Raw genomic sequence first — 55,136 nt, forward strand, 5'->3', positions numbered from 1 at the left:
ACCGGTGATCTTGACTTCAATTCGCATCATCCCTTCTCATGCAAAACCACCATGGTTTCGCTAAGAGTGCATCTTACAGGTTTCAAAGAAGGCATGCCGTGCGTTTTTCAACTTAACGCGACAGTGGAGGGCTTTTTAGCCCGAAGTAGACCAAAAATTTGAACAAATGTAAGACTTAGTCGTCATTTAGCGCAGGGCGCAGAAGGACGATGAGGGCGCCATGGCCGCCATCGGTCCGGCCGGCCACGCAGAAGGCGACCACCTCGGCGGTCTGCACCAGCCAGCTGTGCACCATGCCGCGCAGCACCGGCTCGCCGCCGGCGGAGCCGTAGCCGACGCCGTGGATGATGCGCACGCAGCGCACGCCATTCTTGCTCGATCGGCGCAGGAAGGCATCGACCAGGCGCCGCGCGAGGTCGCGGGTATGGCCGTGCAGGTCCAGCTCGTCCTCGACCTGCCAGTGGCGTTTTCTCAGCTTCTTGACGACGTCGGGGCCGACGCCGGGCGCCGACCAGCTGAGGGTGGGATCTTCGTCGAGCAGGCCGTCGACGTCGAACTGGTCGGACAGCATCGACTCGCGCAGCACCGCCTCGATGTCTTCCTCGTGCAGCGGCGGACGCTGCGGGCCCGGCCCGGCGGCGCGGCGCTCGGCCTCCTGCACCGGGCGCCAGACGTAGCGGTCCGATTCCGGCATCGGCTTGACGTCCTTGACGGCATCGCGGAACTCGACCGCGTTCGCCTTGTCGATGCGCTCGCGCCGTTCGCGCGCGGCCTGTTCGATGGCGCGCTGGCGCTGATCTTCCTTGAGCTGTTCGCGCAAGGATTTCAGGTCCGAGAAGTCTTTCAAGCCCGCCACATCGCCCTCGTAAAAACATGTCATTCCCGGCATTGCCGGAAATGACCCCCGCGCAGGCGGGGGGCCAAATAATAATTACTCCAGCGCTTCCAGATAACGCTGCGCATCCAGCGCCGCCATGCAGCCGGTACCCGACGAGGTGATCGCCTGGCGATACACGTGATCCTGCACGTCGCCGGCCGCGAACACGCCTTCGACGCTGGTCGCCGTGGCCATGCCCTCGGTGCCGCTGCGGGTCTTGATGTAGCCGTTGTGCATCTCGAGCTGGCCGTCGAAGATGCCGGTGTTCGGCTTGTGGCCGATCGCCACGAACAGGCCGTGCACCTTGATGTCCTTGGTGGCGTCGCCGGCGCTCGACTTCAGGCGCAGGCCGGTCACGCCGCTGGCGTCGCCCAGCACCTCGTCCAGGGTCTGGTTCAGCTCCAGCACGATCTTGCCTTCCTCGACCTTGTGCATCAGGCGGTCGACCAGGATCGGCTCGGCGCGGAACTTGTCGCGGCGGTGGATCAGGGTCACCTTGCTGGCGATGTTGGACAGGTACAGCGCTTCCTCGACCGCGGTATTGCCGCCGCCAATCACCGCCACTTCCTGGTTGCGGTAGAAGAAACCGTCGCAGGTGGCGCAGGCGGACACGCCCTTGCCCATGAATTCCTGCTCGCTCGGCAGGCCGAGGTACTGGGCCGAGGCGCCCGTCGCGATGATCAGGGCGTCGCAGGTGAACTCATGCGAATCGCCCACCAGGCGGATCGGCTTCTCGTTCAGGAAAGTCGTGTGGATGTGGTCGAACACGATCTCGGTATTGAAGCGCTCGGCGTGCTGCAGCAGGCGCTGCATCAGTTCGGGACCCTGGACGCCCAGCGGATCGCCCGGCCAGTTCTCGACGTCGGTCGTGGTCATCAGCTGACCACCCTGCTCGACGCCGGTCACCAGCATTGGGCTCAGGTTGGCGCGTGCGGCGTAGACGGCGGCGCTGTAGCCGGCGGGGCCGGAACCGAGAATCAGGACTTTGGCGTGTTTGCGAGTGGTCATTGCAGGAATTCGTCTTATTGGTAAGGGAAGGGAACTGGGGCTGAAAAGCCACTTTATCAAGGGGATATGTGGCTCACATTATAGTCGATGATGCACACGGGCATGAATCGTGGGCCCGCTTGGCAATATATCGCTTAGAATGGTCGATCTTTGTAAGTTCCCAGCAGCATCGGTTTCAATCAGCATGAGTAAGAATAGTCAATCGACAACTTCGACCTATACCCGCAAGCCTGCGCCGCCCCGGCAGCCGATGCCCAACCGGCTGGTGCGCTTGCTGTCGGAAGCGCGCTGGCTGGCCACCGCCGTGGCACTGCTGTATTTCGTCCTGATCCTGCTCAGCTATAACAAGGCGGATCCGGGCTGGTCGCACGAGAATGCGGTGCCCCACGTGGTCAACCTGGGCGGCCGCGCCGGCGCCTGGCTGGCCGACCTGCTGCTGTTCATCTTCGGCTTTTCCGCCTGGTGGCTGTGCGTCTGCTTCGCGCGCGCCGTGTGGAGGGGCTACCGGCGCCTGCACAACCGCTTCGTGATCGAGGCCGCCGAGCCGGAACCGGAGCACCAGGGCGAGACGGTGATCCGCTGGGTCGGCTTCGCCCTGATGTTCGCCGGCAGCGTCGGCCTCGAATACCTGCGCATGTGGACGCTGAAGGTGGAGCTGCCGCGCTCCCCCGGCGGCGTTCTGGGCCAGCTGATCGGCCATTCCGCCCACACCGCCTTCGGCTTCACCGGCGCGACCCTGCTCCTGCTGCTGCTGTTCGGCCTGGGCTTTTCCTGGTACTTCCAGGTGTCCTGGCTGGCGGTGGCCGAGCGCATCGGCGAATCGGTCGAGACCAGCCTCGCATGGTTCCGCCTGCGCTACGAAGACCGCGAAGACCGCCGCCAGGGCGAGGTTGCGGCCAGCCGCCGCGACGAAGTGGTGGTGAACGAGCGCGCCAAGTACGTCGAGAAGCATGCGCCGCCGGCCCCGAAGGCCTTGCCGGAGCCGGACGACGAGTCGGAGAACGCACCGGCGCCGGGCTTCCTGGCCAAGATGATGTCGAAGGTCGGCAAGGGCAAGGCAGAGAAGGCGGAGACCAAGGGCGAGGCCAAGCTCGAGCCGCGCGCCGAGCCGATGCTGGAAGACGAGGTCGACGAGGATGGCGTGGTGACGCCGCGTGCCCCGGCGCCGCGCGAGCCCGCGTTCGCGCCGCCTGCCGCCGCCGAACCTGCGCCGCGCGCCCCGGTATCGGCATCGGCCGCCGCGCCGGCGCCGATCAAGATCGAGCCCCAGGTGACCAGCGTGCCGCGCTCCGAACGCGCCGAGAAGGAAAGGCAGAACAAGCTGTTCGAAGGCATGCCGGGCGATTCGACCCTGCCGCCGCTCGGCCTGCTGGACGATGCGCCGCCGGCCCAGGAATCGGTGGCCATCGAAACCCTGGAATTCACCAGCCGCCTGATCGAGAAAAAGCTGTCCGACTTCGGCGTCGAAGCCAAGGTGGTGGCCGCCTATCCGGGCCCGGTCGTGACCCGCTACGAGATCGAGCCGGCCACCGGCGTCAAGGGCAGCCAGATCGTCAACCTGGCGCGCGACCTGGCGCGTTCGCTGTCGCTGACGTCGATTCGCGTGGTCGAGACCATCCCCGGCAAGAACTACATGGCGCTGGAGCTGCCGAATCCGAAACGCCAGATCGTGCGCCTGACCGAGATCCTCGGCTCCAAGGTCTACGGCGACAGCGCTTCCAGCCTCACCGTCGCGCTGGGCAAGGACATCGCCGGCAAGCCAGTGATCGCCGACCTGGCCAAGATGCCGCACCTGCTGGTGGCGGGTACCACCGGTTCCGGTAAGTCGGTCGGCATCAACGCGACGATCCTCTCGCTGTTATATAAAGCTGACCCGGACGATGTGCGCCTGATTCTCATCGACCCGAAGATGCTGGAGATGTCGGTCTACGAAGGCATCCCGCACCTGCTGGCGCCGGTCGTGACCGACATGCGCCAGGCCGGCCACGCCCTGAACTGGGCGGTGAACGAGATGGAGCGCCGCTACAAATTGATGAGCAAGCTGGGCGTGCGTAACCTGGCCGGCTACAACGGCAAGATCCTGGAAGCGGCCAAGCGTGAAGAGCACATACCGAACCCGTTCTCGCTGACCCCGGACGCGCCGGAACCGCTGGACAAGCTGCCGACCATCGTCATCATCATCGACGAGCTGGCCGACCTCATGATGGTGGTCGGCAAGAAGGTCGAGGAACTGATCGCCCGTATCGCGCAGAAGGCGCGTGCCGCCGGTATCCACCTGATTCTGGCGACCCAGCGTCCGTCGGTGGACGTGATCACGGGCCTGATCAAGGCGAACATCCCGACCCGTATCGCGTTCCAGGTGTCGTCGAAAATCGACTCGCGCACCATTCTCGACCAGATGGGCGCCGAGACCCTGCTGGGCATGGGCGACATGCTCTACATGCCGCCGGGTACCGGCCTGCCGGTCCGCGTGCACGGCGCCTTCGTCTCCGACGACGAAGTGCATCGAGTTGTAAAACATCTGCAATCGACGGGCGAACCGAATTACATTGAGGGCATCCTCGAAGGCGGCGTGGCCGAGGAAGGCGGCGCCGACGGCGCGGTGGCGGGCGAGGGCGGCGGCGAATCCGACGCCCTGTACGACCAGGCCGTGCAGGTCGTGCTGAAGAACCGCAAGGCCTCGATCTCGCTGGTGCAGCGCCACCTGCGCATCGGCTACAACCGCGCGGCGCGCCTGATCGAGCAGATGGAGCAGAGCGGCCTGGTGTCGCCGATGCAGTCGAACGGCAACCGCGACATTCTCGTGCCTGCGACCAGCGCCGAATAACGTACGTCGCGTTTGCGTAGGGTGGGCACGCCGTGCCCACGCGGGCGCATGCGTCGTGCCAACGTAACGCGTGGGCACCGGGTGCCCACCCTGCAAGGAACATATCGATGAAGAATATGACGCTGAAATTTTCCCTGGCCACCCTGCTGGCCGCAAGCTCGCTGGCCCTGAGCGCCACCGCCTCCGCCAGCGCCCTCGAACAGTTCAAGAGCTTCGTCGCCGGCACCAAGTCCGCCCGCGGCGACTTCATCCAGACCCAGGTCCGCAGCAAGGCCGCCACCGGCAAGGCCCAGCCGGCATCAAGCGGGACCTTCGTGTTCGCCCGTCCCGGCAAGTTCATCTGGACTTACCAGAAGCCCTACGAGCAGGTGCTGCAGGCCGACGGCGAGACCCTCTATGTCTACGACAAGGACCTGAACCAGGTCACCACCCGCAAGCTCGGCAACGCCCTGGGCAGCTCGCCGGCCGCGATCCTGTTCGGCAGCAACGACCTGGAAAAGAACTTCACCCTGGTCGAAGCCGGCACCCGCGACGGCCTGGAATGGATGACGGCGACGCCGAAAGCCAAGGACACCACCTTCGAGCAGATCGGCATCGGCCTGAAGGACGGCGTGCCGCAGGCGATGGAGCTGAAGGATTCCTTCGGCCAGACCTCGGTGCTGAAGTTCACGAACTTCCAGCGCAATCCGCAGCTGGGCGCCCAGCAGTTCAAGTTCGAGGTGCCGAAGGGCGCCGACGTGGTGAACCAGTGAGACACGGCCTTGCGCTGCTGACGGCGGCGCTGGCCGCCTTTCATGCAGCGCCGGCCGCCGCCCGGATACCGCCGCCGCCCAAGGCCTGCGCCGCCGCGGAATACCCGCGCGAGGCGGTGCGTTACGAACTCGAAGGCATCACGACCCTGCGCTACCGGCTGGCCGCGGACGGCCGCGTGAGCGAAGTCCAGGTCGCCAGCTCGAGCGGCTGGGCGCTGCTCGACGATGCCGCCATCCGCACCATCCGCTCCTGCAGGTTCACGCCCGCGGAAGCCGCGCGCACACAAGGCGCGGCGCTGCCGGTGCAGTACGTCTGGCGCCTGAACGGCGGCGGTGTCCTGCGTCCCCACCTGGTGCCCGGCAGCTGCCCCGCGAGCGGCCGCTTCGCTGCCTTCCAGCCCTACGAGAACGCGTCCAGCGGTCCGGACGGGGTCAAGGTTCGCTTCCTCGTCGACGGCGCCGGCCAGGCGCGCGGCGTGAAGCTGGAAGGCGCCAGCCTGCCGCCGGAGAGCGCCGCCGCCCTGGTCAGCTATGTCGAAAGCTGCCGCTTCGGCTTCGACCCGGCCGTCAAGGGCGAGCGCACCGATACCGCCTACGGCCGGGTTTTGTTCCGCTGAGCCGCCGCACCGGCTACCGGCCGCGCGTCCATCGGCTACACTAAGCACATGGACAACCACGATTTATTCAAGGCCGAACCTTCGCCCCCGCTGGCCGAAGCCCTGCGGCCCCAAACCATCGCCGAGGTCATCGGCCAAAGCCATCTGCTGGGCCCGGGCAAGCCGCTGAACCTGGTGTTCCAGTCCGGCCGCCCGCACTCGATGATCCTGTGGGGTCCGCCGGGCGTCGGCAAGACGACCCTGGCGCGCCTGACCGCGAACGCCTTCGACTGCGAATTCATCGCGCTGTCGGCGGTGCTGTCCGGCGTGAAGGACATCCGCGCCTCCATCGAGCAGGCCGAGCACTACCTGGCCGGCGGCAAGCACACCATCCTCTTCATCGACGAGATCCACCGCTTCAACAAGTCGCAGCAGGACGCCTTGCTGCCGTTCGTGGAGAGCGGACTCGTGACCCTGATCGGCGCCACCACCGAGAATCCGTCCTTCGAAGTCAATTCGGCGCTGCTGTCGCGCTCCCAGGTGTATGTGCTGAAGGCGCTGAACGACGACGAGATGCGCCAGCTGTTGGCGCGCGCCCGGGAGCGGGTGCTGCAGAACCTGCAGTTCGACGAGGTGGCGGTCGACACCCTGGTCGGCTACGCGGACGGCGACGCGCGCCGCTTCCTCAACCTGCTCGAGCAGACCAAGACCTCGGCCGACACCGCCGGCGTCACGCGGATCACGCGCGAGTTCGTCGAGAACGCGCTGACCCTGAACGCGCGCCGCTTCGACAAGGGCGGCGACAACTTCTACGACCAGATATCCGCCTTGCATAAATCGGTGCGCGGCTCGCATCCGGACGCCGCCCTGTACTGGCTGTGCCGCATGCTGGACGGCGGCGCCGATCCCAAATACCTGTCGCGCCGTATCGTGCGCATGGCCTGGGAAGACATCGGCATCGCCGACCCGCGCGCGATCCAGCTCGCCAACGACGCCGCCGAGACCTTCGAACGCCTCGGTTCGCCCGAGGGCGAGCTGGCGCTGGGCCAGGCCGTGATCTACCTGGCGATCGCGGCCAAGAGCAATGCCGGCTACAACGCTTTCAACGCCGCCATGGCCTTCGTCAGGAAGGACAAGTCGCGCGAAGTGCCGGTCCACCTGCGCAATGCGCCGACCAAGCTGATGAAGGAACTGGGCTACGGCCACGCCTACCGCTACGCCCACGACGAGCCGCACGCCTACGCGGCCGGCGAAACCTATCTGCCCGACGGCATGCCGGAGCCGGGCTGGTACCAGCCGGTGCCGCGCGGCATCGAGGCCAAGATCGCCGAGAAGATGGCCTGGCTGCGCGGCCTGGACGACGAGGCGCGCGACGGCGGGGACGGCGGAAGCTGAGCACGCTGCGGGCGCCGGAAAAGATCGCTTTTTCGCGTTTCATCCCGCATTTCGTGCGCTTTGTCGCATCTCGATGGAGTCCGAGGAGGGGAGTGGCTACAGTACCACCATACCGAAGCACCTCAACCAGACACTACACCAAGGACACCATCATGAAACTGCTCAAGAACCTCGAAGCCACCTTCCTCGTCGCCGCCGTCGTGACCAACTTCGCCAGCTACGCCGTCGCCTCGGCACAGGCACCGGAAGCGATGCGCGCCGCCCCGGTCGCCGCCGTGGTGAGCCCGGCCGTCAAAGCCGAAGTCAACCCGAAGGTGCCGGTGGTCGTGGTCAGGGCCCAGCGCCTGAGCGCCGCCGAAAAAGCGGCACTGAACTAAAACATTCCGAGCTGATTCTGTAATCGATCGATTACAAACTCGCGGACCTGGAGCTGTCGGCTTGGTACAATTGCGCATTCGATAAAACCAATCGCAACGCAAACCCCGACATGATTGACATCCAACTTCTCCGCAAAGACATCGACAACGTTGCAGCGCGCCTCGCGACCCGCAAATTCCAGCTCGACGTCGCCGGCTTCAATGCCCTCGAAGCCGAGCGCAAGGCGATCCAGACGCGCACCGAAGAACTGCAGGGCAAGCGCAACAGCCTGTCCAAGCAGATCGGCATGCTGAAGGGCAAAGGCGAAGACACCAGCGCCGTGATGGCGGAAGTGGCCGGCATCGGCGACGAACTGAAGGCCAACGAAGTGGCCCTGGCCCAGGTGCAGGAGAAGGTGGCGCGCTTCATGGAAGCGATCCCGAACCTGCCGCACGAGTCGGTGCCGGTCGGCCAGGACGAATCGGGCAACATCGAAGTGCGCAAGGTCGGCACGCCGCCTACCTTCGACTTCGAAGTGAAGGACCACGTCGACGTCGGCGCCCCGCTGGGCCTGGACTTCGACACCGCGACCAAGCTGACCGGCTCGCGCTTCTCGGTCATGAAGGGCGGCATCGCTAGATTGCACCGCGCACTGGCCCAGTTCATGCTCGACACCCACACCGGCCAGCACGGCTATACCGAGTGCTACACCCCCTACATGGTCAACGCGGATTCGCTGCGCGGCACCGGCCAGCTGCCGAAGTTCGAGGAAGACCTGTTCGCCGTGAAGAAGGGCGGCGCGGAAGGCGAGGGCGAGAACTTCTACCTGATCCCGACCTCGGAAGTCTCGCTGACCAATATGGTGCGCGACGAGATCGTGGCGCTGGACTCGCTCCCGTTCAAGGTCACCGCCCACACCCCGTGCTTCCGCTCGGAAGCCGGCAGCTACGGCCGCGACACCCGCGGCATGATCCGCCAGCACCAGTTCGACAAGGTCGAGCTCGTGCAGGCCGTGCACCCGGAAAAATCGTACGAAGCGCTGGAAGAGATGGTCGGCCAGGCCGAGTTCATCCTGAAGAGCCTGGGCCTGCCTTACCGCGTGATGGCGCTGTGCACCGGCGACATGGGCTTCGGCGCCGCCAAGACCTACGACCTGGAAGTCTGGCTGCCGGCCCAGAACACCTACCGCGAGATCTCGTCGCTGTCGAACACCGAAGCCTTTCAGGCCCGCCGCATGCACGCCCGCTTCCGCAATGCCCAGGGCAAGCCGGAACTGCTGCACACCCTGAACGGCTCCGGCCTGGCAGTCGGCCGCACCCTGGTCGCCGTGCTGGAGAACTACCAGCAGCTTGATGGCAGCGTGGTGATCCCGGAAGTGCTGCGTCCTTACATGGGCGGCATCGAGCGCCTCGTTCCGGCTGCCTGAGCGGCTGCGTAAATAGCTCTTCCGTTTTCGCATCAGGCTGCTATAATGTGGCCTCTCGCGAATACAGCGACCGGTTACCAGGAGAGGTGGCAGAGTGGTCGAATGTACCTGACTCGAAATCAGGCGTACGGGTGACCGTACCGTGGGTTCGAATCCCACCCTCTCCGCCAAAACAAAGAAAAAGGCTCCCACCGGGAGCCTTTTTCTTTTGGCGAAGAGGGAGGGAAGCGCCTGCGCGCTTCCCGTTGGGATTCGAAGGGCTGGGCATGCTTGCCCAGCCCGCCCGAATCGCCCATCTGCAGTTCCTTGCGCGCTGCGCGCGCAAGGAACTGCGCCGCGCGCCGAGGGCGCGCGCTCCTTCACCTGACCTTCAGCCAGTAGCAAAAAGCAAGCCCCAAACCCTTGCGAGAAACCCAAGCACCCCCTATAATGCGTGCTCTCGCGAATACAGCGACCGGTTACCAGGAGAGGTGGCAGAGTGGTCGAATGTACCTGACTCGAAATCAGGCGTACGGGTGACCGTACCGTGGGTTCGAATCCCACCCTCTCCGCCAGAACGAAAAAGGCTTCCTTCGGGGAGCCTTTTTTCATTCCTGCATGCCGGGAAGCAGTCTCGTCAAGTTGCCGTCCTGAGCACCGCATGCAGCCACACAGCCGCAATCCGCTCCACCCGCTCATACCCATCGCATTCCAGCTGCCCGCCAAAGATGTCCGGATCCAGCTCCTCATAGCGCCACTCCTCGCAGGACGCCTCCAGCAGCGGACGGATCGCGGACAGGAAGCGGTCCTCGCCGTCCACGATCGCGACGCCGGTGTAGAGCAGCAGGCTGCCGCCCGGATGCAGGCGCGCCAGGCCGGTCTTCACGATCTGGATCGACAGTTCGGCGCCATGCTCGCCGCCGCCGTGGCGGTAGGGCAGTTCGTCGGCGTCGAGGATGTAGGGCGGGTTCGACATCACGACGTCGAAGTGGCCGTCGACGCCGTCCAGCAGGTTGCTGCGGCAGGGGATGAGCTTTGCGGCGCCGTTCAGCTCGGCGTTGACGGCGGTGAGGGTCAGCGCGTCGTCGTTGATGTCGGTGCCGTAGACGGTGGCGTCGGGGCAGCACAAGGCCAGCTCGATGGCGCCGGGACCGGCCCCGCAGCCGACGTCGACCGCGCGGCGCACCGGACGCCGCAGCAGGCTTGACGACAGCGAACGCCGCAGCGCGGCCACGTAGCGGTAGGTGTCGGGACCGAAGAAGACGGCGTCCTCGTCGTCGGTCGGCCAGGCGGAATGGAAGTACAGCTGGCGGCCGATGGTCGAGGCGCGCACTCGCGCGCGCCGGCCGGGCTCGCCGTCCTTTTCGATCTGCTCGCACAGCCCGGCCTCGACCAGCCGGGATTCGATCTCGTCCGGCACGGCGCCCGGCCGCCAGGGACGGCTCCAGCCGAGCACGCCGCGCAGGTCGTGGGCCCAGGCGTTCTCCGCGCGGCGGTTGACGCGCCTCTGGGTGGCCGGGGTGACGGTGACGAAGCGGTAATCCCGGTCGCGCAGCTGGCGGCCGAGGGCGACGAGGGCGGAAGGGGCGCGCAGATGCAAGGTCATTGCGCCAGCATGGCGTCGGCGCACACGGGTCTCCGTGCGTTAGCGTACATAGTGGCGTCATCGGCTAAAATCCTGAACCAGGGAAAACCCGATGCACTATGTGAAGGCTCGTACATACCCGGCCGGTACCTCCGCGCATACTGCGGCAACGGGCTGGGCGATGGCACCGGCCTACTTCACCAAGGATAGCCATGAGTACGAAACTGCCGAATGTCTCCACCCGCGACCGCATCGAGCGCGAAGTCGAACGCGAGCGCCATGAGCGCCATCTGCACGACGAGCGGCGTGCCGGGCTGGCGGTCGACGAGGAATTCCGGAACAAGGATGTCCGCGAGCAGGCGGGCGTGGTGGGCCAGAGGCGGCCCATCGGAAAGTAAAGCAAGGAGAACGATATGCGTTGGGAAGGCGATGAACAGAGCAGTAATGTAGAAGATCGCCGCGGCGGCGGCGGTGGCGGCGGTTTCGGCATCGGCGGCGGCACGGTGGGGATCGGCACGATCGTCATCGCGCTGCTCGGTTCCTGGTTCTTCGGGGTGTCGCCGGGCACCATCCTGAGTCTGCTGTCCGGCGGCGGCTCGCCCGCGCAGGTGCAGCAGGCGCCGTCCCATCCGCCCGCCACCGACCGCGAGACCCAGTTCGTCCGCACCGTGCTGCGCTACACCGAAACCACCTGGACCCAGATCTTCAAGGCCAACGGCGCCACCTACACGCCGCCGGTGCTGGTCCTGTACGACGAGCGCACGCCGACCGGCGGCTGCGGCACCGGCCAGGCCGCCGTCGGCCCCTTCTACTGCCCGGCGGACCGCAAGGTCTACATCGACCTGACCTTTTTCCGCATGATGCAGCAGCGCTTCCACGTGGGCGGCGAATTCACCCAGGCCTACGTGATCGCGCACGAGGTCGGCCACCACGTGCAGAACCTGCTGGGCATCTCGGGCAAGGTCGACGGCATGCGCCAGCGGCTGTCCGAGACCGAGGCGAACGCGCTGTCGGTGCGGGTCGAGCTGCAGGCCGACTGCTTCGCCGGCGTGTGGGCCTACCACACCAACGAAGCCAAGCAGATCATCGAGCAGGGCGACGTCGAATCGGCCCTGGCCGCCGCCACCGCGATCGGCGACGACGCCCTGCAGCGCCAGTCGCGCGGCGAGGTGGTGCCGGATTCCTTCACCCACGGCACCTCGGCGCAGCGGGTGCGCTGGTTCAAGCGCGGGTTGGAGACCGGCTCGGTCAATCAATGTAATACCTTCGACGCTCGTCAACTCTGACGCCGGCTTTGCAGCAGCGCCACGGCCGCCAAGTGCGGCCGTTTTCTATTGGAATTAAATATAGTTCCTTTTAAAAACAAAGAACTAACTGACGCAAAAAAGTTGTCCAGAAACCCGTGTTCGTTTCCGTGCGCGTATCGCCTTCCTTGGCGTTTTGACATAACTTCGTGTCCAAGTGCCCATTCCTGAGCTGTGGGCCGTCAACCAATCCCGAGGAGGACATATGCTGGCAATGAATTACCGGGGGCCATATCGCGTCCGTGCCGACCACAAGCCCGATCCCATGATCGAGCATCCTGGCGACGCCATCGTGCGCGTGACGCGTACCTGCATCTGCGGTTCCGACCTGCACCTGTACCATGGCATGGTGCCCGATACCCGCGTCGGCCATACCTTCGGCCACGAGTTCATCGGCGTGGTCGAGGACGTCGGTTCGGAAGTGCAGACACTGAAACCCGGTGACCGCGTGATGGTGCCGTTCAACCTGTTCTGCGGCTCCTGCTTCTACTGCCAGCATGAATTGTTCGGCAACTGCCACAACACGAATCCGGAAGCCACCGCGGTCGGCGCCATCTACGGTTACTCGCACACCGCCGGCGGCTACGACGGCGGCCAGGCCGAGTACGTGCGCGTGCCGATGGCCGACGTCGGCCCGATGCTGATCCCGGACGACATCCACGACGACGACGCCGTGCTGCTGACCGACGTCACGCCGACCGGCTACCAGGCCGCCGAGATGGGCGACATCAGCGAAGGCGACACCGTGGTCATCTTCGGCGCCGGTCCGATCGGCCTGCTGGCCGCCAAGTCGTCCTGGCTGATGGGGGCGGGGCGCGTGATCGTGGTCGACGAGCTCGAGTACCGCCTCGAATTCGCCAAGCGCTGGGCCCAGTGCGAAGTGGTGAACTTCCGCGAAGTCAACGACATGGCCGAGCACATCAAGAAGATGACGGACTGGATGGGCGCCGACGTCTGTATCGACTGCGTGGGCGGCGACGCCGCCGGCTCGATCGCCCAGACCCTGACCGGGCGCCTGATGAAGATGCAGGCCGGTTCCTCGACCGTGCTGCACTGGGCCATCAACTCGGTGCGCAAGGGCGGCAATGTCTCGATCGTCGGCGTGTATGGCCCGACCTTCAACATGGTCCCGATGGGCAATGTCCTGAACAAGGGCCTGACGATCCGCGCCAACCAGGCCAGCGTGAAGCGCCACCTGCCGCGCCTGATCGAGCACATCCGTGAAGGCCGCCTGAGCCCGAAAGACATCATCACCCACCGGGTGCCGCTGGAAGAGGTGGCGGATGCCTACCACATCTTTTCGAGCAAGCTCGACGACTGCATCAAGACCGTCCTGATCCCGCCGCGCGCCCACGAGGTCCGCGCCGTTCAGGCCAGCGCACTGCATTAAGGAGCCCCCATGCAAACTTCCGATCAAGTCGATCCGCATTCGCACCAGCACCACCACCGCGGCCACGCCGACGAGCACCAGAACGACTACCCGATGGTGCCGCAGCGGCCGACCCGCGAACAGCTGTCCCACATCCACGGCTGGGGCGCCGACCTGGACCGCAAGAACCGTCCGGCGGTGCCGATGGAGCGCACCCCGCCGCGCTTCATCCACGCCCATGAGGGAAAGCTGACGCAGCAGCCGGAAAACGTCGAGATCCTGGTCTCGACCGAGCGTCCCGGCATCACCCCGATCTTCGGCACCGCCCAGCCGCCGAAGGGCCTGTCCGGCATGCTGCGCCGCCTGGCCTTCCGCTGGTCCGAGAACGACATGCGCCACTGGCTGATCCTGCTGGCCGCCGACCGCGTCAACGTGGTCGAAGGTGTCGGCGAAGACCTGGCCAAGGGCAAGGTGCCGAACGTGCTGGCCGAGATGGGCATCAAGTCCGAATGGCAGCACAACAAGGCTGGCCTGGTGAAGAAGGCGGCGATTGCCACTGCCGTTGTCGGTACGGCGGTGTACCTGATGCGGCGTCGGGATCGCTGAAACACCGGCTGCGCTGAGTCTCCGTCATCCCCGCGAAAGCGGGGGCGACGGTCAAGTACCAAAAGTACCGTCCCACGATACGCCCCACGGCGCTTCCCGCGCGCCGTGGGGCTTTTTGCGTTCGAGCAAATCCTTGAACGGAAGCTCGTCCACACTCTGATGGTGCCCAAAGCAGAGCTTGCTTACGGCTGTCCAACCGAATGGAGGCGAGATGAAACACCCTTCCCGCAAACTGCTGGCGGCGTCGATCGGCGCCGCTTCCTGTCTGGTCTGCCTGGCCTGCCTGCCGCTGGCGGCGGCGCCGCTTCCCCTGACGATGATGAGCGCGCCGGTCAAGGTCACGCCGCAGGCCAGCGCCGGCATCGTCGCCCAGCTCGAGGCGCGCCGGGCCCAGCGCGGCCTGGACGCGCACCATGGCTTCGCGGTGCTGGGCCAGCATCCCGGCATGCAGGGCACCCAGGTCGCGCGCGTCGCCCACACCTGGAAGGGTGTGCCCATCTTCGGCTCGGAGTCGGTGGTGGTGCTCGGTCCGAACGGGAAGATCCAGTCCGAGTCGGCCTCCGAACGCCGTGCCGGTCTCGGCAAGAGCGCCCCGGGCGCCGCCACCGGCGGTCCCGGCAGCGACTTCAGCGTGGTGCCGGCGATCTCGTCCAGACAAGCGATCGACGCCGCCCTCGGCTCGCTCGGCGCCAACGCCAGCCACGTGGCGCCGCCGAGCGCCGAACTGATCATCTACCCGGTGCTGCGCACCGAGCGCACCGCCGCCGCGCGCGACAAGCCGGAGTATGAGCTGAACGCCCTCGACGTCGAGGACGTCGTCGACCACTACGAGCTGGCCTACTTGGTCCACACCCGCATGCACGTCGGCGAGAAGCCGGTCTACCACGACACCGTGGTCAGCGCGCGCGACGGCAGCATCCTCGACCAGTGGAGCATGCTGCAGACGGTGACCGGTGTCGGCAAGAGCCAGTACAACGGCGAGGTGCCGATCAACACCACCCTGGTCGATGGCAAGTACAAGATGATCGACGATACGCGCGGCACCGGCGGCATGTTCGGCGCGATGGCGATCACCAACGCCAACAACACCTCCAAGGCCGGCAATGTCTACGTCAACGACAGCAATACCTGGGGCGACGGCAAGAACTACATTCGCGGCGGGTCGACCACGGACGCCAACGGCCAGACCGCGGCGGTGAACGCCATGTGGGGCCTGATGAACACCTACGACACGCTGAAGAACGTCTTCGGCTGGCAGTCGCTGGACGGCCACAATACGGCCACCTACATCGCGGCCCACGTCAACACCGCCTACGACAACGCCTACTACAGCGACACCTGCCGCTGCATGTTCATCGGCGACGGCTCCAGCTTCTACAGCCTCGGCTCGATCGACGTGATCGGCCACGAGATGGGCCACGGCGTCACCGCCGCCACCTCGAACCTGATCTACTCGGGTGAATCGGGCGGCCTGAACGAATCGGCCTCCGACATCAACGGCGAAGTGGTCGAAGCCTATGCGCGCGCCGGCGGCAAGGGCGACACGATACCAAGCGAGGGCAACGACTGGGTACTGGGCAAGGAGATCAGCAAGAACGGCACGCCGCTGCGCTGGATGTACAAGCCGAGCAAGGACGGCAGCAGCCCGGATGCCTGGAGCACCTCGCTCAGGCGCATCGATGTGCACTACAGCAGCGGCCCGAACAACCGCATGTTCTACTTCCTGTCGCAAGGCTCGAACGCGGACAAGGCCAGCGACTACTACAGCAAATACCTGGTCAAGAATCCGGCGGCGATGAGCGGCATCGGCCTCGACAAGGCCTACCGGATCTGGTTCAAGGCCAACACCACCAAGTTCACATCGAGCACCAATTACGCCGATGCGCGCACCAGGATGATCGAGTCGGCCGAGGAGTTGTACGGCAAGGGCAGCCGCGAGGCCATCGCCGTCCAGCGGGCCTATGCGGCGATCAATGTTGGGGCGGACGTGGACGAGTAAGCAGGCCTGTGTTCACTCGCCCAGCAGCGGATAGGGATTCACCGGGGTCCCTTTCCACCACTGCTTCTCGGGCGTCAGCTCGAACACGGCAAAGTGCAGGTGGGGCGCGTTCGGATCCGCATTGCCGGTGCTGCCCACATAGCCGATCAGGTCGCCGCGCTTGACGTCCATGCCTTCCTTCAGGCCCTCGGCATAGCGGTCCAAATGGGCGTAGTAGTAGGCGTATTTTTCGGTGGGATCGAACTCGTAGACGGTCAGGCCGCCCGGCTTGCTGGTGAACAGCTTGGCGATCTTGCCGTCGGCCGTGGCCAGCACCTTCGTGCCCTTGGGCGCCATGATGTCGAGCGCTTCGTGGTGGCGCTCGGTGCCGCGTGGCTGGTCGAAGTTGTCCTTGATGCTGGCCAGGCTCATGCCCTCGACCGGCACCATCAGCTTGCCGGAGGGGGCGGGCGCAGACGGGACGCCGGTATCGGCCGGCAGTGTCGTGACCGAGGGACGCAGCGGCAAATCGAGTTCGGTGAGGTCGGGCGTGACCTTGGGCGCCGGCGGCAGCTTGCTCTCGATGTCCGGCCCGGCCGGGGCAGGCAGGGAGCCCGTGTTCACCTGGGCTTGCGCCTGCGTCGTCGCCGGAGCTTCATGCGGCACCTGGCGCAGCCAGGCAAACAGGCCGCCCGCGCCCACCACCACGCCGAGCAGGAAGGTCAACAGCCATCTCATCGCGATCTCCTTGTTGTTGGTATTTTTCGTTGTGATACTGATTCCGTTAAGTATTTACTCCGTCAATACGACTTCCGTTCCCTTCTGCACCAGTCCGGCGACCTCGGCCGCGCTCCAGTTCGTCAGGCGGATGCAGCCGTGCGACTCGGTCTTGCCGACCAGGCCGGGCACCGGCGTGCCGTGGATGCCGTAGTGGGGAATCGACAGGTCGATCCAGGCCACACCGACCGGATTGTTGGGGCCGGCCGCGATCTTCGCCTTGGCGTCGCCGGGCTTGGCGTCCCAGAACAGCTTGGGGTTGTAGTTGTAGGTCGGGTTGCGCGCCACGCCGTCGATCTTCCAGTTGCCGATCGGGAGCGGGTCGTGCTCGCTACCGGTCGAGGCCGGATATTGGGCGATCGGGCGGCCGCTAGCGTCTTCCAGGGTCAGGATGTGGGCCTCGCGCGAGACCACGACGCGGGCCGCCGGCGGCAGGGTCGGGGTGCCCATCACATTCGGCACCATGATCTCTTCGCCGGCGCGGCTGAGGTTCTTGCCCTTGTTGAGCTTCTCGATCAGGGCCGGGCTGGCGTGGAATTTCTCGCCCAGGCCTTCCTGCACGGTGGCGTAGCCAAGGGTGGGCAGCTTGGCCTTTTCCATCATGTCCTCGGGGACGGGGCGGAAGGGGCCGGCGACGTCGGCGTCGGCCAGCGTGTAGGCGACCAAGGTGGGCGCGTTGTCGGCGTTCAGGGCTTGCCAGGTGGCGTCGTCGAGCTTGCCCGTCACCGGCAGGCCGCGCGCCTTCTGGAAGCCGGACAGCGCCTGTTTCATGTTGGAGCCGAAGGCGCCGTCGATCTCGCCCGGCGAGAAGTGGGCACGGTCGAGCAGGACCTGGGCGCGCAGGCGGCGGTCGAATTTGGTGGCGACGCCGGCCGGCGTCGCGCCTTCGGTGGCGCTGACAGCGGCTTGCGGCGCCGATGCCTGATCGGGCGTCTGGGCGGGCATGGGCGCTGGCGTTTGCGCGGGCGCTTGTGTGGACGCAGGTGTCTGGGCTGGCGTCGAAGCGGCTTCCACGGCGCTGGTCTGCGCACGCGCGGCGGCGGCGGTCTGGGCGTTGGCGGCCGAGGCGGCGGCGACGCGCGACTGCACGGTCGGCTGCGCCGGCTGCTTGTTCTTGACGAGATAGGCCTGCTGGGCACCGGCGGCAGCGCAGACGCTGCCAAGGAGAACGGCCAGGGCGGGGGCAGTAAAGTATTTCATTGGCTTCCTGCATTACTTGCATATGGAAACCTCAGCGTAGTGCCGCCCCGGGCAAGGGTCTGTGCGCAAACGAACTCATCGTCCGGCTGAGTAAGCCGGCATCCGGACAGGTACAATCGGCAGCATCATGAGCGACGCCACGATCACCTTCCAGCCCGCCGGCTGGACCGTCCCCGCACCGGCGGACACGACCATCCTGCACGCCGCCGAACAGGCCGGCATCGACTTGCCGAGCTCCTGCCGCAACGGCACCTGCCGCACCTGCATCTGCCGCCTGGCGAGCGGCAGCGTGCGCTACCTGGTCGAGTGGCCGGGCCTGTCTTTCGACGAGAAGAGGGAAGGCTACATCCTGCCCTGCGTCGCCGTGCCGGTGGGCGACGTGGAAGTCGAGCAGCGCCTGGCGAAACGCCTGAACGCTCAGGTGGACTAGCGGGCCAGGGCCGACTCGATCGCCCGCAGCACCAGCGGCCAGGAATGCGAGCTGGCCGCGACCTCGTCGTAGTGACTGGCGCCGGGCAGGATCACGACCTCGGCGGCGTCGCCGGCGGCGCGGGCGCGGGCGGCGAAGTCCTTCGCCACGCGCGGCGGCGAGATGCGGTCCAGCTCGCCCGTCACGAGGATGGTGCGGCTGCCGTTGGGCAGCAGGTCGCCGGCATTCGTGTCGGCGAAGACGTCGGGGCGCTTGTCGCTGGGCGCGCCGGTCAGCTGGCCGATCTCGCGGTCGCAGCTGGACTTGATCAGGGCCTGCTCGCGGCGCAGGTCGGCCAGGCCGCCCAGGCTCACCACCTTCTTGACTGGCAGCGGATCGGGCTGGTAGAGCGGGCTGGTGTCCGGGATGCGCGGCCGGCCCGCCATCCATTGCACCAGCTGGCCGCCGGCCGAGTGGCCGACCGCGACCAGGCGGTTCAGGTCGAGCGGATAGCGGCGCGCCTGCTGGGCCAGCATGGCCAGGGCCGCGTTCATGTCCTGGTAGGTGCCCGGATAGCCGCCGCCGGCCTCGTCGACGCGGCGGTATTCGACGTTCCAGGAAGCGATGCCGCGCTCGGCCAGCGCCGCCGCCAGGTTGCGCAGCTGAATGACGCCGCCGAATTCCTTGGTCCAGCAGCCGCCGTGCACCAGCACCGCCACCGGGAAGGGACCGGGGCCGCCCGGCACGTAGAGTTCCGCGTACTGCGAAGGCGCGCTGCCGTAGGCGAAGGTGGCGTTGGGAACCGGCCCCTTCAGGGCCATGTAGTCGGCCAGGGTCATCGGTTTTGGCGGCGCGGCGCCGGCGGCGGCGCAGACGAGGGCGAAGGCGGCGGGGAGCAGGCGCAGCATGGGAGCGATCATCCAGTGTAAAAACGGCAAGAACGCCATCATACCAACACCGCGCACGATTGAAAGCCGGCCCCGTTCCAACGTGCTAGGCTGCGCGAAAACGTCAACCGTTCATCACGTGTTCACTCGAGGAGAATTGCTATGACCCAATCGAAATCCAGCGGCAACCAGAACAAGCAGTCGGCCAACGATTCGGAAGAGGATCTGGCCAAGCGCCGTGCCGGCGTGAATCCGGACAAGAGCAGCCATAACGAGAAAACCACCGTCAAGGCCGGTAAAGGGAAGGGCGCCGGCGGCGGCGCGAAGCAAAAGGAATCGCGATGATGGGAGCGATTCCGGTAGCTAGCATTGTGGAACGCGAGCTGATGCCGGCCCTGCGCGCCCACACCACGCCGGATCCGACCGACCCGGACCAGCCGCCTCCGCAGCCGAGTCCGGATCCTGACGACGTGCCGGCGCCGTCCCGCGCGCCGGTCGAAGAACCCGGGATGCCCCAGCCGCCGATCAAGGCCGGCAAGGGCGCCCGGTATCAGGGCTTGCCCGGCTTGCCCTGCTGATTGCCGGCGTCGCCGGTATCCTGCCGGCTGCCGCGCTGCGGCAGCGGCGGGATCTCCTTGATCATCTCATTGGTTTCGTGCTGGCCCGGCGTGATCTCGCCGCTGCCGATGTCGCCTTCGTGCATCATCGGCGGCCCTTTTGCGGCTGGGTCCGGCTTGGGGATGGAAGTGTTCATGGTGCTCTCCTTGTGTTGGCGGGTTGTCGCGTTGAGATGATCCTAGCAGCCAGCCGCACCCTCCGGCGCTCGATAGGCGCCCACGGCGTGTTGCTTTATCGATACAAAATCGACACTATGTATGCGGGCGCACATAGTGCCTCAAGGAAACTTTCTATAATGGTCCGTCGGTCAAGCACTCTCGGGGAGGACAGCATGGGCAGCACCTTATACAACAAGATCTATCTCGGAAGAAGCTCGCTGCTGGGCTCGCGACGCATGCAGGCGGCGCTGGCGCTGGGCGCGCTGGCCGGGGCCGGCCTGGTGTGGACGGCCGTGTGCGTGCTCAGGTAAATCAAGCGGAAGTTGCGGGAGAACCCGGGCCGCCTTACCATGGCGACCTTTGCTCCCAATGAAAGTCTGAATGAAGAATGAGAAACTGACGGGCGACGAATACGACGCCCTCGAATTCATCCGGCGCGGTGCCCGCAACGACCGGGTGAATGCCTGCGTCGGCCGCAACGCCAAACGCCTGTCCGGCCTGAAACTGGTGCAGTATGGGAAGAACGGCAGCCTTTCCTTGAGCCCGAAGGGGCAGGAAGTGCTATTTCTGAAGCGCTGTATCGAAGCGCTGCGCGCGCTGCAGCAGGATCCGGCGAGCGCACTGGATGAGGATGTGGTGCAGTTCCTGAGCCGCAAGTCGCACATCGCCGCACTGGAAGGCGGCGGCTACGAACTCACCGAACGCGGCCGCGAATCTTTGGCCGACATCAGCGCCCAGGATCCACGCAAATAAGCACGCAAATAAGCGCGGCGAAATCAGTTCGAACGGCGGCGGTGCGGATAAACCAGGGTGCGCACCGCGATTTCGGCCGGCACGTTCATCGCCGCCAGGAATTCGGCGGCGCGCTGCAGGCCCAGGGTCGGGATCGATGCTACCGCCTGGTTGACCAGGTCGCGGGTACGCATGTCGGTACGCGGCCTCCGGTCGGCCACGCTCTCGATGGCGCCCAGTCCGCCAGTCTCGTAGTTCATATCATCCCTCGTTATTATGCGCACGGCATTATTGCCAAACGTTCACTACTATTGTATGGGAACGATATTATTTCTGCCACAAAAAATTTCAGATAAAACAAAGAATACAAGGCCTTAGCGGCCTTTGTTCATGCAGAACGATGCAATTGTGATGTAATCGTCAAGCCACCGCGGCTTGCGGCTCATCGTCGAAGGCCGCCAGGCCGCGGCGCTGGCGCAGCAGTTGTTCGAATTCGTGGGCCGGCAGCGGACGCGAGAAGTAATACCCCTGCATTTCGTCGCAGCCCTGGTGGCGCAGGTAGTCGAGCTGCTCGGCCGTCTCCACTCCCTCGGCGATCACCGACAGGCGCAGGTTGTGCGCCAGCGCGATGATGGAGGCGACGATCGCGGCATCGTTGGCATCGTGGCTGATGTCGTTCACGAAGGAGCGGTCGATCTTCAGCACGTCGATCGGGAAGCGCGACAGGTAGGAGAAGCTCGAGTAGCCGGTGCCGAAATCGTCGATCGAGAGCTTCACGCCCAGCGCCTTCATGCGGTGCAGCAGCTCCACCGCCGGCGTGACGTCGCTCATGAACAGGCTTTCGGTCAGCTCCAGCTCCAGGCAGGCGGGATCGAGTCCGGTATCGATCAGCACCTGCTCGATGCCCGGCACCAGGTCGGTGGCGCTGAACTGGCGCGCCGACAGGTTCACCGCCACCCTCAGCTTGCCCAGGCCCGCGTCGTGCCAGATCTTGTTCTGGGCGGCCGCGGTGCGCATCACCCAGGCGCCGATCGGCACGATCAGGCCGGTGTCCTCGGCCACGCCGACGAAGCGCGAGGGCGGCACCATGCCCAGCTCCGGATGCTTCCAGCGGATCAAGGCCTCCATGCCGACGATCTGACCGGTCTTCAGGTCCACCTGCGGCTGGTAGTGCAGCACGAATTCGTTACGCTCCAGCGCATTGCGCAGCGCGCTCTCGATGCGCACCCGCTCCAGCGATTCCTCGTTCATCGCCGGCGTATAGAACTGGAAGTTGTTGCGGCCCAGCTTCTTGGCGCGGTACATCGCGATGTCGGCGTGCTCGATCAGGTTCTCGGCCGAGGTACCGTCGCTCGGATAGGCCGCCACCCCGATGCTGCAGGTGACGAAGAATTCCTTCGGCCCCAGCATGACCGGCTGGGCCACCGAATCCATCACCCGCTGCACGATGTCGCTGGTCAGCGGCTGGTCTTCGTGCTGCGACAGGATCACCACGAATTCGTCGCCCGACAGGCGGGCCACGGTGTCGGTGTCGCGCAGCGAGCCGCGCAGTCGCGCCGCCACCGTCATCAGGAGCACGTCGCCGGCCTTGTGGCCCATGCTGTCGTTGACGAACTTGAAGCGGTCCAGGTCGATCAGCATCACCCACACCGGATGGCCGCTGCGGGTCGCATAGGCCACCGCCTGGCCCAGGCGGTCCTGCAGCAGCGAACGGTTCGGCAGGCCGGTCAGCACGTCGTGCTGGGCCACGTGGTGCACGCGCTGCTCGGTGATCTTGCGCGCCGTGATGTCGCTGCCGGTGCCGCGGTAGCCCGTGAAGCGGCCGTTGTCGTCGAACATCGGCTGGCCGCTGACGCAGAACCAGCGCTCCTCGCCGTTGTCGTCGAGGGCGCGGTATTCCAGGTTCTTGAAGGGTTCGCGCGCCTGGATGGCGGCCAAGTGTTCGCGTCCCGATTCGTTGTCCGCCATGCCGGACACGAATTCCCAGCGCGTCTTGCCCAGGAGGCGCTCGACGGCGATGCCGGATTTTTCCGTGAAGTGGCCGGTCATGGCGACGAAGCGCAGCTGCTCGTCCTGTTCCCAGTACCAGTCGGAGGACATGGCCACCAGCTGGCGGAAGCGCTGCTCGCTTTCCTGCAGCGCCTTTTCGGTGCGCTTGCGGGCCAGTACGTCGTCGATCAGGCGCTGGTTGGTCAGTTTGAGGTCGGCGGTGCGCTCGCGCACCAGTTCCTGCACCTTGCGCGCGCGCTGGCCGGCGGCCTGCACGAAAGCGGTCAGCAGCAGGGTGGACAGCAGCCCGCCGGCCAGCAGCAGCGACGAGGCCAGGTGGTCGGCCAGGTAGGGCTTGGGCGCGGCGGCGGCTTCCACGGTCCAGGTCTGGCCGGCGGCCACGAAATGGTCGAGCGAGCGCGCACCGGCGCGCGCCAGCCAGCGCATCGGCGGCAGCTCGGGCGCGGCGGCCTCGCGTTCGTCGTGGTTGGCATAGACCATCGCGGCGGGGAGGGAGCGGGCGCCGATATAGAGCTTGAGCAGCATGCTGCGGTCTTCCAGCAGGCCGGCGCGCGCCAGGGTGGAGCGCGCCAGGGTCTGGACGTCGAGCACGGCGGCGGTGTCGCCCAGCAGGCGGCCGGCCGGGCCGTAGACCGGCATCACCACCTCGAAGCTGGGCCTGCCGCCCGGGTCCTGGGCCAGGTTCAGCAGGCCGGTGGCGGCCGCGTGTCCGCTGGCATGGGCGCGCGCCAGGGCCCGCGCCACTTCATTGTTCACGCCCACGTTCAGGCCGAAGGCCGGCTCGTTGCCTTGCATCGGCTCGAGGTAGTCGACCACGTTGTAGCGCGGCCGGCGCGGCGCCGGCACCAGGCGGCCGTCCTGCATCTCGTGCAGGACGGTGCCGGGGCGCACCCGCTGCAGCTCGGCTTCGAAGGCGGCGCGTTCGCTGTCCTCGACCGCGCGGTGGAAGTTGAAGGCCTTGATGTAGGGATTACGCAGCAGCAGCGGACTGGTGAAATCGCGGAACTGCGAGCGCGTCACCGGCTGCACGGTGGCGAACAGCTGGTTGGTGACGTTCAGGACTTCGACCGCCTCGTCCATGCCCTGGCGCAGGGCGGCCACGCGCACGGTCGCGCCCTGTTCGAAGGCGAGGGTCCGGTTGTCGATCTCGAGCTGGTTGACCGCTGCCGTCAGCACGGCGGTCGTGACGAGGCCGCCCCCAAGCGTGAGGGCCGCCGCAAGCGTAAGCGAAAGCTGCAGTCGTCGACGCGGCATCCAAAGTCCTATAGTGAAATTACTTGCTCAAAGGCATGTGGGCGGGGCCAAGTTTGTCACAGAAAGGCTTGTTTCCGCAAACAAATTGTCTCTCAGAAGCAAGTAGCGGACCCAGGTGTGGCTTGCCCAAAACACTGCGCCATGCCATCCGAATAAGGTTGAGGCGTATGCATAGACGGTTCAATAATGGCGGGCGCCGCAGCACACGCGCCGCGTGTCCAGCGTCGCCGGCGGCGGCGAACAGGATGTGGTTGTTGCCGGCCACCTTGTCGAGCCGGCAGGTGCGGTCGTCGAAGGCCCGGTCCAGGGCGCCCAGCACGTCGGCGCGGCGCGGGTCGTAGCTGAAGACATTTGCCACCAGCACCCCGTCCGGCCGCAGGAGGCGCCGGCAATCCTCGTAGAAGCGGCGGCTGGACAGGGCCGGCGGCAGCCCGGCGGCGTCGAAGCCGTCGACCACGATCACGTCGGCGATCGCGTCGTCGGCGCGGGCCGCGGCGGCCATCCATTCGGCGGCATCGGCATGGATCACGCTGAAGCGCTCGTCGTCGGGCGGCACCAGGAAGTGCTCGCGCAGGGCGATCACGTCGGCGCGCAGCTCGAGCACGGTGATGCGGCAGTCCGGAAACCGGCGCCGGCAGTACGTGGCCATCGATCCGCCGCCCAGGCCGACCATCAGGATGTGGCCGGGGTGGGGCACGAACAGCGGAAAGCACATCATGGCGCGCGCATAGGAGAGCACCAGCGCGTGCGGGCGCGACAGCCGCATCGCGCTCTGGATGTCGCCCGGCGTGAACTCCAGTGTGCGGCGGTCGCCCTCGGTGCGGACCAGCGGCTTCGAATGATTCGGCATGGCCGGCAGTATACGATGCGGATCGCGGCGAGTCCGGTCCGGCTTGTTGCAGAGGATAAGTTTCTGATAAGCTGGCCGCCGCAGCCTCACGGAGACCTCATGTTCCTGGACCATCCCACCATCACCGCCACCAACAGCCAGACCGAGCCCGACCGTATCGAGCGGCTCGACCGTGTCTATGGCTACGCGATGGCGCTGGCCGACGTGGATGGCGACGGCGGCTTCGTCGAGAAGCTGAACCAGCTGCACGACCACAAGGGCACCCTGATCGTGTTCTGGCACGAAGCCCCGAGCGAAACCCAGATGCAGTACTGGGCGCGAGCCTGGGCCAGCAAGGTCGGCGACGGCACCACCGCCGTGGTCCACGAGATCTGAGGCGGCCATGGATTCGACCACCATCGTCCTCGCCCTGGCCCTCGGCAACCTGGCCATCTGCGCCGCACTGTTTTTCTTCGAACACAAAAATGGCCGTCCGGCGGCCCTGTCGACCTGGGGCTGGTCGCGCCAGATGCAGGCGGCCGGCTGGCTGCTGCTGGCGATCGGCGGCGCCAACGTGGTGCCCGAGCGGCTGGCCTTGCCGGTAGCCTACGCCCTGGTGATCGCCGGCGTGGCCTGGGAAGCGGGGGCGCTGTGGGAACGCGCCGGCGGACGGCGCTGGCGCAGCATCACCACCCCGGCGCTGGGGCTGGCGCTGGTGGTCTTCCTGTTGTGCTACTGGATCGACGAGATCGGCCTGCGTGCGCTGGCATCCTCGCTGATCCTCGGCGCCTTTTATCTGTCGGCCGCCGCCGCCCTGGCGCGCGGCTGGGCCGGGGCCTCGATGCTGCGCCGCTTCCTGGCGCTGGCGACCGCGCTGCTGGCCCTGGTGGTGGGCATGCGCGGCGCCCTGGTGCTGCTGGCGCCGTCCGGCTGGGGCTGGATGAGCAACGAGCTGCTGCGCCAGCTGTACTCGGCGGCGCTGTACCTGCTGATGCTGATGGGCGGCTTCGGCTGGCTGCTGCTGGGCCGCGAAAGCCTGGAGGACCAGCTGGCGCGCCTGGAAGTGGTCGACCCCCTGACGGACGTCACCAACCGGCGCGGCTTCTTCCAGGTGCTGGCGCCGTGGATGTCGCTGGCGCGCCGGCCCGGCGCCCCGACCGCGCTGGTGCTGTTCGACTTCGACCAGTTCAAGCGCGTCAACGACAGCTACGGCCACCCGGCCGGCGACGTCGTCCTGCGCAGCCTGCTCGAAGTCTGCAAGCGCCAGCTTCGCGACAGCGACCAGCTGGCGCGCCTGGTCGGCGTCGAATTCGCGATCCTGCTGCCGCGCACCAGCGAGCAGGACGCCGCCATGGTCGCCGAGCGCATGCGCGCCGCGATCGCCGCCACCCCGGTCAAGACCGAGCGTGCGATGGTCACCCTGAGCGCGAGCTTCGGCGTGACCACGATCCGCGCGGACGACAGCAGCGTGACCCTGCTCGCGCGCGCCGACGAAGCCCTGCGCACCGCCAAGGCGGCGGGACGCAACCGCGTCGAGCTGGCGCCGCCGGCGCCCGCCGTTCCGCCGAGGTCTGAGGCGATGCGGACCGGGCCTGTCATCGAACCGTCATCCGGGCCCGCTATCGTCTCGCCGAACAATTCGCCGGAGCAGCCATGAACGACCATTATCCCGACCCATCCGCGCCAAGCTATGCCGCCCTGGTGCTCGGTTCCGACAGTTTCCGCCTGCTGGTGGCCAGCTACCGCGACGGCGTCCCGCTGGAACTGGAGAGCGAGCACGTGCCGCTGCGCCTGGCCGCCGGCCTCGATGCCAGCGGCTGCCTGAGCCAGGAGGCGATGCGCGACGCCCTCGAGTGCGTGGCGCGCCTGCGCGAGCGCCTGCGCGCCCGCCCGCTGGAAGCCGTACGCGCGGTCGCCACCTCCACCTTGCGGATGGCGCGCAACGCCCATCTGTTCCTGCCCGCGGCCCAGCAGGCCCTCGGCCATGAAGTGCGGGTCCTGTCCGGCGAGGAAGAAGCCATCCTCACCTGGATGGGCGTGGCCGGCGCCGCCCCCGCCGGCGCACGCACGCTGGTGCTGGGCATCGGTGGCGGCTCGACCCAGTTCGCGCTGGGGCAGGGCATGCGCGTGCGGCGCGCCGGCTCGGTGGCGCTGGGCACGGTGCGCCAGGCCCTGACTTTCTTCGGCAACGGCCGCATCGACGCCGTGTCCTTCGCGGCCGCGGTGGCCTCGGCACGCGTGCGCATGGCCGACCATGCCGCCGACTACGCACCCGGCACGCGCGACTGCGTGTACGGCGCCTCCGGCACGGTCCGCACCCTGGCCCGGCTGGCGCGCGAAAACGGCACGCACGGCGGCGCGCCGGCCGGCGCCGACGGTGTCAGCCGCGCCGACCTCGAACAGCTCGGCGCACGGGTGCTCGAGCATGCCGGCGGCGGACGCCCGCTGGCCGGACTTGGCCGCCTGCTGCTGCGCGACGTCGCCGCCGCGCTGGCGATCCTGCTGGCGCTGATGGAGGAGCTGGAGATCCGGTCGCTGCTGGAAACCGATGCCGGCCTGCGCTGCGGGCTGCTGCATGAGCTGCACCGGCAGCGGCAGGTGCAGGCGGCCTGAGTTAAATCCGACCACCGCCATGCAGCGTTCGTTCACCATCGGCTTCCTCGTTTCCAGCCTGCTGGCCGGCGGCCCGGCCGCGGCTGCGGGCAAGCCAGGCATTCCGCTCTGCTTCGAGCGCCAGGAAGTACTGCCCTGGCGGACCCTCGACGGCGGCGGCCTGAACTTCGAACTGCTGAACGAGGTGGCGCGCCGCACCGGGGTCGAATTCGATTACCAGAGCATGCCGTGGAAGCGTTGCCTGGCCCAGCTCAAGGCCAACCAGGTCGGCGGCGCCTTCGCCGTCAGCTTCTCGCAGGAGCGGCTGGCGCTGGGCGCCTATCCGGGCGGGCAACAGGCCGACACGGAACGCCGCATGCATGTCGACCGCTACCTGCTGGTGCGGCGCAAGGGCAGCCGCGTCGACTGGGACGGCAAAAGCTTCCAGAACCTCGACGGGCGGATCGGCTTCCAGCTCGGCTATTCGGTGGGCGACTTCCTGCGCGCCCAGGGCGTGCAGGTGGACGAGGGCAGCCAGCGTGCCGACGAACTGCTGCAGAAGCTGGTCTCCGGCCGCATCCATGCGGCGGCGCTGGGCGGCGCCGATGCGGTGCGCCTGGTGCGCGGCCCGATGGCCGAACAGCTCGAGGTGAGGCCGGTGCCGCTGGTCGAGAAACCGTATTACCTGATGCTGTCGCACGATTTCGTGGCGCGCCAGCCGGCGCTCGCGGAGCGGATCTGGAAGGCCGTCGCCGAGGTCCGCAACAGCCCGGCCTACCGCAAGCGCGAGCGCGAGCTGAGCATCGTCCCGCAATCCGGAAGGTGACGTGCGCATGGCGGACCCCGGCATCGAGCGCAGCAACAACGCAGTAGACGTCCGCCGGCACCGCGCGCGCGGCCCTGGCGCGCTGGCGCGCCGGCTCGGCGAAGGCTGGCGCCAGAACGTCGTGTTCCGGCTGGGCGCCGGCATCGTGCTGGCGGTCGCGCTGTCGACCGGCGTCTATACCACCTATGTGATGCAGACCCAGCGCGAGGAAGCCAATGCGCGCCTGCAGGAGCGCGTCGAGCGCCAGGCCGCGGTGCTGTCGCAGGCGCTGGCGAGGCCGCTGTTCGACATCAACAGCGCGGCGATTTCCTCGGTCGTCGATTCGCTCGGCGCCACGCCCGAGATCGCGATGCTGCACGTGCTGGCGCCCAGCGGCGCAGTGCTGGCCGCCCTCGGCAGCGACGACGGGGCGCCGGGAACGATTCGCGTGGCCCGCAAGATCGTCTACCGCGACGGCGCCCGCGACTATCACGTCGGCAGCATCGACCTGGCATTCTCGCGGCGCCAGATCGACGAGGACCTGCGCCGCCAGATGGTGCAGACCGTGACCGCCAACCTGCTGCTTACTCTCGCCATCGTCGTCTGCGTACTGCTGGTCGGACGGCGCATGACCCAGCCCTTCACCGACATCCAGGAAGCGCTGGAGAAGCTGGCGCGCGGCGAGACCGACATCTACCTGTCCGGCATCGGCCGGCGCGACCAGATCGGCCGCCTGTCGTCGGCGGTGCGCAGCTTCCGCGATACGCTCAACCGGCTGCGCCGCGCCGAGCAGGTGACCAACGGCCTGCTGCGCGAGAAGAGCACCATCGAGCAGCAGCTGCGCGAACTGAACGAAGACCTCGAGCAGAAGATCGCGGCGCGCACGCGCGAGCTGCTGAATTCGATCCGGATCGCGCGCGACAGCCAGGAAAAGCTGCAGGCCATCGTCGACACCGCCCTCGACGCGGTGGTGAGGATGGACCGCCAGGGCCGCATCGTCGGCTGGAACACCCAGGCCGAGAAGATCTTCGGCTGGCGGCGCGACGAGGTGCTGGGCCTGGACCTCGACCAGTGCATCGTGCCCGAGCGCCACCGAGAGGCCCACCGCAACGGCCTGGCGCGCTACGAGCGCAGCGGGGTCGGCGGCGTGCTCGACACCCGCATCGAGACCTATGCGCTGCGCCGCGACGGCAGGGAGTTCCCGATCGAGCTGGCGATCACGCGGGTGCAGCTGGCCGCCAGCGCCGACTACGAATTCTGCTCCTTCATCCGCGACATCTCGGAACGCCGCGAGCGCGAGCAGTCGCTGGTGGCGGCCAACGTGCGTGCCGAAGCGGCCAACGTGGCCAAGTCCGAGTTCCTGGCGAACATGAGCCACGAGATCCGCACCCCGATGAGCGCCATCATCGGCATGGCCTATCTGGCGCTGCGCACCGAGCTCTCGCCCAAGCAGCAGGATTACGTGGGCAAGATCCATCGCGCCGCGCTGTCGCTGCTGGGCATCATCAACGACATCCTCGACTTCTCCAAGATCGAGGCCGGCAAGCTGGACGTCGAGCAGATCCCCTTCTGCCTCGACGACGTGCTGGCCAACGTCGCCAGCGTGACCAGCCAGAAGGCCGCCGACAAGCAGCTCGAATACCTGTTCCACGTGCCGCACTCGATCCCGCGCATGCTGGTCGGCGATCCGCTGCGCCTGGGCCAGGTGCTGATCAACCTGGTCAACAACGCCGTCAAGTTCACCCCGGCCGGCGAGCTGGAGCTGTCCTGCATGCGGCTCGACCCGGTGTCGAACGCGATGCAGCCGATCGCGGCCCGGGCCGACCGGGTCAAGCTGCGCTTCGCGGTGCGCGATACCGGCATCGGCATGAGCGAGCAGCAGCAGGGCAAGCTGTTCCGCGCCTTCCACCAGGCCAACGGCTCGACCACCCGCGAATACGGCGGCACCGGCCTCGGGCTGTCGATCTCGCAGCAGCTGGTGGGGCTGATGGGCGGCCGGATCGTGGTCAGGAGCAGCCCGGGCAAGGGCGCGACCTTCCACTTCGACCTCGAATTCCCGCTGTCCGGCGAGCCCGAACGGGTGGCGGTGGCGCCGCCCGAGCTGGACGGCGCGCGCCTGCTGCTGGTGGACGACAGCGAAGTTGCGCGCGACATCATGTGCGAGGCCTTGCAGGCCCTGCCGCTGCGGGTAGATACCGCCGCCAGCGGCCTGGAAGCCGAGGCCGCGCTGCTGGCGGCCGACGCCGGCAGCGACCCTTACCGCGTGGTGCTGACCGACTGGCAGATGCCGGGCATGGACGGCATCACCCTGGCGCGACGCATCGCCGGCAATCCGGCCTTGCGGCATCCTCCTTCGGTCGTTCTGGTAACCGCCTTCGGCCGCGAGGAGGTGCAGCATGAGGCGGAAAGCGCCGGCATCCGCGGCTTCCTGACCAAGCCGATCGGGCAGTCGGCGCTGGTCGATACCCTGTTGGCGCTGTTCGCGCCGCCGCGCGCGCCGAACGCGCGCGGCCGCTGTGAAGAGACGGGCGACTGCGTGGCGCGCGTGCTGCTGGTGGAGGACAACCTGGTCAACCAGCAGATCGCGCTGGAACTGCTGCAGGTCCAGAACATCGAGGTGGACGTCGCCTGCACCGGCCACGAGGCGCTCGAGCTCCTGATGAGGGGCGGTCCCGAGGCCTACGACCTGGTGCTGATGGACCTCGAGATGCCGCAGCTGGACGGCCATGCGGCCACCGTCGAACTGCGCAAGGATGCGCGCTTCGACAAGCTGCCCGTGATCGCGATGACCGCGCACGCGCTGGCCGAGATCCGCGAGCGCTGCCTGCGCGAAGGCATGCAGGATTATGTGTGCAAGCCGGTCGAGCCGGAGAAGCTGTACGCGACCCTGGCGCGCTGGATCGGTTCGCAGCTGCCGCCGCCGCTGCCGCGCGCGCTCGCGCCGGAGGCGGCCGACGGGCCCTCGCTGCCGGGGCTGTCCAGCCTGTCCGGGATCGACTCGGCCTTCGGCCTGCGCCACGTGGCCGGCAATGTCGCGCTCTACGTGCAGCTGCTGGACCGCTTCCGCGCCACCCAGCGCGACGCCGGCGCCGCGATCCGCGCCGATCATGACGCCGGACGCCGGATGGAAGCGGCCAGCCGCGCCCACACCTTGCGCGGGGTGGCCGGCAATGTCGGCGCGCGCGAGCTGCAGACCCTGGCCCAGGCGGTGGAGGAGGGCCTGTCCATGGCGTCCAGCGACCGCACCCGCCTGGCGGCCGGCGTGCGCGCCCTCGAGGCCGGCGTGGACGCCACCATGCACTCGCTCGACAGTTATTTTGCTTCCCACGGCGCGCACGTGCTCGACCCGCCGGTCCCGGATGCGCAGCAGGAGAACGGCGCGGCGCCGGCCGATGCCCAGGAAGCCGTGGCCCAGCTGGGCCAGCTGCTGGCCGAATTCTCGGGCGAAGCCACCGATTACTTCGAGTCGGTGCGCGCGCAACTGGCGGCCGTGCTCGATCCCCAGGTGCTGGCGCGCCTGGAGCAGCATCTGTCGCGTTACGAATTCGAGGAGGCGCGCCAGCTGCTGCCGCAGGCGGCGGCGCCGCGTCCCGACACAGCGGGAACTTCATGAGCGACACCACCAGGCAGAACCACCAGGACCTGCGGCCGACCATCCTGATCGTCGACGACACGCCCGACAACATCATGCTCCTGTCGCGCCTTCTCAAGGACAGGTACAACACCAAGGTCGCCAACAACGGCAGCACGGCGCTGCAGATCGCCAATGCGGTCCCTGGCCTGGACCTGATCCTGCTCGACGTGATGATGCCAGGCCTGGACGGCTACGAGACCTGCCGCCAGCTGAAGGCGAACCCGGCGACCAGCGAGATCCCGGTGATCTTCCTGACCGCGAACAACCAGGTCGAGGACGAGGCCATGGGCCTGTCGCTGGGCGCGGTCGACTACATCGCCAAGCCGATCAGCCCGCCCGTCCTGTTCGCGCGCGTGGCCACCCAGCTCAACCTGCGCAGCGCGCGCCGCCAGCTGCAGGAGCACAACGAGAACCTGGAAAAGCTGGTGCGGGAGCGCACCGCCCAGCTCTACCTGATGCAGGAAGCGATCATCGTGGCGATGGCATCGATGGCCGAGACCCGCAACCACAGGACGGAGGACTTCGGGGGCAAGCACATCCGCCGCACCCAGCACTACGTGCGCGCGCTGGCCCGCCACCTGCAGAGCCACCCCCGGTTTGCCGCCGAGCTCAGCGACGAGGCCGTCGAACTGCTGTACCGCTCGGCGCCGCTGCACGACATCGGCAAGGTCGGGATCCCGGACCGCATCCTGCTCAAGCCGGGCAACCTGGACCGCGAGGAATTCGAGCTCATGAAGCTGCACGCGGTGTATGGGCGCGACACCGTCATGCTGGTCGAGAAGCACATCGGCGGCAGCAACAGCTTCCTGATGTTCGCGCGCGAGATCGCCCACTCGCACCAGGAGAAGTGGGACGGCTCCGGCTATCCGCAGAACCTGGCGGGCGAGCAGATCCCGTTGTCGGCGCGCCTGATGGCGGTGGCCGACGTCTACGACGCCCTGATCAGCAAGCGCGTCTACAAGCCGGCCTTCACCCACCAGCAGGCGCTGGATGTGATGCGCAAGGGACGCGGCACCCATTTCGACCCGGACGTGCTGGACGCCTTCTTCGAGATCGAAGCGGAATTCGCCGCGATATCCGACGCCTTCGCCGACGAAGCGCATTGAGCGGGCACGGGCGGCTTGCGTGCCGCCCTTCCGGATCGGCTGCAAATCGACTATATTGTTTGGTTTGTTTGACGATGGAGTAGGGGATGGCGAGGACAACAGCCGCCGGCGCCGCCGCGAAAACGGCGCGCGCGACAGCATCGAAGGCTTCCGTGTCGCCAGCCAGGTCGGCTGCGAAGACTACCGCGAAGACCGCCGGCACCGCCAAGGCCGCGGCGGTGAAATCCGCCGCGAGCGCGCGCAAACCGGCGGCGCCGAAGACGTCCGCCACGGCGGCCAAGAAGCCGGCGACAGCAAAGAGCGCCGCCACGCCGGCCGCAAAGGCAGCCAGGGCAGCGGCGAAAGCCGTCGCAAAACCGGCTGCAAAGGCGGCCGCAAAGCCGGCCGCGAAGGCGCGCGCCGGCCGCGACGCCGGGATCGTCCGGCCCGAAGCGGCCACGCAGGCGCGCCCGACCCTGGTGCGCGACAGCTTCACCATGCCCGAGCAGGAATACGCCGTCCTCGGCGCCGTCAAGCAGGCCTGCCTGAAGGCCGGCTTCGAGGTCAAGAAGAGCGAACTGCTGCGCATCGGCGTGGCCCTGCTGGGCCAGCTCGACGTGACGAGCCTGCGCGCCGTACTCTCCGGCCTGCCTCAGCTCAAGACCGGACGCCCGCCTGGAGAATGAGAGCGCGCCGCGCCGGCCCGGCAGCGTCCTGCCGCATGGACCGGCCCCGCCGCGCCCGCGTCCGCTCAGTGCGTCGTCCGCCCCAAGGCCTCCGCCTCCGCCTGCGCCCGCGCCTCGGCCGTGAGCTCCTTCAGCTCACGGATCGGGATATTCGACTTCTCGTGCATCCTCAGCAGGATGGTGGCACCGACGTTCAGCTTGCGGTGCCTGATCTTGCTGATGATGGGCGGCTGCACTTCGAGCACGCGGCACAGCTCCGCGTCGTTCTTCAGCTGCATGCGTTGAATCAGGGTGTCGAGCAGGGGATTCGGAACGAAACTCGACGGCTCCAGCGCCCGGGCACGGTGCATCGCCTCGAGCAGCTCCTGTTTTTTCTGTCGTACGCTCATGAACTCCTCCGTGATGGATGAAAATTCAAGACAGACCGACTGTTTTGGAGTGGAGAGTGAACAAAGGACGCATGGCGGCGTTGCACTGTCTCGCCGTACCGACGTACTGTCTTCGACAGTGCGCCTTGCCCTGAGCCCTGTGTTCGACGCTCCTGCCCGACCGTATTGTGCTGACTTATGCTGGGTGGGTTTGTTGGAATGCTACTACGATTTTGTCAATCTTGACGCACTGTTCATGAATAAAAGCCCATAACTTCTGGCTTTCTGCGTGGAACTTACATTAATTTCAGTCCAGAACGTGTCAAGACGAGGACCCGATCGGCCATCGCCGCGGCGGCGTGCGAGTGGGTGACCATGATGGCGCCGGCGCCGCTTTCGCGGATCTCGGCACGCAGCAGGTGCAGGATGCCGTCCGCCGTTTCCGGGTCGAGGTTCCCGGTCGGTTCGTCGGCCAGCAGCAGGGCGGGGCGGTGCACCAGGGCGCGCGCGATCGCCACCCGCTGGAGCTCGCCGCCGGACAGCTGGCGCGGGAAATCGGCGCCGCGCCCCTTCAGGCCGACGGCGTCCAGCATGGCCCGCGCGCGGGCGGTGTCGGCGCTGCCGTTCAGCAGCAGCGGCAGGGCGACGTTCTGTTCCAGGGTCAGGTGCGGCAGCACGTGGAAGGCCTGGAAGATGAAGCCCATGCGGCTGCGGCGCAACCTGGTGGCGGCATCGTCGTCGAGCGCGGACATCGGCACGCCGTCGACCACGACCTGGCCGCTGTCGGGCGCATCCAGGCCGGCGATCAGGTTCAGCAGGGTGGACTTGCCGACTCCGGATTCCCCCATCACGGCGACGAATTCGCCGGCTGCGAAGTGGTAGGAGAGATTGGCCAGCACGGTGCGGCCGCCGTAGGATTTGGTGAGGTCGACGAGTTCGAGCATAGACTGCTACTGTAGCATGCGCAGGGAATGACGTAATTCGCGTATGATGGAAAATCGTCAACATTCCAGGGGCTCACCGATGTCGAACCACCCGACGCAGGACCAAGCCGACGGCGCGCCGATGCCGGCCGCCGATACCGCTGTCGACACCTCGGCCGGGGCCCTGCGCCTGCGCGCCGAACTGGACGCCGGGCTGCGCGCCCGCGAAGCCTGCATCTCGCCCAAGTTCCTGTACGACGCACTCGGTTCCAAGTTGTTCGAGGCGATCTGCGAACTGCCCGAGTACTATCCGACCCGCACCGAGGCCCTGATCTTCGAGCGCCACGGCGCCGAGATCGCGCGCGCGGTCGGCCAGGGCAGCACCCTGATCGACCTCGGCGCCGGTAACTGCGCCAAGGCCGCGCGCCTGTTCCCGCTGCTGCACCCGGCCCAGTACGTGCCGGTCGATATCTCGGCCAACTTCCTGCAGGACGCCGTCGAGCGCCTGCGCCAGCGCTTCCGCCACATCGAGATGAACGCCCTCGGCATGGACTTCTCGGGCGGCGACTGGCAGCTGCCGGACATCGTGCGCCGCGAGCGCCGCCTGTTTTTCTATCCCGGTTCCTCGATCGGCAACTTCACGCCGGACGAGGCGCTGGCCTTCCTGCGCCGCGTGCGCGCCCAGTGCGGCCCGGACGGCGGCATCCTGATCGGCATCGACCTCGCCAAGGACCGCGCGGTGCTGAACGCCGCCTACGACGACGCCCTCGGCGTGACGGCCGCCTTCAACCTGAACGTGCTGCGCCACGCGAACCGACTGCTGGGCGCCGACTTCGACATCCGCGCCTGGCGCCACCGGGGCTTCTACAATGAACGCATGGGCAGGGTCGAGATGCACCTGGAAGCCAGGACCACCCAGCTGGTGAGCTGGCAGGGCGCCTGCCGCCGCTTCGAAGCCGGTGAATGCATCCACACCGAGAACAGCTACAAGTACCGCCCGGCCGCCGCGGTCGAACTGCTGGAGCAGGCCGGCTTTGCCGCCTCCGGCATCTGGACCGATGCGCGCGCCTGGTTCGCCGTGATCCACGCGCGCGCGATCCGCCCGGGCGCCATGCACTGATCCCTCGAGACGGAGGAAATCATGGGAGCGAACGAACACCGCCAGGCCCGCCAATTCGAACAGGTGCGCCAACGCTCGCTGCACCTGGCCGAACCCTTGTCGAGCGAAGACTGCTGCGCGCAGTCGATGCCGGACGCCAGCCCGATCAAATGGCATCTGGCCCACACCACCTGGTTCTTCGAGACTTTCATCCTGGAGCCGCACGAGCCGGGCTTCCGGCCCTTTCATCCGGCTTTCCGGGTGCTGTTCAATTCGTATTACAACGGCGTCGGCGCCCGGCACCCGCGGCCTCAGCGCGGCCTGCTGACGCGTCCCGCCTACGACGAGGTGCTGGCCTGGAGGCATGACGTCGACGCCCGCATCGCCTGCCTGCTGCAGGCCGCGCCGCGGGACGGCGAACTGGCCCGCGAGCTCGCGGCGCTGGTGGAACTGGGCATGCAGCACGAGCAGCAGCACCAGGAACTGATGCTCACCGACGTCAAGCACCTGCTGGCGCAGAACCCGCTGGTGCCGGCCTACCTGGCCTCGCCGCTGCCGGAATCCTGTCCGGCGGGACAGCTCTCCTGGCTGGACTTCGACGGCGGCCTGGCCGAGATCGGCCACCGCGGCGCCGGCTTCAGCTTCGACAACGAACTGCCGCGCCACCGCCAGTACCTGGCGCCCTTCCAGCTGGCCTCGCGCCTGGCGACCAACGGCGAATACCTCGAGTTCGTCGAGGCCGGCGGCTACCGCGACCCGGCTCTGTGGCTGTCGGATGGCTGGGACCGGGTCTGCGGCGGCGAGATCGAACAGCCGCTCTACTGGCGCCGGGAAGAGGGTGGCTGGATGGAGTTTACGCTGCATGGCATGCAACCGCTCGATCTGGCGCGTCCGGTCACCCACGTCTCGCTGTACGAGGCCGACGCCTACGCGCGCTGGTGCGGCGCCCGCCTGCCGCTTGAGGCCGAATGGGAATTCGCGGCGCGCGACGTCGCCATCGCCTGCGGCGACCTGCATCCGCGCGCGGCCGGCAACGATGGCCTGGCGCAGATGTTCGGCGAATGCTGGCAGTGGACCGCCAGCAGCTACGCGCCGTATCCGGGCTATGTGCCGGCGGCCGGCGCGCTGGGCGAGTACAACGGCAAGTTCATGGTCAACCAGTACGTGCTGCGCGGTTCGTCCTGCGCCACCCCGCACGGCCACGCGCGCGCCAGCTACCGCAACTTCTTCCCGGCGGGCGCGCGCTGGCAGTTCACCGGGATCAGGCTGGCCCGATGAAGGTGACGCGCGGCCTGCGCCTGCGGCTCCTGAACCGGCGCGCGAACCTCTACATCCTGGGCCATCCGCTGGAATTCGCCCTCGGTGTCCTGAAATGCTTCCGCGCCAACCAGGGCCTGCTGCTGGCCGGCGCCGTCGCCTATTACGCGCTGCTGTCGATCGTGCCCTTCCTGATGCTGGTGGTGGTGGTGCTCTCGCACTTCCTGAACGAGGCCGAACTGCTGCTGACCATGCGCCGCTACCTCGAGCTGCTGATTCCCGGCCAGTCGGGTGCCATCGTCACCGAGGTCGCCCACTTCCTCGACGAGCGCGACCTGATCACCTGGGTGCTGGTCGCCACCATGCTGTTCTTCAGCTCCTTCGCCTTCACGGTGCTGGAAAACGCCATGAGCGTGATCTTCGTGCACCGCGTGGCTGTGCGGCGCCGCCACTTCCTGATATCGGCGCTGCTCCCTTACTGCTACATCCTGGCGCTGGGCTTCGGCGTGATGATCGTGACCCTGGTCGCCGGCACCCTGCAGGTGATCGGTACCGAAAGCGTCAACCTGTTCGGCTACAGCTGGTCGCTGCACGGCGTGTCGGGCGCCTTGCTCTACCTGCTGGGACTTGCCGGCGAAATCCTCGTGCTGACCTCGATCTACATGGTGATGCCGGTGGGACGGCTGTCGCTGTCGCACGCGCTGGTGGGCGGCGTGACCGCGGCCCTGCTGTGGGAGATTGCGCGCCATGTGCTGGTCTGGTACTTCACCACGCTGTCCAAGGTGAACGTGGTGTACGGCTCGATGAGCACCGCCATCGTGGTCATGTTCAGCCTCGAGATCGGGGCCGCCCTGCTGCTGTTCGGGGCCCAGGTGATTGCCGAGTACGAGCGGGTTGGGCAGCAGGGAGGGGCGAGGGGCGAGCCGAAAAAGATGGAGACGCGGCCGCAGGAATGAACGGCGGCCGCAAGATTCGAACATCGTGTCGGTCATAAACGGCTACACTAGAACGAATTGCAATACTTTCCGTTTCCATGATCCTGATACCGGTGCTCGACCTGCTCAACGCCGTCCCGCGCGACCTGATCCTGCCGCCCGCCAACCTGTTCCTGCTGATCGTGATCGGCCTTGCCGTCTGGCACCGCTGGCCGCGCGCCGGACGCATCGCCGCCGGCACCGGCCTGGCGCTGCTGGCCTTCCTGTCGACCACCGCCGGCGCTTCGCTCCTGGTCAGGCCGCTGGAAGGGATGACGGCGGCGCTGCTGGCGCCGGAGCGCGCCGGCGCCCAGGCGATCGTCGTGCTGGCGGCCGGCCGCCTGCAGGATGCGCCCGAATACGGCGGCCGCGACATCCCCGACTACCTGGCCCTGGCGCGCCTGCGCTATGCGGCCCACCTGCAGCGGCGTACCGGATTGCCGGTGCTCGTCAGCGGCGGCCTTGGCGCCAAGGCGGTCCAGTCCGAAGGCAAGGCCGGCGCGGAGGCCCTGGCGGACGCCATGGCGATCGCGCTGCGCGAGGATTTCGGCGTACCGGTCAGGTGGATCGAGCCGCGCTCGCGCGACACCTTCGAGAACGCGGCCTACAGCGCCGCGATGCTGCGCCAGGATGGCGTCAGGCGCATCCTGCTCGTGACCGATGCGATGCACATGCCGCGCTCCCGCAGCGCCTTCGAGCGCGAAGGCCTGGAGGTGGTCAGCGCGCCCACCATGTTCTTCGGCGACCAGGCACGCTCCCTCGGTTCATGGGTGCCCAGCGCCGAGGGCATGCGGCGCTCCTGGTATGCGGCGTATGAACTGCTCGGCATCGCCTGGTACCGGCTGCGTTTCGCCGGCGGCCCTGTACTCAGGCGCCTTCCTTGAGAGCCAGCGGCACCCCGCGCGCCCAGCGGTTCGAAGATAAGGAAAAGCTCAGCGCCCGGACCTGGTGATACCAGCCGGCCGGCACGTACAGCATGTCGCCCGGCTCGACCACCACCTCGACGATGGCGGCCTGGCGCGCCAGCGGGAAGGCGACGAAGTCAGGCGCTTCCGGATCGAAGGGGGAGCCGAACAGCACCGGGTTGGCTTCGCGGGTGTAGAGGAAGGCGTCGTGGTGGGGCGGCGCCAGGAAGATGCGCTTGCTGCCCCAGATCTGGGCAAAGATATTGTCGTCGTAGTCGCAGTGCAGCGGCGTGACGGTGCGCGCCGGGCCGAGCCAGAAGCGCGGCGGTCCCATGCGCTCGAACCAGGACGGCCAGTGGCACATGGCGTTCAGTTCGCGCAGTTCCAGGTTGCCGACGTAGGGCGGCAGCTCGCTGTCGGGCGCCGTGCCGAGCTCGAGGTAGTCGCGCAAGGACATGTCCCGCATTGCCCGGTCGGGGGCGAAGGCGGTGGCCACGTAGTCGCCGACGCGTGCACGCACGGGCACGTCGCCGAAGCGCTCGCGCAGTGCATCCGGGGTCAGTGCGCGCAGGGGCCAGCGCTTGACCGCGCCGGCGATCAGGAAAGGCAGGCCCTCGGCGGCGCGGGCGCGGAAGCCCGCGTTATCGAGCCGGCCGACGCGCGGTACTTCACGGATGAGCGGCAGGGCGCGCGAGGCCTCGCGGATCGCTTCGCGCATCGCCTGGATCGACGATACGCCGCGCACCTGCGCGGCCTTCCGCTCGCGCACCGCCGCCGGCTGCAAATCCAGCCGCGGCGGCAAGCGCCTTGCAGTCGCCTCCGAACCCATCAGGCCGCGCGGGCCACCGGCTGCTCGCCGGCCATGGCGATGTGGCGGTTCACGGCCGACAGCACGGCCTTGAAGGAAGCGGTCACGATATTGCTGTCGATGGCGGCGCCGAACAGGGTCGGGCCGTTCCCGAGGCGCAGTTCGACGTAGCAGGCCGCCCTGGCGTCGGCGCCCGAGCCGATCGCGTGCTCGTGGTAGTCCATCAGGCGGATGTCGAGGCCGAGTGCGCTGACGAAGGCGTCGATCGGGCCGTTGCCCTGGCCGTGATGGCTGGCGGTCACGCGGTCGTGCTCGACCGAGACATCGATGTCGACGCGGTGTTCGCCTTCGCTGTCCTCGGCCATGCGGTGCGAGACGTAGCGGTAGGCCGGGTTCTCCTGGTCGAAATATTCGCGTGCGAACAGGGCGTGGATGCTGGATGCCGCGACTTCGGTGCCGGTGGCGTCGGCATGGCGCTGGACCACGCGCGAGAATTCGATCTGCAGGCGGCGCGGCAGCTCGAGGCCGTATTCCTGCTCGAGCAGGTAGGCCATGCCGCCCTTGCCGGACTGGCTGTTGACGCGGATGACGGCGTCGTAGCTGCGGCCGAGATCCGCCGGGTCGATCGGCAGGTAGGGTACTTCCCAGATCGCGTCGCTCTTCTGCACCGCGAAGCCCTTCTTGATCGCGTCCTGGTGCGAGCCGGAGAAGGCGGTGAACACGAGGTCGCCCACATACGGATGGCGCGGGTGAACAGGGAGCTGGTTGCATTCCTCGACCAGTTGGCGCACCGAGTCGATGTCCGAGAAGTCCAGGCCCGGGTGCACGCCCTGGGTGTAGAGGTTCAGCGCCAGGGTCACCAGGTCGACGTTGCCGGTGCGCTCGCCGTTGCCGAACAGGCAGCCTTCGACGCGGTCGGCACCGGCCATCACGGCCAGCTCGGCGGCGGCGACGGCGGTGCCGCGGTCGTTATGCGGGTGCACGCTGATGACCAGGCTGTCGCGGCGCTCGAGGTGGCGCGACATCCATTCGATCTGGTCGGCGTAGACGTTCGGGGTGCTGGCCTCGACGGTCGAGGGCAGGTTGACGATCATGGGGGCATCCGGGGTCGGCTGCCAGGTTGCGCTGACGGCGTCGACGATGCGCTTGGCGAAATCCAGCTCGGTGGTCGAGAAGGATTCCGGCGAATACTCGAAGCCCCACCGGGTTTCCGGATGTTTGGAGACCAGTTCCTTGATCAGGCGGGTGCCGTTGACGGCGATCCGCACGATTTCGTCCTGGTCCATGCCGAACACCACGCGGCGGAACACCGGCGCCACCGAGTTGTAGACGTGGACGATGGCGCGCTTGGCGCCGATGCAGGATTCGACGGTGCGGCGGATCAGTTCATCGCGGGCCTGGGTCAGCACGATGATGCTGACGTCGTCGGGGATGCGGTTCTCTTCGACCAGCATGCGTACGAAGTCGAAATCGGTCTGGGACGCCGAGGGGAAGCCGACTTCGATCTCCTTGATCCCGATCGCCACCAGCTTTTCGAAGAAACGCAGCTTCTTCTCGGGGCTCATGGGCTCGATCAGCGCCTGGTTGCCGTCGCGCAGGTCGGTGCTCATCCAGATCGGCGGCTGGGTGATGACGCGGCTCGGCCACTGGCGGTCGGCCAACTGGACGGCGGGGAAGGGACGGTATTTGGCGGCGGGATTGGTCAACATGGTCATACTCCTGGATCTATCGCGAATTGTTCAGCTGAAGCGGGGTGCCTGGATCGGCGGTGTGGCGTTGGCTGCCGGACGGGCCACATGACGCGAGGCCCGGCAACCGATCGCTAGCTTTAGCGCCGCTCTACGCTTCGAGCGCGAGCGGAACGGCACACGGCTGGTGCGGATCGGGTGAGAGGTGAACGTGGTTTCGGAGTGCATCGGTACGACTTCCTTGGGGCTACGGGTTCCGGCGGAGGGTGGCCGGGTACGGGTACGGCGGCTTTTCAGGCGCGTAGTAGCAGGCCGGCCGGCAGTAGGGCGCCGGTCAGCGGTAGGAGGGTCGACAGAGGCAGTTGGGAGAACATTTCTTCACTCTATGTGAATATTGTTTGGTCTGTCAAGCGTTTATTGGCTTGTCGTTTGGTTGCTACGCAAAAGTTTCTCAAAAGATTGTTGAGATCACTCAAAGCCTTTGGACGCCAAGGTGGCACATTACACGCTTCCTTACCGGGAGTTACCATGGATGACATCCTGTTCCTCGGCCTTCCGCTTGCCGTCGCGCTGGCGCTCGCCGCCTTCGTGCTGGGCCTGCTGGGCCTGGCTTGTGTGCTGGTATCGCTGGGCCGGCCGGCGCCGCTGCGCATCCCTGGCGACGGCGAATTCCTCTATCCCGCCGAGCTCGACGCCCGGCCGAGCCGAAACGCATCCGGGAAGGCATCATGCCTGTCCTGAACGAAACTGTTACTGGGAGGGGAGGCGCAGGCGCCGTCGGCGCCGGCCTGAAAGATCCGAGGGCATTGATCCCGGCGCCGCTCATCGGAGCGCGGCGCCGGGCTGTTCAGCGGGTAGCGGCCCTGCTCAGGCAACCTTTACACGCGCGGCACCCGCCTCCATGCGGCCGATGACGGCGGCATGGCCGAAGCCTTCGCGCGCAAACAGGGCCAGCACCTCGTCGACGGTTCCCGGGTCGCAGGACACCAGCAGGCCGCCGGAGGTCTGCGGGTCGGTCAGCAGCACGCGCTGGGTATCGCCGACGCCCGCGCCGAGCTCGACGTCCATGCCGTAGGCGTCCCAGTTGCGGCCGGAGGCGCCCGTGAAGTAGCCCTCGTGGGCCAGCTGCTCGACGCCCGGCAGCAGCGGGATCTTCGCCATGTCCAGCTGTGCGCTCAAGCCGGCGCCGCGCGCCAGTTCCAGCAGGTGGCCCAGCAGGCCGAAGCCGGTGACGTCGGTCAGCGCGTGCACACCCGCCAGTTCCGCCAGCGCCTTGCCCGGCTTGTTGAGCTTCGTGGTGTTGGCGATCATGGCCGCATAGCCTTCGGCATCCAGCTTGTCCTTCTTCAGCGCCGCCGACAGCACGCCGACGCCCAGCGGCTTGCCGAGCACGAGGACGTCGCCCGCGCGGGCATCTGCATTGCGCTTGATCTTCGAGGGATGCACCAGGCCCATCACCACCAGGCCGTAGATCGGCTCGACCGAATCGATCGTGTGGCCGCCGGCGATCGGGATGCCGGCTTCGGCGCAGATCGATTCGCCGCCCTGGATGATCTTGCCGATCGTCTCCAGCGGCAGCTTGTTGACCGGCATGCCGACCAGGGCCAGGGCCATGATCGGCGTGCCGCCCATCGCGTACACGTCGGAGATCGCATTGGTGGCGGCGATGCGGCCGAAGTCGAAGGGATCGTCGACGATCGGCATGAAGAAGTCGGTGGTGGCGATCAGGGCCTGCTCGTCGTTGAGCTTGTAGACGGCGGCGTCGTCGGCCGTCTCGATCCCGACCATCAGTTCTTTCGGCACCGGGAAGCCGCTCGACTTCTTCAGGATCTCGGACAGCACGCCGGGCGCGATCTTGCAGCCGCAGCCGCCGCCGTGCGAGAAGGAGGTCAGTTTGATGGCTTGGTCAGGAGTAGTCATGGATGGCTCGTCAAGGATTGCGTAAAAGGAGATTATCCACCAGGTCGAGCAGTGCCGCTCGTTCCCTGGCCGGGGCAAACAGCCGGCGCCGCGCCGCGCACTGGCGCAGCAGTTTCGCATGGAAGCGCTCGTCCATGCTGATGCGGTCGATCAGGCCGGCCAGCGCGGCGGCGTCCCCGAGCGGAAAGAAGCCGGCGTAGTCTTCGCCCAGCATGCCGCGGTTGCCCGGGATATCGGAGGCCAGCACCGGCACGCCGCTGGTCACCGCCTCGATGATCACGTTGGCGCCGCCCTCCATGCGCGAGCAGATCGCCATCGCGCGGCAGCGGGCCAGCCGTCGCCGTGCGGGCATGTGGGGCAGGGCGCCCAGCCAGCGGTAGCGCGGCGTGTTCGCCTGCGCCGCAAGCGCGGCGTCGGCAAGTTGCGGATCGAGGGCGCCGCCCACGTGCAGGAGGCGCACGCCGGGACTGCGCACCAGGGCGGCCGCGCGCATGAAGGTGAGGGGGTCTTTTTCTTCGCGCAGGTGGCCGATCATGGCGATGTCGCGCGTGCCCGCGTGCGGGCGTGCCGGGTGCAGCATCGGCGCCGACTGGCAGATCACATGGGCCTTGGCGCGCGAGGACGCGTCCAGTTCGTCCAGGCCGCGCGGCTGCAGCACCACCAGCGCGCCGGCGTGCGCGAGCGAGGCGCGCGCGACGGCGTCTTCGTGGATGTCGCGATAGAGGTCGGTGCCGGTCAGGACCAGCAGGCTGGGGCGGTCCGGGTGCGCCGCGGCGAACGCGGCCAGGGCGCCGGCGGAGCGGCGCGCGTGCAGGGCCACCAGCAGGTCGGGGGCGGGCTGGCCGCTGTCCCAGCCGCGCGCCACCGTCACCTTGCCGCGTGCGCCGAGGAAGCGCATCCAGCGGCTGGCGGTTTGCCAGTTGCCGTTGTTCTCGCGGGCGGAGGCGGGGCTGACGATCAGGATGTGGGGACGCGCCATCGGCTCAGGATAAATTCTGCAAAACGATCGTAGAATGCCGCATGGACCAACACGACCCATCGTTCCGGCACGCCGGACCCGGCCGGCTGGCCGGCATGCTGCGGGATGCCCGGCATTATACGCTCGCGCTGTTCGATACCCTGGCGGAGGCGGGCTATGCCGACAGCGCCCGCGTGCCGCGCCTGGGCATCATCAATCCACCGCTGTGGGAACTGGGCCATACGGCCTGGTTTGCCGAATGGTTCGTGGTGCGCCGGGCCGCCAGCAGCCGTCCGGGCGACGCCTTCGGCCACAGCCTGCTGGCGCGCGGCGACGACTGGTTCGATTCGAACCTGGTGGCTCACCGCACGCGCTGGGCGCTCGACCTGCCGGGCACGGGCGCGATCCGGACCTATTGCGCCGAAGTGCTGGAGCGGATCCAGGAAGGCCTGGCCGGCGAGCCGGTCGACGATGCCGCCCTCTATCCCTACCGGCTGGCGCTGGCGCACGAGGACATGCATGGCGAAGCCCTGCTGTACACGATGCAGACCCTCGGCCTGGGCCTGCGCAGCGAGATGAGCGGAACCATGCCGGCGCCGCCGCCACAGGCCGGCGAGATCGGCTTCGGGGGCGGTGTTTTCCTTCGTGGCGGCGACCAGTCGCGCGGCTTCGTGTTCGACAACGAGAAGGCGGCCGCGCGGTGCCGCGTGGCCCCGTTCGCGATCGATGCCGCGCCGGTGACGAATGCCCGCTACCTGGCTTTCGTCGAGGATGGCGGCTACCGCGATGCGGGGCACTGGAGCGAGGCGGGCCGCGCGTGGCTGAAGGAGTCGGCGCGTTCGGCGCCGCGCTACTGGCGGCGCGGCGGCGACGGCGGCTGGCAGCAGTTGCGCTTCGGCCGCCGCGTGGCGCTCGCCCCGGACGCCGCGGTACGCCACCTGAACCTGCACGAAGCCCAGGCCTTTTGCCGCTGGAGCGGGCGGCGCCTGCCGACGGAGGACGAGTGGGAGTTCGCGGCGCTGTCCGGCCATCCGGATTTCACCTGGGGCAGCGTGTGGGAATGGACGGCTTCGCCCTTCCTGCCTTTCCCCGGATTCGCGCCGGACCGCTACCTCGAATATTCCTCGCCCTGGTTCGGCAGCCGCCAGGTGCTGCGCGGCGCATCCTTCGCTACCCCGGCGCGCCTGCGCAGTCCGCATTTCCGCAATTTCTACACGCCGGAGCGCGACGACATCTTTGCCGGTTTCCGTACCTGCGCGCCCTGAGTACGGACGAAAAAAAAGCTGCCGAAGCAGCTTTTTCTTGAAGGGCTGCCGAAGCAGCCTTTTTGACACTCACACGATCCGGAGATCAGCGATCGCCGAAGGTGCGGCGGGCGTTGTCCGCCGAACGCGGGTGCGAGGAGCGGAAGCCGCCTTCGCGCGGGGCGCTGGCGCTGTCGCGGCGCGGGCCGCCTTCGCGGTTGTATGCGCCGGCCGGACGGGTTTCGCGGTTGTAGCCGCCTTCGCGGCGCTGGCCTTCGCCATCGGCGCGGTATCCACTGCCTTCGCTGCGGAAGCCGCCTTCACGCGGACCGGAGCCCGGCTTGTGGAAGCTGCGCTGGCCCGGCTTGCCCGAACTGTTGCGGCCGTCGCCCGGCTTCCAGCCCGGACGGTTGCCCGAACGCGCCGGTGCCGAACGCTTCGGCTCGAAGCCTGCGACCACGTCGACCGGGATGGTCTGCTTGGTGAAGCGTTCGATGCGTTTGACGTTGATGCCTTCCGCATGGTTCACCAGCGAAACGGCGATACCGTTGCGGCCGGCGCGGCCGGTACGGCCGATGCGGTGCACATAGTCTTCCGGGAACTTCGGCAGGTCGTAATTCACCACGTGGGTGATGGTCGGCACGTCGATGCCGCGGGCGGCGACGTCGGTGGCGACCAGCACCTTCACCTGGCCGCGGCGCATGCTGTCCAGGGTGCGGTTGCGTGCACCCTGGTGCATGTCGCCGTGCAGGGCGGCGGCCGCGAAGCCCGCGATGTTCAGGCGGTCGGCGATCATGTCGGCGTCACGCTTGGTGGCGGTGAACACCACGGCCTGGTCCAGCGTTTCGTCGCGCAGCAGGTGGTCGAGCAGGCGGTTCTTGTGCGACAGGTCGTCGACGAAATGCACCTTTTGCACGATGTTCTCGTGGCGCTTGGTGCCGCTGGCGATCTGGATCACCATCGGGTCCTTGGTGATGCGGCGGGCCATGTTGCCGACCACGCCGTCCAGGGTGGCCGAGAACAGCATGGTCTGGCGCGAATCGGGGGTCGCGGCGACGATCTTCTCGATGTCTTCGATGAAACCCATGTCGAGCATGCGGTCGGCTTCGTCCAGCACCAGGATCTCGAGCTGGGAGAAGTCGATCTTGCCGGACTCCATGTGGTCGATCAGGCGGCCCGGGGTCGCCACCAGGATTTCAGGATTCTTCGCCAGCAGCTGCATCTGTTTCGGGTAGGGCATGCCGCCCAGGATCGAGACGGCGCGGATGCGGCGCATGAAGGCCGTGTACTGCTCGGTGGCGCTGGTGACCTGCAGGGCCAGCTCGCGGGTCGGGGTCAGGACCAGCATTTTCGGCTGGGCCGGCTTGAAACGGACGCGCTCGCCACGCGCTTTGGCGGCTTGCGCTTCCTGGGCCGGGGTACGGCCGATCGGGGCCGCTTCCTGGTTGGCGAATTTGTTCAGGGCCGGCAGCATGAATGCCGCGGTCTTGCCCGAACCGGTTTGCGACGAGACCAGCAGGTCGCGGCCGGCGATGCCGGCGGGCACAGCCTGCTCCTGCACCGGGGTCGGCTTTTCATAGCCGGCAACCGACACTGCTTTGACGATGGACGTGTGTAAGCCTAGTGCTTCAAAACTCATTGTGTTCTTTACTCTCGGTATAAATCGGTGAGCGCTACGCTATTCAACAGCGGAACGCGAAATAGCAACGCGAGCCAACAATACGAAATGACTCAGAAACGAAAGAAATTTCGGCACAAAAGCTTTGCGCCGGGATGGTGCCTTTTAACAAACGGCACACAGGGCGGGGGGGCTTTATGGAAAGGTATCTTTCTACGATACCTGGGCTTGCGAAGCTTGCTAATTGTCTTGCTACGGTATTACCGGTGCATTGCCGCGACGACGTGTACGCGAACGCGTTTTGCAACGCACAAACGACACTATACCGTATTTTCGCAAAGCGTGCACGGCCTGCGCGTATCGTGCAGGCCGGCTTGCGGGGAGGTTCATGCCGCAGTGCAGCGACGCAGTGGAAGGCTGCCCGGGGCGCTTAGCGGTGCTTGCGGCCGTGCGAGTTCAGCGCCGGCTTGTTGCCGCGCGAAACGCGGGCCTTGATCTCGGCCACGGCGTTCGCCGCGCTGGCCTTGATGCGCTGGGCGCCGCTGAGCTTCTGGCCCTTGCGCTTGCTGTCGCCGCGGTCCGCTTCGAGGGCGATCTGGGCGTTGTCGATAATGTTCTCGGCGATGTCCGAGGCGGTCGAGGTACTGGTCTTCGGCACCAGGATGGTCGAACCGGCCTTCAGGCGCATCTGCGGCGGGATGTTGTTGGCCTGGCGGATGACTTCCGGCGTGGTGCCGAACTTCGAGGCCAGCGAGGCGATCGTTTCGCGGGCGCCGGTGATCTTGTGGGTGGTCCAGGACGACAGCGCGTGACCCCACTGGGCCAGGTTCAGGTGAAACTTCTCGGCGTTTTCCTTCGGCAGCAGGATCTTGGTCGATTCGCCGGTGATGACAGGCTTCTTGAACTGCGGATTCAGGGCCTTGAACTCGTCGATCGACATCTCGGCCAGCTGGGCGGCCACGGCCAGGTCGATGTCCGAGGTCTTGTCGACGGTGGTGAAATAGGGCTGGTTGTCGATCACCGGCAGGCTCACGCCGTACTGGCCGGGATTCGCGATGATGTTCTTGACCGCCTGCAGCTTCGGCACGTAGTTGCGGGTCTCGGCCGGCATCAGCTCGGCCAGGCTCTCGAAGTCGGTCGGCTTGCCGGCCGCGCGGTTCTTCTGGATCGCCTTCTGGACATTGCCTTCGCCCCAGTTATACGCAGCCAAGGCCAGCTGCCAGTCGCCGAACATGGTGTACAGGCGCTGCAGATAGGTGAGGGCGGCGTCGGTCGAGGCCAGCACGCCGCGGCGCTCGTCCTTGAACATGTTCTGCTTGAGGTTGAAATCCTTGCCCGTGCCCGGCACGAACTGCCACAGGCCGGACGCGTCGGCGGTCGACAGGGCTTGTGGATTGAAGGCGGATTCGATCACCGGCAGCAGCGCCAGTTCGGTCGGCATGCCGCGCTTTTCCAGCTCCTGCACCACGTGATAGAGGTAGAGCGAGGCGCGGCCCGAGGTGCGCGCCAGGTAGTCCGGACGGCTGGCGTACCACTGGATGTGCTTGGCGACCAGGGCGTTGTCGACGTCCGGGATCGCGTAGCCGCTGCGGATGCGCGCCCACAGGTCGGGGTCTTTGTAGTCGTCGGCCTTGACCGCCGTCAGGGAGGCGGGCAGGGCCGGCTTGGCGATCGCGGCGCTGCTGATGCCGGAGGAACTTTGCGTGATCGTGCTCGGGGCACTGTCGGCGGCGTGGCTGATCGCGGGAGCCAGCAGGATCGCGAAGGCCAGGGCTTGGGTGGTGCGAGTCGTTTCGTACATAGCTTTCCAGTGTTGCGTCCAGGAACGGTTAGGACTGACGAGTAAACGGGGAGTGTACGGACCGGTCGGCGCGCCAGTCAAGAATTAAGTCCTCTCGGTTACAAAATTTTTTGACTATCAAACTTGATAACGCTTACTTGTATTTTGACAACTTACTCAGGGGTATGTGCTTGTTTGGAAGTGTTTTCGTAGGAAAATTTCCAAGGATAATCAAATACACCGGGGTGTATATTGGAAATATGGAAGCAAATAAATTTCCTGTCGAGAGTTTCTATAGTCATAAAGGCAAGGAAAAAACCGGTGCCGGAGGCTAATACCAGAGCCGTTTGCGGTGCCTGCCAAGTTACCCCGGCTTGCCAGTCCATCTATGAGGGCACGCAAAGTGCGCGTACAATGCGGTCTCTGCGCGCCGCGCTTTTTGCAATTTGAGAAAGATCATGAGTACTGCCAACCTCAACGCGGACGATGACGAAATCATCGCCGCCACCCGCCGCTGGCTGGAACGCGCCGTCATCGGCCTGAACCTGTGTCCCTTCGCCAAGGCGGTGTACGTGAAGGAGCAGGTGCGCTACGTGGTGTCGCCGGCGCGCACGCCGGAAGAGCTGCTCGAAACCCTGATGAACGAGCTGCAGGAGCTGTCCGATACCGATCCGGAAAAGATCGACACGACCCTGCTGATCCATCCCTTCGTGCTGAACGACTTCCTGGACTTCAACGAATTCCTGGACGTGGCCGATGCCGCGGTCGAGGACATGCACCTGGACGGCGAGCTGCAGGTCGCGAGCTTCCACCCGGACTACCAGTTCGCGGACACCGACCGGAACGACATCTCGAACTACACCAACCGCGCGCCTTATCCGATCCTGCAGCTGCTGCGCGAGGAAAGCATCGACCGCGCGGTGGACGCCTTCCCGGAGGCCGAAGCGATCTTCGAGAAGAATATCGAGACCATGGAAGCGCTCGGCCACGAAGGCTGGGACAAGCTCGATGTCGGCCCGGCGCGCTGACCGGATGGGCGCCGCACTGCCGGAACGTCCGGACACACCTTGCGTCGCGGTCTGCTCGACCACCTTCGACGAAATCTGCCGCGGCTGCGGCCGCACCGTGGTCGAGGTGGCGCACTGGGTGTCGATGACGTCCGAGGAGAAGGAAGTCGTGTGGCAGCGGATTCTGTCGCAGGGTTATCCGCGCCGCAACACCTAAGTTACTTCGTTCCCGCTTTCGCGGGAACGGCGTTCAGAAGCTCCCGATAAAATCGCGCTTCCCGATCTCCAGCCCGTTATGGCGCAGGATGTCGTACGCGGTCGTCGCGTGGAAGTAGAAGTTCGGCAGGGCGTAGTGCAGCAGGTAGGGCTGGCCGCTGCTGAACTGGCGCTGGTTGGCGCCCGTGCCCACCGTGATCTCGCGGCCGGCGCCGGCCTCGATCGCGTCGCGCGGCACGCTGTCGATGAAGGCCAGGGTCTTCCCGATGCGCTCGCGCAGGCCGGCGAAGTCGGTTTCGACGTCTTCGTAGCGCGGCACCTCGACGCCGCCCAGGCGCGCCACCGTGCCCTTGGCGAAATCGGCCGCCACCTGTACCTGGCGCAGCAGCGGGAACATGTCCGGGAACAGGCGCGCCTGCAACAGGGCCTGCGGCTCGATCTTCTTCAGGTCGGCATGGGACTCGGCCTTGTCCAGGATCGCCGACAGGCTGCCCAGCACCTGCCGGAACACCGGCACCGATGCGGAATACATCGACAAGCTCATCGTTCATCTCCTTCTATATAGTAGTGGTGACGCATCATAGCAATACCGAAACGTGGCTGCACGGTCACGCTTCGCGTCCATACGCCTTCCGGTCGTGACAATTTGCTGACTTGTGGCAACTTTGTGTGCATAATCTGCCAACACTAAACAAGCAATCCACACCTATCCGCTGGCGCTTCCGGGCGCTGGCGTCCTGTCTGCCATGTTTGCTTCCAGGTTCATGTCCAGAGTCGCCAAGCGCGTGCTGCCCCTGCGGCCGCTGCACCTGTATGGGCGTTCGCTGTACGGCGCGCTGCTGCTGATGGTGCTCGGCGGGCTGGTGGTGCCAGCCCTGGTGGGCAGCTATTTCCTGGTCGTGGTGCAGGAGCGCCAGGCCGCGCGCACCATGCTGGACGAGACCCTGCAGCGCAATGCCGACATCCTCGCACTCGGCATGCAGGAATCGCTGTGGAACATGAACGCCGACGCCGCCGGTTCGCTGGTCGAATCGGTGATGCGCGACCCGGCCGTGCTGCACGTGCAGGTGCGGGCCCAGGCCGACGAGGATTTCATCGACCAGCGCGCCCCCGCCGCCGCCGAGGGCCAGGTGTTCCGCACCGAGCGGACCGTGATCGTGCACGGCCAGCCGATCGGCCACGTGCTGGTCGAGATGGACGACAGCCGCAGCCAGCACGACCTGCGCCTCAAGCAGTGGCGCTATGCCGGCGTACTGGCGGTGCAGTTGGCGGTCTCGCTGCTGCTGATCGTCATGCTGCTCAAGCGCCGCCTGCTGGCGCCGCTGCGCAGCCTGACCGGCTTTTCCGACCGCCTCGCGCGCGGCGACTTCGACACCCCGCTGGTGCCGGCCTCGCGCGACGAGCTGGGACGCCTGGGCGCGCAGATGGACACCATGCGGCTCGCGATCCGCGAACTGTTCGCCGACATCGGCCGCCGCGAGGAGCGTTTCCGCACCATCGTGACCCAGGTGCCGGGGGCCGTGTTCCGCGCCCGCCCGGGCGGCAGCATCGACTTCGTCAGCGACGCCATCAAGGACATCTCCGGCTATCCGGCGCGCCTGTTCATGAGCGCCAACACCGACCGCTGGTCCGACATCGTCGCGCCCGAAGACCGGCGCATGCGGCGGCGCCTGGCCAAGGAAGCGGTGCTGGCGGCGCTGCCCTACGAGATCGAATACCGGATCGTCGATGCCCACGGCGTCGAGCGCTGGGTGCTGGAGAGCGGCCAGCCGGTGGGCCAGAACGGCGACGCCGCCTTCTGGATCGACGGCATCATCTCCGACATCAGCGAGCGCAAGCACAACGAGATGCGCATCGAAGCCCTGCTGGCGGAGCAGGAGGCGGTGCTCGACAATGTCATGTTCGGCATCGTCCAGGAGCGCGACCTGCGCATCGTCTCGACCAACCGCCGCTTCGACGAGCTGTTCGGCTACGAGGAGGGAGAGCTGGTCGGCGAATCGATCGCGGTGCTGTTCGAGGACATCGAGGCCTACGAGCGCGGCATCGCCGCCAGCGAGGCCGTCCTCGCCGGCGGCAAGGAGTTCAGCACCGAGCACCTTTACCGCCGCCGCGACGGCAGCCTGTTCATGTGCCAGGTGAGCGGCCGCGCGGTCGATCCGGAGCGCCCGCATGGCGACAGCATCTGGGTCTACGCGGACGTCACCGGGCGCCGCCAGGCCGAGGAAAAACTGCGCCTGGCCGCCACCGTGCTCGAGCACATCGCCGACGGCGTGATGGTGATCGACGTGCATGGCCGGATCGTCGCCGTCAACCCGGCCTACACCCAGATCACCGGCTATACCGAGAGCGAGGCGCTGGGCAGGGAATCGGGCCTGACCCGCGCCAGCCTGGCCAGCAGCGCCGGCCATGCGCCGGAATTCTACGACGCCCTGTGGCGCGCCCTCGCCGAGACCGGCTTCTGGCGCGGCGAGATCTGGAGCACCCGCAAGAGCGGCGAGGTCTATCTCGAGTGGCTGACGGTGTCGGCGGTGCGTAACGACTGCGATACGGTGACCCATTACGTCTGCGTGTTCAGCGACATCACCAAGCTGAAGGAATCGCAGGAAAAGCTCGACCACCTGGCCCACCACGATCCGCTCACGGGCCTGCCGAACCGCCTGCTGTTCCACGACCGCCTGCAGCATGCGATGACGCGCGCGGCGCGCGGGGACGAGCAGCTGGCCGTGATCTTCATCGACCTGGACCGCTTCAAGAACGTCAACGACACCCTCGGCCACCACATCGGCGACGAGCTGCTCAAGCAGGTCGCGGCCACCCTGTCCGGCTGCCTGCGCGACGGCGACACCCTGGCGCGCCTGGGGGGCGACGAGTTCATCGTGCTGCTCGAGGATGTCGACGGCGAGCGCGGCGCGCGCATGGTGGCGGAAAAGCTGATGCGCCTGTTCGAGCAGCCGGCGCTGGTGTCGGATTACGAGCTGTTCGTCACCGGCAGCGTCGGCATCAGCCTCTTTCCCCAGGATGCCTCCGACCTGAACGTCCTGATCCGCAACGCCGACGTCGCCATGTACCAGGCCAAGGCGCGCGGCCGCAACGGCTATGCCTTCTACGCGCCGTCGATGGACGGCGAGGGCGTCGAGCGCCTGCGCCTGGAAGCCCTGCTGCGCCGCGCGATCGAGAAGGACGAGATCTGGCTGGCCTACCAGCCCCAGGTCGAGATCGACAGCGGGTGCCTGATCGGGGTCGAGGCCCTGGTGCGCTGGAACAGCCCGGAGCTGGGCCAGCTGGGGCCGGACCGCTTCATTCCGCTGGCCGAGGACATCGGCTTCATCAACCAGCTCGGCGGCTGGGTGCTGGAACAGGCCTGCCGCCAGATGAGGTGCTGGGACGAGGCCGGCCTGGTGGTGCCGAAGATCGCGGTCAACCTGTCGGCGCGCCAGTTCGACCGCGGCGGCCTGGCCGCCGGTGTCGAGCGGGTGCTGCGCGAGACCGGCCTGCCAGCGCACCGCCTGCAGCTGGAGGTGACCGAGTCGGTGATCATGAACACCGGCGACGCGATGCAGTATATTAATGAGCTGCACGCGATCGGCGTCGAACTGGCGATCGACGATTTCGGCACCGGCTACTCGTCGCTGGCCTACCTGAAGCAGCTGCCGGTGCAGACCCTGAAGATCGATCGCAGCTTCATCCGGGACATCTCGACCGACGCGACCAATAAGGAAAACGAGGAGGCGATCGCGATCGCCATCATCCAGCTCGGCAAGAGCATGAACCTGGCGGTGATCGCCGAGGGCGTCGAGACCGGCGAGCAGGCCGCCTTCCTGCTGCGGCACGGCTGCCGGCGCGCGCAAGGATACCTGTATGCCCGGCCCATGCCGCCGGAGCAGCTGTTGGCACAATGGGGACAGAACACGAATGCGAGACTCGAATACGCCGGAGCAGGACCGGACTGAGGCAGGCAAGCCTGCGCGCGGCAGGCGCCGTTTCCTGCTGGGTGGACTGGCCGCCGGCGGCGCGCTGCTGGTCGGCTGGGGCTGCGCGCCGCCGCGCCAGCGCCTGCGCAGCGCCAGCCCGCTGGCCGTGGAGGCCGGCGCCGTTGCCCTCAACGGCTGGGTCGCGATCGCGGCCGACGGCACCGTCTCGGTGGTCGTCCCGCGCAGCGAGATGGGGCAGGGCGTGAACACCGCGCTGCCGATGCTGCTGGCCGAGGAACTCGATGCGCCGCTGGCCAATGTGCGGATTTCGCAGGCGCCGATCGACAAGATCTTCGGCAATCTCACCGTCCTGCGCGAGAACCTGCCTTTCCACCCCGACGACCGCGGCAGCGTCAGGCAGGGCGTGCAGTGGGTGATGGGGAAGGTCGGGCGCGAGCTGGGCCTGATGTTCACCGGCGGTTCGACCAGCGTGAAGGATGCCTGGGGGCCGATGCGCGAGGCCGGCGCCGTGGCGCGCGCGATGCTGGTGCGGGCGGCGGCCGAGCAATGGAAGCTCGATGCGGCGCGCCTGTCCACCCGCGACGGCTACGTCCTGCACCCGGACGGGCGGCGTCTCGGCTACGGCGAACTGGCGGCACGTGCCGCGGTGGTCGGTGCCGACATCGAAGCGGGCGACGTGCGCCTGAAGACCCCGGCCGAGTTCC

At 67.1% G+C, this 55,136-nt stretch carries 53 protein-coding genes and 2 tRNA genes (2 of these 55 cut by a window edge); 35 read left to right on the forward strand and 20 right to left on the reverse strand.

Features of this window, described 5'->3' with window-relative positions; translation table 11 throughout:
• The 3 genes from AC1DOP_RS07415 to trxB form a co-directional block, all read right to left on the reverse strand.
• A protein-coding gene (locus AC1DOP_RS07415) for an ATP-binding protein (RefSeq protein WP_442123224.1) crosses the window boundary here: on the reverse strand, window positions 1-20 show its beginning. Its footprint begins 2,200 nt before the window's first position; only the first 20 of its 2,220 coding nucleotides appear in the window; its start codon is at window positions 18-20; its stop codon lies off the left edge, out of view.
• Between the two features lie 155 nt (window positions 21-175).
• Entirely contained in the window at window positions 176-856 is a 681-nt protein-coding gene (locus tag AC1DOP_RS07420) for a Smr/MutS family protein (protein WP_477250645.1), read from the reverse strand.
• Window positions 857-931: 75 nt separating this feature from the next.
• A complete protein-coding gene (gene trxB, locus AC1DOP_RS07425) occupies window positions 932-1,885 on the reverse strand; it encodes a thioredoxin-disulfide reductase (protein WP_442123222.1) in 954 nt (317 codons plus the stop codon).
• A gap of 184 nt (window positions 1,886-2,069) precedes the next feature.
• Between trxB and AC1DOP_RS07430 the strand changes: the two genes are divergently transcribed.
• The 8 genes from AC1DOP_RS07430 (at window position 2,070) to AC1DOP_RS07465 (ending at window position 9,792) form a co-directional block, all read left to right on the forward strand.
• The gene (locus AC1DOP_RS07430) at window positions 2,070-4,712 is read left to right on the forward strand and encodes a DNA translocase FtsK (protein WP_442123221.1); all 2,643 of its coding nucleotides are present in this window, start codon (window positions 2,070-2,072) and stop codon (window positions 4,710-4,712) included.
• 107 nt (window positions 4,713-4,819) lie between these two features.
• On the forward strand, window positions 4,820-5,464 hold the full coding sequence (gene lolA, locus AC1DOP_RS07435; RefSeq protein ID WP_442123220.1) for an outer membrane lipoprotein chaperone LolA: 645 nt from the start codon (window positions 4,820-4,822) through the stop codon (window positions 5,462-5,464).
• Window positions 5,461-6,081, forward strand: coding sequence for an energy transducer TonB (locus AC1DOP_RS07440; protein WP_477250646.1), 621 nt, complete (start codon window positions 5,461-5,463; stop codon window positions 6,079-6,081). Before lolA ends, AC1DOP_RS07440 begins: the two co-directional genes overlap by 4 nt.
• A gap of 48 nt (window positions 6,082-6,129) precedes the next feature.
• Window positions 6,130-7,455 (forward strand): replication-associated recombination protein A, encoded by a 1,326-nt coding sequence (locus AC1DOP_RS07445; protein WP_477250647.1) that lies wholly within the window; start codon window positions 6,130-6,132, stop codon window positions 7,453-7,455.
• 152 nt (window positions 7,456-7,607) lie between these two features.
• Window positions 7,608-7,832: a hypothetical protein gene (locus AC1DOP_RS07450; protein ID WP_442123217.1), complete on the forward strand. Its 225-nt coding sequence runs from the start codon at window positions 7,608-7,610 to the stop codon at window positions 7,830-7,832.
• A 110-nt stretch (window positions 7,833-7,942) separates the two neighbouring features.
• Entirely contained in the window at window positions 7,943-9,238 is a 1,296-nt protein-coding gene (gene serS, locus AC1DOP_RS07455) for a serine--tRNA ligase (RefSeq protein WP_442123216.1), read from the forward strand.
• An 80-nt stretch (window positions 9,239-9,318) separates the two neighbouring features.
• Window positions 9,319-9,408, forward strand: a tRNA-Ser gene (locus AC1DOP_RS07460).
• 294 nt (window positions 9,409-9,702) lie between these two features.
• Window positions 9,703-9,792 (forward strand) — tRNA-Ser (locus AC1DOP_RS07465).
• Window positions 9,793-9,854: 62 nt separating this feature from the next.
• Here the strand turns inward: AC1DOP_RS07465 and AC1DOP_RS07470 are convergent.
• Window positions 9,855-10,823: a methyltransferase gene (locus AC1DOP_RS07470; protein WP_477250648.1), complete on the reverse strand. Its 969-nt coding sequence runs from the start codon at window positions 10,821-10,823 to the stop codon at window positions 9,855-9,857.
• A 191-nt stretch (window positions 10,824-11,014) separates the two neighbouring features.
• Here AC1DOP_RS07470 and AC1DOP_RS07475 point away from each other — a divergent pair, with 191 nt between their 5' ends.
• From AC1DOP_RS07475 to AC1DOP_RS07495, 5 genes are all read left to right on the forward strand, one after another.
• Complete coding sequence (locus AC1DOP_RS07475; RefSeq protein WP_442123214.1) at window positions 11,015-11,200, forward strand: hypothetical protein; 186 nt, start codon at window positions 11,015-11,017, stop codon at window positions 11,198-11,200.
• A gap of 15 nt (window positions 11,201-11,215) precedes the next feature.
• On the forward strand, window positions 11,216-12,088 hold the full coding sequence (gene ypfJ, locus AC1DOP_RS07480; RefSeq protein WP_477250649.1) for a KPN_02809 family neutral zinc metallopeptidase: 873 nt from the start codon (window positions 11,216-11,218) through the stop codon (window positions 12,086-12,088).
• A gap of 223 nt (window positions 12,089-12,311) precedes the next feature.
• Window positions 12,312-13,496, forward strand: a complete 1,185-nt coding sequence (locus tag AC1DOP_RS07485; RefSeq protein WP_442123212.1) for a zinc-dependent alcohol dehydrogenase — start codon at window positions 12,312-12,314, stop codon at window positions 13,494-13,496.
• 9 nt (window positions 13,497-13,505) lie between these two features.
• Window positions 13,506-14,081: a hypothetical protein gene (locus AC1DOP_RS07490; RefSeq protein ID WP_442123211.1), complete on the forward strand. Its 576-nt coding sequence runs from the start codon at window positions 13,506-13,508 to the stop codon at window positions 14,079-14,081.
• Window positions 14,082-14,292: 211 nt separating this feature from the next.
• Entirely contained in the window at window positions 14,293-16,080 is a 1,788-nt protein-coding gene (locus AC1DOP_RS07495; RefSeq protein ID WP_477250650.1) for a M4 family metallopeptidase, read from the forward strand.
• Window positions 16,081-16,092: 12 nt separating this feature from the next.
• On the opposite strand, the gene AC1DOP_RS07500 is transcribed toward AC1DOP_RS07495, so the two are convergent.
• Together AC1DOP_RS07500 and AC1DOP_RS07505 are read right to left on the reverse strand one after the other, a co-directional pair.
• Window positions 16,093-16,797, reverse strand: coding sequence for a M23 family metallopeptidase (locus AC1DOP_RS07500; protein ID WP_477250651.1), 705 nt, complete (start codon window positions 16,795-16,797; stop codon window positions 16,093-16,095).
• Between the two features lie 54 nt (window positions 16,798-16,851).
• Complete coding sequence (locus tag AC1DOP_RS07505) at window positions 16,852-18,036, reverse strand: L,D-transpeptidase family protein (RefSeq protein WP_442123208.1); 1,185 nt, start codon at window positions 18,034-18,036, stop codon at window positions 16,852-16,854.
• Between the two features lie 127 nt (window positions 18,037-18,163).
• Here AC1DOP_RS07505 and AC1DOP_RS07510 point away from each other — a divergent pair, with 127 nt between their 5' ends.
• Window positions 18,164-18,466, forward strand: coding sequence for a 2Fe-2S iron-sulfur cluster-binding protein (locus AC1DOP_RS07510; RefSeq protein WP_442123207.1), 303 nt, complete (start codon window positions 18,164-18,166; stop codon window positions 18,464-18,466).
• On the opposite strand, the gene AC1DOP_RS07515 is transcribed toward AC1DOP_RS07510, so the two are convergent.
• Window positions 18,463-19,353, reverse strand: a complete 891-nt coding sequence (locus AC1DOP_RS07515; protein ID WP_442123206.1) for an alpha/beta hydrolase family protein — start codon at window positions 19,351-19,353, stop codon at window positions 18,463-18,465. The two genes, AC1DOP_RS07510 and AC1DOP_RS07515, sit on opposite strands and share 4 nt — an antisense overlap.
• Window positions 19,354-19,494: 141 nt before the next feature.
• On the opposite strand from AC1DOP_RS07515, the gene AC1DOP_RS07520 reads away from it, so the two are divergent.
• Window positions 19,495-19,677 (forward strand): hypothetical protein, encoded by a 183-nt coding sequence (locus tag AC1DOP_RS07520; RefSeq protein WP_442123205.1) that lies wholly within the window; start codon window positions 19,495-19,497, stop codon window positions 19,675-19,677.
• Window positions 19,674-19,910, forward strand: coding sequence for a hypothetical protein (locus AC1DOP_RS07525; RefSeq protein ID WP_442123204.1), 237 nt, complete (start codon window positions 19,674-19,676; stop codon window positions 19,908-19,910). The genes AC1DOP_RS07520 and AC1DOP_RS07525 overlap by 4 nt, the downstream gene beginning before the upstream one ends.
• On the opposite strand, the gene AC1DOP_RS07530 is transcribed toward AC1DOP_RS07525, so the two are convergent.
• Window positions 19,883-20,086 (reverse strand): hypothetical protein, encoded by a 204-nt coding sequence (locus tag AC1DOP_RS07530; RefSeq protein WP_442123203.1) that lies wholly within the window; start codon window positions 20,084-20,086, stop codon window positions 19,883-19,885. The two genes, AC1DOP_RS07525 and AC1DOP_RS07530, sit on opposite strands and share 28 nt — an antisense overlap.
• Window positions 20,087-20,281: 195 nt before the next feature.
• Here AC1DOP_RS07530 and AC1DOP_RS07535 point away from each other — a divergent pair, with 195 nt between their 5' ends.
• A complete protein-coding gene (locus AC1DOP_RS07535) occupies window positions 20,282-20,419 on the forward strand; it encodes a hypothetical protein (RefSeq protein ID WP_442123202.1) in 138 nt (45 codons plus the stop codon).
• Window positions 20,420-20,489: 70 nt separating this feature from the next.
• Window positions 20,490-20,861, forward strand: a complete 372-nt coding sequence (locus tag AC1DOP_RS07540; RefSeq protein WP_442123201.1) for a hypothetical protein — start codon at window positions 20,490-20,492, stop codon at window positions 20,859-20,861.
• Window positions 20,862-20,884: 23 nt separating this feature from the next.
• On the opposite strand, the gene AC1DOP_RS07545 is transcribed toward AC1DOP_RS07540, so the two are convergent.
• The 3 genes from AC1DOP_RS07545 to AC1DOP_RS07555 all read right to left on the reverse strand — a co-directional run bounded on the left by AC1DOP_RS07545 (window position 20,885) and on the right by AC1DOP_RS07555 (window position 24,954).
• The gene (locus AC1DOP_RS07545) at window positions 20,885-21,100 is read right to left on the reverse strand and encodes a hypothetical protein (RefSeq protein ID WP_442123200.1); all 216 of its coding nucleotides are present in this window, start codon (window positions 21,098-21,100) and stop codon (window positions 20,885-20,887) included.
• Between the two features lie 160 nt (window positions 21,101-21,260).
• Complete coding sequence (locus AC1DOP_RS07550; protein ID WP_442123199.1) at window positions 21,261-24,104, reverse strand: bifunctional diguanylate cyclase/phosphodiesterase; 2,844 nt, start codon at window positions 24,102-24,104, stop codon at window positions 21,261-21,263.
• Window positions 24,105-24,123: 19 nt separating this feature from the next.
• Window positions 24,124-24,954, reverse strand: coding sequence for a spermine/spermidine synthase domain-containing protein (locus AC1DOP_RS07555; protein WP_477250652.1), 831 nt, complete (start codon window positions 24,952-24,954; stop codon window positions 24,124-24,126).
• A gap of 99 nt (window positions 24,955-25,053) precedes the next feature.
• Here AC1DOP_RS07555 and AC1DOP_RS07560 point away from each other — a divergent pair, with 99 nt between their 5' ends.
• The 7 genes from AC1DOP_RS07560 to AC1DOP_RS07590 all read left to right on the forward strand — a co-directional run bounded on the left by AC1DOP_RS07560 (window position 25,054) and on the right by AC1DOP_RS07590 (window position 33,735).
• Window positions 25,054-25,329 (forward strand): hypothetical protein, encoded by a 276-nt coding sequence (locus tag AC1DOP_RS07560; RefSeq protein WP_442123197.1) that lies wholly within the window; start codon window positions 25,054-25,056, stop codon window positions 25,327-25,329.
• 7 nt (window positions 25,330-25,336) lie between these two features.
• Window positions 25,337-26,590, forward strand: a complete 1,254-nt coding sequence (locus tag AC1DOP_RS07565; protein ID WP_477250653.1) for a GGDEF domain-containing protein — start codon at window positions 25,337-25,339, stop codon at window positions 26,588-26,590.
• Entirely contained in the window at window positions 26,587-27,546 is a 960-nt protein-coding gene (locus AC1DOP_RS07570; RefSeq protein ID WP_442123195.1) for a Ppx/GppA phosphatase family protein, read from the forward strand. The genes AC1DOP_RS07565 and AC1DOP_RS07570 overlap by 4 nt, the downstream gene beginning before the upstream one ends.
• A gap of 19 nt (window positions 27,547-27,565) precedes the next feature.
• Complete coding sequence (locus AC1DOP_RS07575; RefSeq protein ID WP_442123194.1) at window positions 27,566-28,351, forward strand: substrate-binding periplasmic protein; 786 nt, start codon at window positions 27,566-27,568, stop codon at window positions 28,349-28,351.
• A gap of 7 nt (window positions 28,352-28,358) precedes the next feature.
• Entirely contained in the window at window positions 28,359-31,943 is a 3,585-nt protein-coding gene (locus AC1DOP_RS07580) for a hybrid sensor histidine kinase/response regulator (RefSeq protein ID WP_442123193.1), read from the forward strand.
• Complete coding sequence (locus tag AC1DOP_RS07585) at window positions 31,940-33,070, forward strand: response regulator (protein WP_442123192.1); 1,131 nt, start codon at window positions 31,940-31,942, stop codon at window positions 33,068-33,070. The genes AC1DOP_RS07580 and AC1DOP_RS07585 overlap by 4 nt, the downstream gene beginning before the upstream one ends.
• Before the next feature lie 86 nt (window positions 33,071-33,156).
• Complete coding sequence (locus AC1DOP_RS07590; RefSeq protein WP_442123191.1) at window positions 33,157-33,735, forward strand: hypothetical protein; 579 nt, start codon at window positions 33,157-33,159, stop codon at window positions 33,733-33,735.
• Between the two features lie 65 nt (window positions 33,736-33,800).
• On the opposite strand, the gene AC1DOP_RS07595 is transcribed toward AC1DOP_RS07590, so the two are convergent.
• Both AC1DOP_RS07595 and AC1DOP_RS07600 read right to left on the reverse strand, forming a co-directional pair.
• Window positions 33,801-34,124 carry a hypothetical protein gene (locus AC1DOP_RS07595; protein ID WP_477250654.1) on the reverse strand — a complete coding sequence of 108 codons (324 nt, stop codon included), beginning with the start codon at window positions 34,122-34,124 and terminating at the stop codon, window positions 33,801-33,803.
• A gap of 275 nt (window positions 34,125-34,399) precedes the next feature.
• Complete coding sequence (locus tag AC1DOP_RS07600) at window positions 34,400-35,047, reverse strand: ABC transporter ATP-binding protein (protein ID WP_442123189.1); 648 nt, start codon at window positions 35,045-35,047, stop codon at window positions 34,400-34,402.
• Window positions 35,048-35,126: 79 nt separating this feature from the next.
• On the opposite strand from AC1DOP_RS07600, the gene egtD reads away from it, so the two are divergent.
• From egtD to AC1DOP_RS07620, 4 genes are all read left to right on the forward strand, one after another.
• Window positions 35,127-36,146: an L-histidine N(alpha)-methyltransferase gene (gene egtD, locus AC1DOP_RS07605; RefSeq protein ID WP_477250655.1), complete on the forward strand. Its 1,020-nt coding sequence runs from the start codon at window positions 35,127-35,129 to the stop codon at window positions 36,144-36,146.
• A 21-nt stretch (window positions 36,147-36,167) separates the two neighbouring features.
• Window positions 36,168-37,403 (forward strand): ergothioneine biosynthesis protein EgtB, encoded by a 1,236-nt coding sequence (egtB, locus tag AC1DOP_RS07610; protein WP_477250656.1) that lies wholly within the window; start codon window positions 36,168-36,170, stop codon window positions 37,401-37,403.
• Window positions 37,400-38,338 carry a YihY/virulence factor BrkB family protein gene (locus AC1DOP_RS07615; protein WP_442123186.1) on the forward strand — a complete coding sequence of 313 codons (939 nt, stop codon included), beginning with the start codon at window positions 37,400-37,402 and terminating at the stop codon, window positions 38,336-38,338. The genes egtB and AC1DOP_RS07615 overlap by 4 nt, the downstream gene beginning before the upstream one ends.
• Window positions 38,339-38,415: 77 nt before the next feature.
• Window positions 38,416-39,240, forward strand: coding sequence for a YdcF family protein (locus AC1DOP_RS07620; protein ID WP_477250657.1), 825 nt, complete (start codon window positions 38,416-38,418; stop codon window positions 39,238-39,240).
• On the opposite strand, the gene AC1DOP_RS07625 is transcribed toward AC1DOP_RS07620, so the two are convergent.
• Together AC1DOP_RS07625 and leuA are read right to left on the reverse strand one after the other, a co-directional pair.
• Window positions 39,224-40,090, reverse strand: a complete 867-nt coding sequence (locus AC1DOP_RS07625; RefSeq protein WP_477250658.1) for a cupin-like domain-containing protein — start codon at window positions 40,088-40,090, stop codon at window positions 39,224-39,226. The genes AC1DOP_RS07620 and AC1DOP_RS07625 overlap by 17 nt on opposite strands.
• Window positions 40,090-41,778 (reverse strand): 2-isopropylmalate synthase, encoded by a 1,689-nt coding sequence (gene leuA, locus AC1DOP_RS07630; RefSeq protein WP_477250659.1) that lies wholly within the window; start codon window positions 41,776-41,778, stop codon window positions 40,090-40,092. Before leuA ends, AC1DOP_RS07625 begins: the two co-directional genes overlap by 1 nt.
• Window positions 41,779-42,285: 507 nt before the next feature.
• On the opposite strand from leuA, the gene AC1DOP_RS07635 reads away from it, so the two are divergent.
• A complete protein-coding gene (locus AC1DOP_RS07635; protein WP_442123182.1) occupies window positions 42,286-42,498 on the forward strand; it encodes a hypothetical protein in 213 nt (70 codons plus the stop codon).
• 126 nt (window positions 42,499-42,624) lie between these two features.
• Here AC1DOP_RS07635 and selD read toward each other — a convergent pair whose 3' ends face one another.
• Window positions 42,625-43,677, reverse strand: coding sequence for a selenide, water dikinase SelD (selD, locus tag AC1DOP_RS07640; RefSeq protein ID WP_442123181.1), 1,053 nt, complete (start codon window positions 43,675-43,677; stop codon window positions 42,625-42,627).
• 10 nt (window positions 43,678-43,687) lie between these two features.
• Window positions 43,688-44,656: a selenoneine biosynthesis selenosugar synthase SenB gene (gene senB, locus AC1DOP_RS07645; RefSeq protein WP_477250660.1), complete on the reverse strand. Its 969-nt coding sequence runs from the start codon at window positions 44,654-44,656 to the stop codon at window positions 43,688-43,690.
• Window positions 44,657-44,697: 41 nt separating this feature from the next.
• Between senB and senA the strand changes: the two genes are divergently transcribed.
• On the forward strand, window positions 44,698-45,900 hold the full coding sequence (gene senA, locus AC1DOP_RS07650) for a selenoneine synthase SenA (RefSeq protein ID WP_442123179.1): 1,203 nt from the start codon (window positions 44,698-44,700) through the stop codon (window positions 45,898-45,900).
• Window positions 45,901-45,985: 85 nt separating this feature from the next.
• Here the strand turns inward: senA and AC1DOP_RS07655 are convergent, their stop codons facing one another.
• Entirely contained in the window at window positions 45,986-47,518 is a 1,533-nt protein-coding gene (locus AC1DOP_RS07655) for a DEAD/DEAH box helicase (RefSeq protein ID WP_442123178.1), read from the reverse strand.
• A 409-nt stretch (window positions 47,519-47,927) separates the two neighbouring features.
• A complete protein-coding gene (locus AC1DOP_RS07660; RefSeq protein WP_442123177.1) occupies window positions 47,928-49,298 on the reverse strand; it encodes a transglycosylase SLT domain-containing protein in 1,371 nt (456 codons plus the stop codon).
• Between the two features lie 437 nt (window positions 49,299-49,735).
• On the opposite strand from AC1DOP_RS07660, the gene AC1DOP_RS07665 reads away from it, so the two are divergent.
• On the forward strand, window positions 49,736-50,305 hold the full coding sequence (locus AC1DOP_RS07665; protein ID WP_442123176.1) for a DUF1415 domain-containing protein: 570 nt from the start codon (window positions 49,736-49,738) through the stop codon (window positions 50,303-50,305).
• Entirely contained in the window at window positions 50,286-50,501 is a 216-nt protein-coding gene (locus AC1DOP_RS07670) for a DUF1289 domain-containing protein (RefSeq protein WP_442123175.1), read from the forward strand. The genes AC1DOP_RS07665 and AC1DOP_RS07670 overlap by 20 nt, the downstream gene beginning before the upstream one ends.
• Before the next feature lie 33 nt (window positions 50,502-50,534).
• Here AC1DOP_RS07670 and AC1DOP_RS07675 read toward each other — a convergent pair whose 3' ends face one another.
• Complete coding sequence (locus tag AC1DOP_RS07675) at window positions 50,535-51,044, reverse strand: DUF1993 domain-containing protein (protein ID WP_442123174.1); 510 nt, start codon at window positions 51,042-51,044, stop codon at window positions 50,535-50,537.
• Between the two features lie 220 nt (window positions 51,045-51,264).
• On the opposite strand from AC1DOP_RS07675, the gene AC1DOP_RS07680 reads away from it, so the two are divergent.
• Window positions 51,265-54,450, forward strand: a complete 3,186-nt coding sequence (locus AC1DOP_RS07680) for a sensor domain-containing protein (RefSeq protein ID WP_442123173.1) — start codon at window positions 51,265-51,267, stop codon at window positions 54,448-54,450.
• On the forward strand, window positions 54,413-55,136 hold the start of the coding sequence (locus AC1DOP_RS07685; RefSeq protein ID WP_477250661.1) for a xanthine dehydrogenase family protein molybdopterin-binding subunit. The gene runs 1,598 nt beyond the window's last position; 724 of the gene's 2,322 nt are visible here — the first part of the coding sequence; it begins with the start codon at window positions 54,413-54,415; the stop codon falls past the right edge of the window. The genes AC1DOP_RS07680 and AC1DOP_RS07685 overlap by 38 nt, the downstream gene beginning before the upstream one ends.

Source organism: Massilia sp. 01N410 (assembly GCF_056399665.1).

Bases quoted from the DNA above. Each gene is read 5' to 3' on its own strand.
- trxB (WP_442123222.1), bottom strand. From the start codon at position 1,885: ATGACCACTCGCAAACACGCCAAAGTCCTGATTCTCGGTTCCGGCCCC.
- AC1DOP_RS07430 (WP_442123221.1), top strand. From the start codon at position 2,070: ATGAGTAAGAATAGTCAATCGACAACTTCGACCTATACCCGCAAGCCT.
- lolA (WP_442123220.1), top strand. From the start codon at position 4,820: ATGAAGAATATGACGCTGAAATTTTCCCTGGCCACCCTGCTGGCCGCA.
- AC1DOP_RS07445 (WP_477250647.1), top strand. From the start codon at position 6,130: ATGGACAACCACGATTTATTCAAGGCCGAACCTTCGCCCCCGCTGGCC.
- AC1DOP_RS07450 (WP_442123217.1), top strand. From the start codon at position 7,608: ATGAAACTGCTCAAGAACCTCGAAGCCACCTTCCTCGTCGCCGCCGTC.
- serS (WP_442123216.1), top strand. From the start codon at position 7,943: ATGATTGACATCCAACTTCTCCGCAAAGACATCGACAACGTTGCAGCG.
- AC1DOP_RS07470 (WP_477250648.1), bottom strand. From the start codon at position 10,823: ATGACCTTGCATCTGCGCGCCCCTTCCGCCCTCGTCGCCCTCGGCCGC.
- AC1DOP_RS07475 (WP_442123214.1), top strand. From the start codon at position 11,015: ATGAGTACGAAACTGCCGAATGTCTCCACCCGCGACCGCATCGAGCGC.
- ypfJ (WP_477250649.1), top strand. From the start codon at position 11,216: ATGCGTTGGGAAGGCGATGAACAGAGCAGTAATGTAGAAGATCGCCGC.
- AC1DOP_RS07485 (WP_442123212.1), top strand. From the start codon at position 12,312: ATGCTGGCAATGAATTACCGGGGGCCATATCGCGTCCGTGCCGACCAC.
- AC1DOP_RS07490 (WP_442123211.1), top strand. From the start codon at position 13,506: ATGCAAACTTCCGATCAAGTCGATCCGCATTCGCACCAGCACCACCAC.
- AC1DOP_RS07495 (WP_477250650.1), top strand. From the start codon at position 14,293: ATGAAACACCCTTCCCGCAAACTGCTGGCGGCGTCGATCGGCGCCGCT.
- AC1DOP_RS07500 (WP_477250651.1), bottom strand. From the start codon at position 16,797: ATGAGATGGCTGTTGACCTTCCTGCTCGGCGTGGTGGTGGGCGCGGGC.
- AC1DOP_RS07505 (WP_442123208.1), bottom strand. From the start codon at position 18,036: ATGAAATACTTTACTGCCCCCGCCCTGGCCGTTCTCCTTGGCAGCGTC.
- AC1DOP_RS07510 (WP_442123207.1), top strand. From the start codon at position 18,164: ATGAGCGACGCCACGATCACCTTCCAGCCCGCCGGCTGGACCGTCCCC.
- AC1DOP_RS07515 (WP_442123206.1), bottom strand. From the start codon at position 19,353: ATGCTGCGCCTGCTCCCCGCCGCCTTCGCCCTCGTCTGCGCCGCCGCC.
- AC1DOP_RS07520 (WP_442123205.1), top strand. From the start codon at position 19,495: ATGACCCAATCGAAATCCAGCGGCAACCAGAACAAGCAGTCGGCCAAC.
- AC1DOP_RS07525 (WP_442123204.1), top strand. From the start codon at position 19,674: ATGATGGGAGCGATTCCGGTAGCTAGCATTGTGGAACGCGAGCTGATG.
- AC1DOP_RS07530 (WP_442123203.1), bottom strand. From the start codon at position 20,086: ATGAACACTTCCATCCCCAAGCCGGACCCAGCCGCAAAAGGGCCGCCG.
- AC1DOP_RS07535 (WP_442123202.1), top strand. From the start codon at position 20,282: ATGGGCAGCACCTTATACAACAAGATCTATCTCGGAAGAAGCTCGCTG.
- AC1DOP_RS07540 (WP_442123201.1), top strand. From the start codon at position 20,490: ATGAAGAATGAGAAACTGACGGGCGACGAATACGACGCCCTCGAATTC.
- AC1DOP_RS07545 (WP_442123200.1), bottom strand. From the start codon at position 21,100: ATGAACTACGAGACTGGCGGACTGGGCGCCATCGAGAGCGTGGCCGAC.
- AC1DOP_RS07550 (WP_442123199.1), bottom strand. From the start codon at position 24,104: ATGCCGCGTCGACGACTGCAGCTTTCGCTTACGCTTGCGGCGGCCCTC.
- AC1DOP_RS07555 (WP_477250652.1), bottom strand. From the start codon at position 24,954: ATGCCGAATCATTCGAAGCCGCTGGTCCGCACCGAGGGCGACCGCCGC.
- AC1DOP_RS07560 (WP_442123197.1), top strand. From the start codon at position 25,054: ATGTTCCTGGACCATCCCACCATCACCGCCACCAACAGCCAGACCGAG.
- AC1DOP_RS07565 (WP_477250653.1), top strand. From the start codon at position 25,337: ATGGATTCGACCACCATCGTCCTCGCCCTGGCCCTCGGCAACCTGGCC.
- AC1DOP_RS07570 (WP_442123195.1), top strand. From the start codon at position 26,587: ATGAACGACCATTATCCCGACCCATCCGCGCCAAGCTATGCCGCCCTG.
- AC1DOP_RS07575 (WP_442123194.1), top strand. From the start codon at position 27,566: ATGCAGCGTTCGTTCACCATCGGCTTCCTCGTTTCCAGCCTGCTGGCC.
- AC1DOP_RS07580 (WP_442123193.1), top strand. From the start codon at position 28,359: ATGGCGGACCCCGGCATCGAGCGCAGCAACAACGCAGTAGACGTCCGC.
- AC1DOP_RS07585 (WP_442123192.1), top strand. From the start codon at position 31,940: ATGAGCGACACCACCAGGCAGAACCACCAGGACCTGCGGCCGACCATC.
- AC1DOP_RS07590 (WP_442123191.1), top strand. From the start codon at position 33,157: ATGGCGAGGACAACAGCCGCCGGCGCCGCCGCGAAAACGGCGCGCGCG.
- AC1DOP_RS07595 (WP_477250654.1), bottom strand. From the start codon at position 34,124: ATGAGCGTACGACAGAAAAAACAGGAGCTGCTCGAGGCGATGCACCGT.
- AC1DOP_RS07600 (WP_442123189.1), bottom strand. From the start codon at position 35,047: ATGCTCGAACTCGTCGACCTCACCAAATCCTACGGCGGCCGCACCGTG.
- egtD (WP_477250655.1), top strand. From the start codon at position 35,127: ATGTCGAACCACCCGACGCAGGACCAAGCCGACGGCGCGCCGATGCCG.
- egtB (WP_477250656.1), top strand. From the start codon at position 36,168: ATGGGAGCGAACGAACACCGCCAGGCCCGCCAATTCGAACAGGTGCGC.
- AC1DOP_RS07615 (WP_442123186.1), top strand. From the start codon at position 37,400: ATGAAGGTGACGCGCGGCCTGCGCCTGCGGCTCCTGAACCGGCGCGCG.
- AC1DOP_RS07620 (WP_477250657.1), top strand. From the start codon at position 38,416: ATGATCCTGATACCGGTGCTCGACCTGCTCAACGCCGTCCCGCGCGAC.
- AC1DOP_RS07625 (WP_477250658.1), bottom strand. From the start codon at position 40,090: ATGGGTTCGGAGGCGACTGCAAGGCGCTTGCCGCCGCGGCTGGATTTG.
- leuA (WP_477250659.1), bottom strand. From the start codon at position 41,778: ATGTTGACCAATCCCGCCGCCAAATACCGTCCCTTCCCCGCCGTCCAG.
- AC1DOP_RS07635 (WP_442123182.1), top strand. From the start codon at position 42,286: ATGGATGACATCCTGTTCCTCGGCCTTCCGCTTGCCGTCGCGCTGGCG.
- selD (WP_442123181.1), bottom strand. From the start codon at position 43,677: ATGACTACTCCTGACCAAGCCATCAAACTGACCTCCTTCTCGCACGGC.
- senB (WP_477250660.1), bottom strand. From the start codon at position 44,656: ATGGCGCGTCCCCACATCCTGATCGTCAGCCCCGCCTCCGCCCGCGAG.
- senA (WP_442123179.1), top strand. From the start codon at position 44,698: ATGGACCAACACGACCCATCGTTCCGGCACGCCGGACCCGGCCGGCTG.
- AC1DOP_RS07655 (WP_442123178.1), bottom strand. From the start codon at position 47,518: ATGAGTTTTGAAGCACTAGGCTTACACACGTCCATCGTCAAAGCAGTG.
- AC1DOP_RS07660 (WP_442123177.1), bottom strand. From the start codon at position 49,298: ATGTACGAAACGACTCGCACCACCCAAGCCCTGGCCTTCGCGATCCTG.
- AC1DOP_RS07665 (WP_442123176.1), top strand. From the start codon at position 49,736: ATGAGTACTGCCAACCTCAACGCGGACGATGACGAAATCATCGCCGCC.
- AC1DOP_RS07670 (WP_442123175.1), top strand. From the start codon at position 50,286: ATGTCGGCCCGGCGCGCTGACCGGATGGGCGCCGCACTGCCGGAACGT.
- AC1DOP_RS07675 (WP_442123174.1), bottom strand. From the start codon at position 51,044: ATGAGCTTGTCGATGTATTCCGCATCGGTGCCGGTGTTCCGGCAGGTG.
- AC1DOP_RS07680 (WP_442123173.1), top strand. From the start codon at position 51,265: ATGTCCAGAGTCGCCAAGCGCGTGCTGCCCCTGCGGCCGCTGCACCTG.